We start from the raw sequence: 56,245 nt of genomic DNA on the forward strand, positions 1-56,245 counted from the left end.
TAGGACGTCGGCGAGGTCTCCTTCGCCAGCCCGGCCGCCTGCAGCGGGCTGTAGAGGCTCTCGCGGTCGACCTTGGCGGCCGCCTCCAGGTACTTCTTGCCGTGCTTCGCCATGGTGGTGTCCTCTCCCCCGGGCGGTGCCGGGGATCGTGTGGTGCGCGGGCCTGGCGCGGCCCTCCCACGAGTGCGCAGACGGGTCCGTGCGGACGCGGTGGTGCAACGCCGCCGGGATGCGGCGGCTTCCGCCTCAGCCGGAGACGGTGATGCCCATCGACCGGGCGGTGCCGGCGATGATCTTCTCGGCCTCGTCGAGCGAGTTGGCGTTGAGGTCGACCATCTTGGTCTGGGCGATCTCGCGGACCTGGTCGCGCGTGACGGTGGCGACCTTGGTCTTGTGCGGCTCGCCCGAGCCCTTCTCGACACCGGCGGCCTTGAGCAGCATGCGCGCCGCCGGCGGGGTCTTGGTGACGAAGGTGAACGAGCGGTCCTCGTAGACTGAGATCTCGACGGGCACGACGTCGCCGCGCTGCGCCTCGGTCGCGGCGTTGTACGCCTTGCAGAACTCCATGATGTTGACGCCGTGCTGGCCCAGCGCCGGACCCACGGGCGGCGCGGGGGTGGCCGCACCGGCCTTGATCTGGAGCTTGATGACCGCGGTCAACCGCTTCCTGGGGGGCATGACATTCCTTCTCGGTGGGTGGTGGAACGGCCCCGGTGCAGGGTCCCGCCCCGGGCGGAGCGAGGGGTGGGGGGCACCGGGGTCCTGCTCAGATCTTGGCGACCTGGGTGAACGACAGCTCGACCGGCGTCTCCCGGCCGAAGATGGAGACCAGCACCTGCAGCTTCTGCTGCTCGGCGTTGATCTCGTTGATGGTGGCCGGGAGGGTGGCGAAGGGACCGTCCATGACGGTCACCGACTCCCCGACCTCGAAGTCGACGACGGTGGTCGGCGCGGCGGCCGTGGCGGCCGGGCTGGCGCTCTCGGCCACCTTGGCCGCCTGCGGCGGGGTCGCCGGGACGAGCAGGTTGACGACCTCGTCGATCGACAGCGGCGAGGGCCGGGACGTGGCACCGACGAAGCCGGTGACGCCGGGGGTGTTGCGGACCGCGCCCCACGACTCGTCGTTGAGGTCCATCCGGACGAGCAGGTAGCCGGGCAGCTTCTTCCGGTTGACCTGGGTGCGCTTGCCGTTCTTGATCTCGGTGACCTCCTCGGTGGGCACCTCGATCTGGAAGATGTAGTCCTCCATGTCCAGCGACTGGATGCGCGACTCGAGGTTGGTCTTCACCTTGTTCTCGTAGCCGGCGTAGGAGTGGATGACGTACCAGTCGCCGAACTGGGTGCGCAGGGTCCGCTTGAGCGTGTCGCGCGGGTCCTCGTCCGCGGCCTCCGCCTCGGCGAGCGCCTCGGTCACGATCGGGTCGTGGTCGGGGGCCGGCGCGGCCAGCGGGTCGCCGACGAGGCTGTCGCGGCCGCCGCTCTCCACCAGCGGGGTCACGTCGGCGACGCCGGTGGCGGTGTCCTGGTCGGCGGTGTCCGTGGAGCCCTCGGCCGAGCCGGCCTCGCCGGCGCCGGTCTCGAGGTCGACGCTGCCGCGGACGTCGAGCCGCTGGTCGTCGAGGTCGACGGCCTCGACGTCGCTGTCGGTGTCGAAGGGCTCGCGGGGGTCGGTCACGGGGTCTTCTTCCTTGTCGGGTGCGTGCGGGCGCGGGGGGACGGTCAGCCGAAGACGGCCAGCACGCCCTGCGCGAAGAGGATGTCCAGGCCCGCGACCAGCGCGACGATGAAGGCCACGAAGAGGATGACCACGGTCGTGTAGGTGATCAGCTCCCGCCGGCCGGGCCAGATCACCTTGCGGAGCTCGGCGACCACCTCGCGGAGGAAGCGGCGCAGGCTGCGGCGCTGGCGGACCTCGTCGGCCCGCGAGCGCTGCGCGGCGGCGCGGGAGCGGGTGCCCGCACCCTCGGCGGCGCGGCCCGCGGGGCGGCTCGCCGCGGTGCTCCCGCCCCGGGCCGGGCGGGCGCTGCGCCGGGAGGCCGGCTCGTCGTCGTCCTCGTCGTCGTCGGCGGCGGTGATCCGGCCGCCGCGGCGGCGGGCGGCGGTGGGGACGACCTTGTCCTCGTCGTCCTCGGCCTCGGCGGCGATCTCGGCCTCGGCGGCCTCCAGCTCGGCGGCGTCCTCGACGCCCGGGGCCTCCCGGTCGAGCTGCTCGTCGGTCAGCTCGGCGTCGGAGGCGGTGCGGGGGTCCTCCCCGCGGCCCGGCTTCTCGTCGCTCACTGCGCCTCGCTCGCGTCGTGGTGGTGGCCGCTGCTGGCGGGCCTCTTCGTGTGGTGCGTCCGTGCGGCCACGGCCGTGCCGGCGCACGGTCGGACCGGTTCGTGCTGCCCGCCGGCACGGGCCGGCGGCACGGGCAGGGGTGACAGGACTTGAACCTGCAGCCTGCGGTTTTGGAGACCGCTGCTCTGCCAGTTGAGCTACACCCCTAGTGCCCGGGGCCGCGCACGCGTGCGGTGGCCCTGGACTGCTCCGGGACGGCCGGCCCGCCGCCTCGTGTCCGGAGGGATCCGGGGCACGCCGGTGGCGGGGGTCGATCGCCCCAGGATTGCCAGTGTACGGGACCGCGGACGACGCCCGTGACCGCGCTCCGCGGAGGTGCCCCCGACGGGGGCGGCGAGGGTCCCCGCCGGCCCGCCGGACGGCGGGCTCGTCGCCCTCGTCCCCGTGCTGCTGCGCCCGTCCGGGACTGGGACGCCCGGCGGGAGTGGTCTTTGACACGATGGGGTCATGACCGCCGTCTCCCCGTCGGAGTCCGCCACCCTCTCCCCCGCCGAGCGCCGCGTGTCGCGTCGCATCGGGGCCATCTCGGAGTCCGCGACGCTCGCGGTCGACGCCAAGGCCAAGGCCCTGAAGGCGGCGGGCAAGCCGGTCATCGGCTTCGGCGCCGGGGAGCCGGACTTCCCGACGCCGGACTACGTCGTCGAGGCCGCGATCACCGCCTGCCGCCAGCCGGCGATGCACCGCTACACCCCGGCCGGGGGGCTGCCGGCGCTCAAGGAGGCGATCGTCGCCAAGACCGCGCGCGACTCGGGGCTGACGGTGACGCCCGCCCAGGTGCTGGTGACCAACGGCGGCAAGCAGGCCGTCTACGAGGCGTTCGCCACCATGCTCGACCCGGGTGACGAGGTGCTCGTCCCGGCGCCGTACTGGACCACCTACCCCGAGGCGATCCGCCTGGCCGGTGGCGTGCCGGTGCCCGTGGTGGCCGACGAGGAGAGCGGCTACCTGGTGTCGGTGGCGCAGCTGGAGGCGGCCCGCACCGAGCGCACCAAGGTGCTGCTGTTCGTCTCGCCGTCCAACCCGACCGGGGCCGTCTACCCACCCGACCAGGTGGAGGCCATCGGCCGCTGGGCGCTGGAGGCCGGGCTGTGGGTGCTCACCGACGAGATCTACGAGCACCTGACCTACGGCGGGGTCGCCGCGCCGTCGATGCCGGTGGTCGTGCCCGAGCTCGCCGACCGCTGCGTCGTGGTCAACGGCGTGGCCAAGACCTACGCGATGACCGGCTGGCGGGTGGGCTGGATCGTCGGGCCCGCCGACCTGGTGAAGGCCGCGACCAACCTGCAGTCGCACGCCACCTCGAACGTCGCCAACGTGTCGCAGGCCGCCGCGGTGGCCGCGCTGACCGGCGACCTGTCGGCGGTCGACGAGATGCGGACGGCGTTCGACCGGCGGCGGAAGACCATCGTGTCGATGCTGCGGGAGATCCCCGGCGTCGCCTGCCCCGAGCCGCAGGGCGCGTTCTACGTCTACCCGTCGGTCAAGGCGCTGCTGGGCCGCCCGATCGCCGGGCGGACGGCGTCGAGCAGCGTGGAGCTCGCCGAGATCGTCCTGGAGGAGGCCGAGGTGGCCGTCGTCCCGGGCGAGGCCTTCGGCACCCCCGGCTACCTGCGGATGTCCTACGCGCTGGGCGACGACGACCTGGTCGAGGGCGTCAGCCGCATGCAGCGGCTGCTCGGCAGCTGAGCCTCAGTCGAGGGCCCCGGCCTGCACGAGCACGTCGAGGGCGGCCGGCAGGTCGGCCAGCGCGGCCGCGAGGTCGTCGGGCGTGGCGATGGTCCAGGCGTTGAGCTGCACGTAGCAGCGCAGCGCCGCGTCGAAGGCCGGCGGCCCGGCGGCCTCGCGGGCGGCCTGCAGCGCGGCGCCGCCCTTGCCGTAGACGACCTCGAAGTAGCGCTCGGTGCTGTCGAACCCGTCCATCGCGGTGCCGACGTCGCCCTCGGTGGCCAGCACCTGCTCGAGGTCGGGCGGCGCCCCCTCCCCGCCCACCGTGCGCTCGGCGTAGGTGGCGAGGGCCTCGTCCAGCCACGGGTCGCGGAACTGGGAGTCGCCGACCATGCCGTAGAACCACATGTGGGCGACCTCGTGCTCGAGCACCGTGCGGTTCGCGCCGGCCAGGAGGATCGAGCTCGGGTACTCGATCCCGCCGCCCGCGTCGGGCAGCAGCGGCACGGTGAGCGTGGCGTAGGGGAAGGCGCCGAAGCGGTCGGCCAGCGCGGTGACGTCCTCGCTGATCCAGTCGGCCAGCTCACCGGGGCCGACGTCGGCACCGGGCAGCACGCCGGTGGTCACCTCGACGCCCCCGGGGGTGCGCAGGGTGGCGGTGCGGAAGTCACCGGCGGCGACGCTGACGTCGCGGGCCACCGGCTCGTGCGAGGTCCAGGTGCGCCGGCCGTCCTCGGCGTCGGTGGGCTCGTCCTGGTCGCCGGTCATCAGCACGGTCAGGTCCTCGGGGACCGAGACGCTGACCGTCGTGTCGGCGACCGGGCTGGTGGCGGTCTCGCCGAGGACCTGCACGAAGGGGTCGCGGGCCCAGCCGACGCCGGGCTCCCACGCCAGCAGCGGGAAGCCGCTGGCCCACCAGGAGGCGTTCTCGACCGCGCCGAGCCGCTCGAAGCCGCCCTCACCGAGGGAGACGGTGAAGTCCAGCTCCACCTCGGTGGACTCCCCCGCCGCGAGCTCGCCGTCCAGCTGAAGCACGTAGAGCCCGCCGGGCCCCTCGGCGCCGGCGTCCTCGTAGCCGGCCTGGTCGACGTCGTCCCCGCGGACGCCGTCGACGGTGATCCGGTTGCCCAGCTCGGCGGCGTCGGGGCTGTTGGGCACGAGCCGGAAGACCATCTCGTCGGTGGCCACGTCCGGGGTGAACACGACGGTCTCGGTGCCGGTGACGGTGACCAGGTCGTCGGAGAGCCGGAAGTCCAGGTCGACGACGGGCCGGTCGGGGTCGGGCTCGGCGCGCTCCGCCGGGCAGCGGGGCCCACCGTCGTCGCCGTCGTCCGCGGGGGACGACGGGGCGGTGGTGCCGGGCGACCCGGCGTCCTGCTCGGCGGTGAGGGTCTGGGAGAAGGACGTGCAGCCGGTGAGCAGCAGCAGCGCGACGGCGGCCGGGGCCACCCGCCGGGCCGTCATGCCAGGGCGACGGTGGCGCGGGCCAGCGAGAGCACCTTCTCGCCGCCGCTGGTCACGGTGAGGTCCACGCGGACCCGACCGCCGTCGAGCACGGCGCCGACCTTCCCGCGGACGGTGACCTCCGCGCCGGTGTCGTCGTCGGGGACGACGACGGGCCGGCCGAAGCGGACCTGGTACTCGACCACCGCGCCGGGGTCGCCGGCCCACTCCGTGACCGCCCGCGCCGCCAGGCCCATGGTGAGCATCCCGTGCGCGATGACGCCGGGCAGGCCCACGCCGGTGGCGACCCGGTCGCTCCAGTGGATCGGGTTGAGGTCGCCGGAGGCTCCCGCGTAGCGGACCAGGTCGGCGCGGGTCACGCGGTGAGTCCGCTCGGGCAGCTCGGTGCCGACGGCGACGTCGGCGGCCCGCAGCCGGGCGGTCACGCCGTCCCCCGGGCGACGAGCATCGACAGCGCGGTGCAGACGGCCTCGCCGTCCTCGGTGGCGACGTCCACGCGGGTGGTGAGCAGGTCGTTGCCGGCCACGCTGCGCACCGCCTCGATGGTCGTGGTGCTCACCAGCCGGTCGCCGGCCCGGATCGGGCGGTGGTGGGTGAACCGCTGCTCGCCGTGGACCACCCGGCTGTAGTCGAGGGCCACCCCGGGGTCGGCCAGGACGACGTCGGCGGCGCCGAGGGTGACCACGATGGCGAACGTGGGCGGCGCGACGACGTCGGGGTGGCCCAGCGCGCGGGCGGCGTCGGCGTCCGTGTGCGCCGGGTCGGTGGCGCCGACGGCGGCGGCGAACTCGGCGATCTTCGCGCGTCCGACCTCGTAGACGGCGGAGGGCGGGTAGCTGCGCCCGACCAGTCCTGCGTCCAGCGCCACTCCCGCCCTCCCTCGCTCCTCGCGGACCCGGGTCAGCGGGTCTCGCGGTGGACCGTGTGCTTCCGGTCCTTGGGGCAGTACTTCTTCAGCTCGAGCCGGTCGGGGTCGTTGCGCCGGTTCTTGCGGGTGATGTAGTTGCGGTTCTTGCACTCCTGGCAGGCCAGGGTGATCTTCGGACGGACGTCAGTGGCTGCCATGGGGCGCTCCTCGCCTTGTCGGGACCGGCCTCACGGCCGGGGACCGTGGCGGCGGGTGCCGACACGGCGACGGACCCCGGGGAGCCGGGGTCCGTCCGGAGTAGCGGTGACCGGACTTGAACCGGTGACACAGCGATTATGAGCCGCTTGCTCTACCAGGCTGAGCTACACCGCCGGGATGACCGCGCGGCCCGGTCTCGCGACTGGACCGGCTGGTCGGAGCCCCTTTACGGAATCGAACCGTAGACCTTCTCCTTACCATGGAGACGCTCTGCCGACTGAGCTAAAGGGGCGTGCTCGAGGAGCCGTCGGGAACTATACCCGACGCTCTCCGGCTCCCCCCGGGGGGTCGGAGGTCCTTCCTCACACCCGGACGAACAGCCGGCGGTGCTGGGCACCGGGCGCGGCCGAGCGCACGCCGGTGCGGGCGAGCAGCCACTTCTCCAGCTTGTCGTCGGGCAGCGGACGGCTGAGCAGGAAGCCCTGCAGCTTGTCGCAGCCCATCTCGGTGAGCAGCTTGCGGGTCAGCTCGTCCTCGACGCCCTCGGCGACCACGCGCAGGCCGAGGTTGTGCGCGAGCTCGATGATCGAGCGGGCGATGAACGACTCGCCCTGGCTGGTGGACATCCCCAGCACGAAGGACTTGTCGATCTTGACCTCGTCGATCGGCAGCTGGCGCAGCTGCGACAGCGACGAGTAGCCGGTGCCGAAGTCGTCCATCGACAGCCGCAGACCCAGGGTGTGCAGGTCCTCCAGGACGCTGCTCGAGCGGACCGAGTCGTCGACCACGCTGCCCTCGGTCAGCTCGAGGATGAGCAGCTCGCCGGGGACGCCGTGGCGACGCAGCGCCTGCTCCACCCGCTCGACGAGGTCGGGCTCGCTCAGGCAGCGGGCGGAGAGGTTGACCGCCACGGACAGCGCGATGTCCTGGTCCAGCCACCGCCGGCAGCGGGCCAGCGCCAGGTCGAGCACGTGGTCGGTGAGCGGGCCGATCCGGCCGATCTGCTCGGCGAGGTGGATGAAGTCGTCGGGCGGGATCGCGCCGAAGCGCGGGTGCGCCCAGCGCACCAGGGTCTCCACCGAGACGATGTCGGAGGTCCGGGCGTCGATGATCGGCTGGAAGACCACGCTGATCTGCCCGTCGGCCATCGCCTGCTCGAGCTCGGTGCCCAGCTGCAGCCGGCGCAGGCTCTGCTGGTCGAGCACCTGGTGGTAGCTGGCCACGCCGCCGCTCTCGGAGGCGGCGGCCAGCAGGGCGACGTCGGCCCGCTGCATGAGCGTGCCCGAGTCGGTGCCGTGCGCGGGGGCGGCGGCGACGCCCACGGTGAGCGTGACCTCGAGGTCGAGGCCGGCCACCCGGGCGCGGGTGGAGGTGGCCTCGCGCAGCCGTCGGGCGGCGCGCTCGGCGGCCACCTGCGACAGCCCGGGCAGCAGGACGGCGAACTGCTCGCCCTCCATGCGGGCGACCATGGCGTCGGGCGGCGCGTGCTCGCGCAGCAGGCCGGCGGTGACCAGGAGCAGCTCGTCGGCCGCGGCGTGGCCGAGGGTGTCGACGATCTCGGTGTGGTTGTCCAGGGCGGCCAGCACCAGACCGGCCCGGGCCCCGATCGGGTCGGCGCCGAGCAGCTGGTCGATCGCGGCGGCGAGCCGCTGCCGGTTGGGCAGGCCGGTGAGCCGGTCGTGGTCGGCGTCGTAGCGGATCTGGGTGAGCAGCTGCTGCTGGCGGATCGCCGCGTTGACGTGGGTGAGCATCGAGTCCAGCGCCGAGCGGTCGCCCTCGGAGAAGGAGACGACGTCGCTGCGCCGGTCGCAGACCTCCAGGTAGCCGGGCTCGCCGGCGGCCGTGGTCACCGGCGCGCCGAGCACCTCCTGGGCGCCGCGCCGGGCGAGAGCCACCGCCTCGGCCGCAGTGGCCTTGCCGGCCGCGACGAGGACCGGGCCGGCCGCCCCGGGCTCGACCGCGCGGCGGCGCAGCAGGTCCTCCGGGTCGCCGGGACCGTCGTAGGTGGTGACGCCGTCGCCCGCCACCACCAGCCGCGGGGGCTCGTCGAGGTACGGCGGCAGCCACAGGGCGACCTTGTCCGCGTTGAGCAGCTCCCTCACGGCTGCGACCATCTGGCGGGTACCCGCCTCGTCGGGCGTGACGCCCTCGACCTGGCGAGCGAAGTCGTAGACGCGCTGGACGCTGCGCCGTTCGCGCGTGGCCGAGGCGGACAACCGGAAGACGGCGACGAGCGCGATCAGCAGGGGGAGGACGAGCACCCACGCCCACGTGTGCGTCTTCCCCAGGAGCAGCGCCGTCACGCCGGCCGCCACGCTCACCGGCCCGATGACGAACTGCGGCACCATGGCGCGGACCCAGAAGCGCCAGCCCGGCGGACGCTCGGTCAGCGTGATCACCGAGGCGATGCAGGTGACCGAGCAGACGACGGCGGCGAGGATGGCGAGGACGAGGGCCAGCCAGGTGGTCGGTGACGCGATGTCCGAGTCGTGGAAGGCGTCGAGGACGGCCACGGCGACGGTCGCCTCGAGGACGGCCAGGGCGACGTTGAAGACCGCCTTGGCAGGCGCGTAGCTCTGCTGCACCTGGACGACGACGAGAGCCACGGCGCGGGCCACCGCTGTCCAGAGCCCCCCGACCTCGACCAGGCCGATGACCACCACGAACTCGATGGGTGTCACGGAGAAGGTCTGGCGCCTGACCTCCACGTCGAGCTGGACGGACTCGGTGACGACGAAGGCCAGGACGAGGAGGACCGTGGCGAGGACCGGCAGGGGGCGCCACGAGGCGGGCAGCACCACTGCGCCCAGGACCACGGCGAGGAGCACGAGTGCCGCGGTGGGGATCCACGGGCGCTCGGTCAACGGACTGCGCTGGCCGGACGGCACCGACGACGGCACCTGGGGCGGGGTGCTCGGTGAGGACTCGGCCAACGGGACCCTGTCTGATCGAGGGAGCTGCGTCGGGCGAGCTTAGACCGGACGGGACGCCAGACAGGAGTGTCGCTCACCCTTGCGGGGCAGCCGCTCCCACGACTGCCCCGGGGTGACCGTCGTGCCGGCGGTCAGCCCCAGCGCAGTCCGCGCCCCCAGCGCAGTCCACGGGTGTCGCGGACGGGGCGAGCGTTGGCGGTGGTGTTCATGACGCCTCCTCAGGCACGGAAAAGACAGCTGACAACTGCGGGCTGTCACCCAGGCGCGGGGGCAGAGCGTCGTTCGTGTACGGACCGCGCCGGAACCTTGCTGCCCGTCACCCCGTCGGGGCAAGCACGCACGATCACGGAAGAGTGACGAACCGTAATGTCGTGACGGAGAGTCGCACAAGATCGCCAGAGCGTCACCGATACGGGTGACAAGTGGGGCGCAAGGGGCGAACGACCCTGTGGAGGACGCCACTCACCAACCGCGCGCACCTACGCTCCCGCCCGTGTCAGCGGCGACGGTCGAGGCAGAGCGTGGCTCGGCCCTGCCGTTCGTGCTCGTCTGCTGGCTGGTGGCGACCTTCATGGCACTGGGCGCCGTTGCCGCCTCCGACGCCTTCCTCGAGCGGCAGGACGTCCAGGCGGTCTGCGACGGCGCCGCCCTCGCCGCGGCCAACCGGACCGACGAGGGGCGGGTCTACGCCGCGGGGGTCGGCGAGCAGCTGCCGCTCACCGGGGAGATGGCGCGGACGGCGGTCGCCGACCACCTCGCCGACGGCGGGGACGCGCTGGACGCCTGGGCGGCCGAGACCGACGGCGTGGAGGTCACCGTCCGCTGCGTGCGCTCGGTGGAGATCGCGTTCGGCTGGCTGTTCCTCGGCGGGCGGCCCCTGGAGGTCACCGCCGTCGCCAGCGCGCGGGCGCCCACGCTGGGTTGACCGCCCCGCACACGGCAGCGGCCCCCGACCTGCCGGTCGGGGGCCGCTCCACGGGGGTGGCGGGTGAAGGATTCGAACCTTCGTAGGCTAAGCCGACGGATTTACAGTCCGCTCCCATTGGCCACTCGGGCAACCCGCCCTGGTCCCACGGGAGAGAGCGTACAAGACGGGCCGACCGAGGCCCGACGGGTCCCGCAGGTGGGTCGACCCCGCCCGCGAGGGAGGAGCAGACATGGCCGACGCGTCCTTCGACGTCGTGAGCAAGGTCGATCACCAGGAGATCGACAACGCGCTCAACCAGGCGGGCAAGGAGCTGTCCCAGCGCTTCGACTTCCGCGGCACCAACGCCCGCATCTCCTGGGCCGGCGAGAACGGCGTCCTGCTGGAGGCCGACACCGAGGAGCGGGTCACCGCCGCCCTCGACGTCTTCAAGGACAAGCTCGTCAAGCGGGGCATCTCGCTCAAGGCCTTGGACGCCGACGAGCCGCAGGCCTCGGGCAAGGCCTACAAGCTCTCCGCCCGCATCAAGCAGGGCATCGAGTCCGACACCGCCAAGAAGATCGCGAAGATCATCCGCGACGAGGGCCCCAAGGGCGTGCAGGCGCAGATCCAGGGCGACCAGCTGCGCGTGAGCGGCAAGAAGCGCGACGACCTGCAGGCGGTGCAGCAGCTGCTGCGCGGCAAGGACCTCGACGTCGCCCTCCAGTTCGACAACTACCGCTGAGCTGACCCTGAGCGCCCTCCCGCGTCCCCCGTGCCGGCTCCGGCCCGGGGGACGCGGCCGTCCGCGGGTCAGCCGCGGCCGGGCTCGCGCGCCATCCGCTCCAGCCGGGCGATCCGCTCGGCCATGGGCGGGTGGGTGGCGAACAGCGCCGCCAGGCCGGCCGGCCGGAACGGCGCGGCGATCATCAGGTGGCTCTGCGCCACCAGCCGCTCCTCGGGGGGCAGCGGCCGCGCCGTCGTCCCCCGGGAGATGCGGCGCAGGGCCGCGGCGAGGGCCAGGGGGTCACCCGACAGGCGGGCCCCTGCGGCGTCGGCCTCGTACTCGCGGCTGCGGCTGACCGCGAGGTGCACCAGCCCCGCGGCCAGCGGGCCCAGCAGCACCAGCAGCAGCGTGCCGAGCAGGTTGCCGCTCCCCCGGTCGTCGGAACGGCCGCCGAACAGCGCGCCGACCGTGGCCAGGTGCGCCAGGAAGGTGACCGCGGTGGCCAGGGCGCCGGCCACCGAGCTGATGAGGACGTCGCGGTTGTAGACGTGCGAGAGCTCGTGGGCCAGCACCGCCCGCAGCTCCCGGCGGTCGAGCAGCTCGAGCAGGCCCTGCGTGCAGCACACCGCCGCGCGGCGCGGGGTGCGGCCGGTGGCGAACGCGTTGGGCTGGTCGGTGGGGCTGACGTAGAGGCGCGGCACTGGGTGGCGGGCCTCGGTGGCCAGCTCGCGCACCACCGCGTACAGCCCGGGGGCCTGCGTCTCGCTGACCGGGAACGCCCGCATCGCGCGCAGCGCCAGCCGGTCGGAGTGGTACCAGGCCCAGCCGTTCACCCCGAGGGCGACGACGAGCGCGACGAGGAGCCCGCCCCTGCCGCCGACGAGCGCGCCGGCGGCGAGGACGACACCGGCGACGAGACCGAGCAGCAGGCCGGTCCGCACCCCGTTGCCCCAGCGCCGCACCCTCCCTGAACGGAACGCGGGCGACCGCCGTTCCCGCCGCCGTCCGTGCGACGCCGGTCACGGACGGCGTCGTACGGAATCCCCGGCCGCCGGGCGCGGTTGCCGCTGCCGACACCCCCGCACGGCCGCCCGCCGTGATCCGCCTCACGCGTCCAGCCGGGACACACCGCCGTAACCTGGGCCCTTTGGAGGTAGCACACGATGACTGCTCTCGAACCGTCCACCACGCCCGGCAGCTCGGCCCCCGGTGGGCTCGTCAAGAGCGTCGTCGAGCTCGACCGCGTGGTCATCCGGCTGGCCGGTGACTCCGGCGACGGCATGCAGCTGACCGGGAACCGCTTCACCAGCGAGACCGCGTCCTTCGGCAACGACCTGTCGACGCTGCCCAACTTCCCCGCCGAGATCCGCGCGCCCACGGGGACCCTGCCCGGCGTCAGCTCCTTCCAGCTGCACTTCGCCGACCACGACATCATGACGCCGGGCGACGCCCCCGACGTCCTCGTCGCGATGAACCCCGCGGCGCTCAAGGCCAACCTCGCCGACCTGCCCGGCGGCGGGCTGGTGATCGCCGACAGCGACGAGTTCACCCCGCGCAACCTGGCCAAGGTCGGGTACGCGACCAACCCCCTCGAGGACGGCTCGCTCGACGGCTGGCAGGTCGTCGCCGTGCCGCTGACCGGCATGACCCTCGAGGCGCTCAAGGACACCGGCCTGGGCAAGAAGGAGGCCGAGCGGAGCAAGAACATGTTCACGCTCGGCCTGCTCAGCTGGATGTACCACCGGCCCACCGAGGGCACGGTGCGCTTCCTCGAGCGGCAGTTCCGCCGCAAGCCCGAGATCGCCGCGGCCAACATCGCGGCCTTCCGCGCCGGCTACAACTACGGCGAGACGACGGAGGCCTTCGCGGTCTCCTACGAGATCAAGCCCGCCCCGATGGCGCCGGGCCGCTACCGCAACATCTCCGGCAACCAGGCGCTGGCCCTCGGGCTGGTGGCCGCCGGGCAGCGGGCCGGCCTGCCGGTGTTCCTCGGCGCCTACCCGATCACCCCGGCCTCGGACATCCTCCACGAGCTGTCCCGGCACAAGTCCTTCGGCGTGCGCACCTTCCAGGCCGAGGACGAGATCGCCGGCATCGGCTCGGCGCTGGGCGCCTCGTTCGGCGGGGCGCTGGGTGTCACGACGACGTCGGGCCCCGGGGTCTCGCTGAAGTCCGAGGCCCTGGGCCTGGCGGTGATGACCGAGCTGCCGCTGGTCGTCGTCGACGTGCAGCGCGGCGGACCCTCCACGGGCCTGCCCACCAAGACCGAGCAGTCGGACCTGCTGCAGGCGATGTTCGGCCGCAACGGCGAGGCCCCGCTGCCGGTGATCGCACCCCGCTCCCCCGGCGACTGCTTCGACGCGGCGCTGGAGGCGGCGCGGATCGCGCTGAAGTACCGGACGCCGGTGATGCTGCTCTCCGACGGCTACCTGGCCAACGGCGCCGAGCCGTGGGCGGTCCCGGCCGTCGAGGACCTGCCCGACCTGACGGTCGACTTCGCCACCGAGCCCAACGGCGCCGCCGCCGACGGGACGCCGGAGTTCCTGCCCTACCTGCGCGACCCGCAGACGCTGGCCCGCCCCTGGGCGGTCCCCGGCACCGCGGGCATGCAGCACCGCATCGGCGGGCTGGAGAAGGCCGACAAGAGCGGCAACATCTCCTACGACCCGGCCAACCACGACCTGATGACCCGGCTGCGGCAGGCCAAGGTCGACGGCATCGCCGCCGACATCCCGCCGACCGACGTCGACGACCCGGACGGCGACGCCCGGGTGGCCGTGATCGGCTGGGGCTCCACCTACGGGCCGATCGGGGCCGCCTGCCGGCGGATCCGCCGCTCCGGCCGCAAGGTCGCCCAGATCCACCTGCGGCACGTCAACCCGATGCCGGCCGACCTCGGCGAGGTGCTGGGCCGCTACGACCGGGTGGTCTGCCCGGAGATGAACCTGGGGCAGCTCGCGCTGCTCCTGCGCGCCCGCTACCTCGTCGACGTCCAGAGCCACACGCAGGTGCGCGGACTGCCCTTCCGGGCCGCCGAGCTCGCCGCCGTCGTCCAGGACGTCATCGACTCCACCACTCCGACTGCCAGCACCGGAGGCACCCAGTGACCACCTCCCCGCACGTCCACGACCTCGGCATGCCGGGCACGCCGATCGACGCGAACATCCAGCAGGCCATCGCGGACTCCGTGGCCACCCAGGGCGAGAAGCAGACCGCCCTCAAGGCCAGGGACATGAAGACCGACCAGGAGGTCCGCTGGTGCCCCGGCTGCGGTGACTACGTCATCCTCAACGCCGTCCAGAGCTTCCTGCCCTCGCTCGGCATCGCCCGCGAGGACATGGTCATCGTCTCGGGCATCGGCTGCTCGTCGCGCTTCCCGTACTACATGAACACCTACGGGATGCACTCGATCCACGGCCGCGCCCCGGCGATCGCCACCGGCCTGGCCGCCTCCCGGCCGGACCTGTCGGTGTGGGTCGTCACCGGCGACGGCGACGCGCTGTCGATCGGCGGCAACCACCTGATCCACGCGCTGCGCCGCAACGTCAACATGACGATCCTGCTGTTCAACAACCGGATCTACGGGCTGACCAAGGGCCAGTACTCCCCCACGTCCGAGGTCGGCAAGGTCACCAAGTCCACCCCGATGGGCTCGCTGGACCACCCGTTCAACCCGGTGTCGCTGGCCATCGGCGCCGACGCCACCTTCGTGGGCCGGGCGATGGACTCCGACCGCAAGGGCCTCACCGAGGTGCTGCGGCAGGCGGCCGAGCACGAGGGCACGGCGCTGGTGGAGATCTACCAGAACTGCAACATCTTCAACGACGGCGCGTTCGACCTGCTCAAGGACCCGTCCACCGGCCCGATGTGGACGATCCCGCTGGTGCACGGCCAGCCGCTGGTCTTCGGCCCGGACGGCGCCTCGTGCGTGGTCCGCGACGACTTCGGCGGCCTGCGGATCGCCGAGACCAACCAGGTCGACGCGAGCGAGATCGTCGTCCACGACGCCACCCGCGAGGACCCGTCCTACGCGTTCGCGCTGTCGCGGCTGTCGAGCCAGGACCTGCGGTACACCCCGATGGGCGTGTTCCGCGCGGTGCGCAAGCCGACCTACGACCGGATGATGGCCGACCAGCTCGAGGAGGCCCGCACCGGGTCGACCGGCGACCTCGGTGCGCTGCTGGCCGGCAACGACACCTGGACCGTCTCCGCGTAGCCGTCGCTCAGCCGCCGACCGGCCCGTCGCCCTCCGGGGAGGCGGGCCGGTCGGCGTTCCGGAGGAGGTCGGCGAGCACGGGCAGCGCCCGCGACAGCTCGTCGCGTGAGGGAGCCGCGAAGCCGAGCACGAGCCCGGCCGCCGGTCCGGGCCCGGCCGCGTGCCGGGCCAGCCCGTCGACGGTCAGCCCGCGCTCCGCGGCCGCGGCCACGACCGCCGCCTCCGCCGTCCGGTCGGGCAGCGGCACGAACACGTGGGCGCCGGCCGGGTCCCCGGTGACGGCGACCCCCGCGGCGGTGAGCGCCTGCAGCACCGCGGCCCGCCGCCCGGCGAGCTCGCGGCGCAGCCGCCGCAGGTGGCGGGCCAGGTCACCGGAGGCGGCCAGCGCGGCGAGCACCCGCTGGCCGGCGCGTGGCGGGCGGGTGCCGGTGGCCGTCCGCGCGGCGACCAACTCTGCGCGCAGCGACGCGGGCGCCACCAGCCAGCCGGTGCCCAGCGTCGGGCTGACCACCTTGCTGCTGGTCCCGAGGTGCACCACGACGTCGGGACCGAGGGCGGCCAGCAGCGGCAGCGGGGCGACGTCGTAGCGCAGCTCGCCGTCGTAGTCGTCCTCCAGCACCCACCAGCCCTCCGCGCGTGCCCGCGCGACCAGGGCCACCCGGCGGGCCGCGGACAGTCTCCGGCCCAGGGGGAACTGGTGCGCCGGTGTGCAGTACACCGCGGCCAGGCCGGCCGGGAGGGCGTCGACGACCAGCCCGTCGTCGTCGACCGGGCAGGGCACCACCTCCAGCCCGGCGGCCCGCAGCGCCCCGGCCGCGCGCTGGTAGCCGGGGTCCTCCAGCCCGACGCGGCTGCCCGGCGGCAGCAGCCGGGCGACCTCCCCGACCGCCGCGGAGGTGCCGGCGGTCGCCAGCACGTCGTCCGGCGCCGCGGGCAGGCCGCGGTGCCGCAGCAGGTGCTCGGTGACGGCCAGCTGGAACCCCGGGTCGGCGGCGGGCTCGGGTCCCGGGTCGGGCGCGGCGTCCCCGGCCGCCCGCCAGGCCCGCCGCCACGCGGCACGGTCGAGCACCTCGAGGCACGGCGACCCGGCGCGCAGGTCCACCGCCGGCGTCGCCGCCGACCGCGCCGGCGCCCCGTGCCCCGCCCGCACCGGGGCGGCCGGGGCCGCGCCGACGACGTAGGTGCCCGAGCCGTGCCGCCCGGCGGCCCACCCCTCGGCCACCAGCTGGTCGTAGGCGGCGGAGGTGACCGTCCGGCTGACCCGCAGCGCCGTGGCCAGCTCCCGGGTGGAGGGCAGCCGGTCGCCGGGCCGCAGCGCGCCGCCGGCGGCCGCTGCGCGGAGCGCGTCGGCGAGCTGCACCGCCAGCGGCGTCCCGGACGCGCGCCGCAGGACGACCGGCGGGACCTCCACCACACGCTTCTCCTCCCGAGTGGCCTGCCGGAGTTGCTCCGGAGTGGCCCTTGGAGGATGCCACCGCGTCGCCGAGGGTGGTGGCATGGACACCGCGCCGCCGCTCTCCCCCACCGCCCGGAGCACCGTCCGCCGAGGTGCTCCGCGGGCCCGCACCGACCGGGCCGAGCTGTACGCCGTCCTCGACGCCGGGCTGGTCGGCCACCTCGGGATCGTGCTCGGCGGCGCCCCGGTGGTGCTGCCCACCGGCTACGGCCGCCGCGGGGACACGTTGTACCTGCACGGCTCCACGGGCGCGGCCACGCTGCGCGCCGCCGCGGCGGGGGCGCCGGTCTGCTTCACCGTCACCCACCTCGACGGCGTCGTCTACGCGCGCTCGGCGTTCCACCACTCGGTCAACTACCGCTGCGCCGTCGTCCACGGCGCCGCCCGGGCGGTGACCGACCCCGGCGAGCGGCTGCTCGGACTCGAGGCGCTCACCGAGCACCTCGCGCCCGGCTCGTGGACGGCGACCCGGCAGCCGACCCGCAAGGAGCTCGCCGCCACCGCGCTGCTGTCGCTGGACCTGGCCGAGGCCAGCGTCAAGGTGCGCACCGGCCCGCCCGTCGACGACGAGGAGGACCTGGCCGCGCCGGTGTGGGCGGGGGTGCTGCCACTGCGCACCGTCCTCGGTGAGCCCGAGCCCTGTCCGCTGCTGCCCGAGGGGACGCCGGTCCCCGACCGGGTCCTCACCCGATCGGTGTGACGCGCAGGACGCGGTCGTCGCCCTCGCCGTTGTCGGTGGTCAGGTACAGCGCGCCGTCGCTGCCGAGCACCGGGGTGCGCACCCGGCCGTAGGTGTCCTCCAGCTCGGGCACGCGGAACTGCTCGACCAGCCGGCCGTCGTCCACCCGCAGCGCGAGCACCCCGGTGTCCTTCTGCACGCCGACCAGCAGGACGCCGTCGTAACCGCCCCACTGCGGCCCGCTGAGGAACTCCGCGCCGCTGGTGGCGATGGTCGGGACGCCGGAGGACCAGACCGCGGCGATCGCGCCCGGGATCGCCGGGTCGGTCATCGGCACGCTCTCGTCGTAGCGCCCGCCGGCGCCGTCGGGGTCCCAGCCGTAGTTGCCGCCGGGCACCGAGAGGTTGACCTCGTCGTCGCGGTCGGAGCCCTGCTCGGCGGTGTACACCGCGCCGGTGCCCGGCTGCACGGCGATGCCCTGCACGTTGCGGTGCCCGTAGCTGAGGACCAGCCGGGTGACCGGGTCGGCGTCGCCGGCGAACGGGTTGCCGGGCGCCGGGCCGCCGGTGGCGGGGTCGACGCGCAGGACCTTGCCGGCCAGCGTGCCGAGGTCCTGCGGGTTGCTCCCGACGGCGTTGTCGCCGGTGCCGACCAGCAGCGCGCCGGTCGGGTCGAAGCGCACCCGGCAGCCGCCGTGCCGGCCGGAGGACTCGTTGACCGGGATGTCACCGACGAGGGGGTCGGCCACGCGGGTGGCCGCCGTCCACTCCTCGTCCACGGTCCAGGCGACGACCTGGATCTCCGCGCCGCCGTCCTCCTCGACGCCCTGGCAGGTGTAGAACCGCCGGTCGTCGGCGAACGCCGGGCTCAGGACCAGGCCCATGAGGCCGGTCTCGCCGTCGGCGAAGAGGTCGGAGAGGTCGGCGTCGAGCTCCCGGGCCGTGCCGTCGGGGAGGACGGCGGTCAGGCCGCCGCCGCGCTCGTCGAGCAGCAGGGTGCCGTCGGGGGCCACCGCGACGTCCCAGGGGTGGTCGAGCCCGTCGAGGACGGTCTCCACCTCCAGCGCCGGGAGCCCCGCCGTCGTCGCGCCGGCATCGGGGACGTCGGTGGCGCCCTCGTCCTCCTGGCCGCCGGGCAGGTCGCCGGTCCCGCCCGTCGAGCAGCCGGTCAGCAGGAGCACGGCGGCCAGCAGCACGGCCCTCGTGCAGGGGCCCGCCGCGAGCGTCTGTCGGCCCCCCTGCAGGGTCCCGCCGCGAGCCTGCGAGTGGCGGGGGGCAGGGGGGTCCTTCCCGGGGGGCACGAGGGTCCTTCTCAGCTCGTGCGGGTGACCACGTAGTCGCACAGCGCGGCGAGCGCCTCGCGCACCTCGCCGGCCGGGACGTCGGCGAGCGAGGCCTGGGCCCGGTCGGCGTAGTCGCGCAGCACCTCGGTGGCGCGGGCCAGCGCCGTCGAGCCGCGCAGCAGGGTCAGCGCCTCGGCGTGCTCGCCGTCGTCGGACAGCGGGCGGGCCACCAGCTCCCGCAGCCGCTCCTCGGCCGGGTCGTCGCCGGTCAGCGCGATGAGCGCCGGCAGCGTGGCGATGCCCTCGCGCAGGTCGGTGCCCGGCGACTTCCCGGAGGCGCCGTCCTCGCTGACGATGTCGAGCAGGTCGTCGGAGAGCTGGAAGGCGACGCCGACCAGCTCGCCGAAGCGGGTGAGCGCCTCGACCAGCGCGGGCTCGACGCCGGCGAAGGTGGCGCCGAAGCGCGCCGAGGTGGCCACCAGCGAGCCGGTCTTGTCGGCGAGCACCTCGAGGTAGTGGGTCACCCGGTCCTCGCCCGGGCGCGCACCCACGGTCTCCCGGATCTGCCCGGTGACCAGCCGCTCGAAGGTCCGCGCCTGGATGCGCACCGCCTCCGGGCCGAGGTCGGCGAGGATGTCGGAGGCGCGGGCGAAGAGGAAGTCGCCGGTCAGGATGGCCACGCTGTTGGTCCACCGGCTGTTGGCGCTGGGCGCCCCGCGGCGGACGGAGGCCTCGTCCATCACGTCGTCGTGGTACAGCGTCGCCAGGTGGGTGAGCTCGCAGACGACGGCGGCCCGGACGACGTCGGGCGCCCGGGCGTCGCCGAGCTGGGCGGCCAGCAGCGCGAGCATCGGCCGGAACCGCTTGCCCCCGGCGGCCATCAGGTGGCCGGCGGCCTCGGAGACGAACGAGTGGTCGCTGTCCACGGCGGTGGCCAGCGCGGCCTCCACCCGGGACAGCCCCTCGCCCAGGGACGCCCCGAGGGGCCCCTCGGGCAGCCAGGCCCCGACGGTGGAGGCGGGTGTGGAGATGCGGTGCCAGACCTCGGCCGGGGCGATCCCGTCGACGGCGGCACGGGGTCCGGTCATCAACCGACGAAGATAGCCGCCTGGTCCGCCAGCCCCAGCACCGACCCGGGGACGACGCCCAGGACCAGGGTCGCCGCCGCCGTCACCGCCAGCACGATCGTGGTGGGCAGGCCGGGCACGCCGACCGTGGGCCCGTCGGCCGCGGGCTCGGAGAAGTACATGAGCACGATCACCCGCAGGTAGAAGAACGCCGCCACCGCACTGGCCAGCAGCGCGACCAGGGCCAGCGGCCAGGCACCGTTCTCGATCGCCGCCCGGAACACGGCGAACTTGCCGGTGAAGCCGCTGGTCAGCGGGATCCCGGCCAGCGCGAGCAGGAACAGGCTCATCACCGCGGCGGTGAGCGGCGAGCGCTGCGCCAGGCCGGCCCACTGCGACAGGTGGGTGGCCTCGCCGTCACCGCTGCGCACCAGGGTGAGGACGGCGAAGGCGCCGAGCGTGGTCAGGCCGTAGGCCAGCAGGTAGAACATCGTGGCCGGGAGGCCGGAGCCCGCGGGGTCGCCGGTGCCCGGGTAGCCCAGGACGCCGGTGAGCAGGAAGCCCGCGTGGGCCACCGAGGAGTAGGCCAGCATCCGCTTGAGGTCGGTCTGGGTGAGCCCGAGGACCGCACCGACCACCATCGAGACGATGGCCACCCCGTAGACCAGGGGCCGCCAGGTCCACTCCTCCGGGCCGAAGGCGACGTAGAGCAGCCGCAGGATGGCGCCGAAGGCCGCGACCTTCGTGCAGGCGGCCATGAAGGCGGTCACCGGGGTGGGCGCGCCCTGGTAGACGTCGGGCGTCCAGGTGTGGAACGGCGCGACACTGGCCTTGAACAGCAGGCCGACGACGAGCAGCGCCAGGCCCAGCACGAGCAGCACCTCGCCGTCGCCGCCGCCCACGGCCGAGCGGACGTCGGCCAGCCGCACGCTGCCGGTGGCGCCGTAGACCAGGGCGAGGCCGTAGAGGAAGAACGCCGAGGCGAACGCGCCGAGCAGGAAGTACTTGACCGCCGCCTCCTGCGAGAGCAGCCGGCGCCGGCGGGCCAGCCCACTGATCAGGTACAGCGGCAGGCTGAGCACCTCGAGGGCGATGAACATGACGAGCAGGTCGTTGGCCGCGACGAACAGCATCATCCCGCCGACGGCGAACAGCGTCAGCGGGTAGACCTCGGTCTGCACCCGCTGCACGGTGAGCAGCTCCCGGTCGCGGGGGCTGCCCGCCGGCACGGCCGCGGAGACGACGAACGCCGAGCGGGCCGGGTCGAGGTTGCGCTCGGCGAACATCAGCACCGACAGGGCCGCCAGCCCGGCGATGGTGGCCTGCAGGAAGACGGCGGCGCCGTCGACGGCGAGTGCGCCGCCCGCGGTCACCTCCGCGGTGCCGGCCAGCAGCAGCGTGCTGACCAGCCCGCCGAGGGTGCCGACCAACGCGACGGTCACCTGCACCGGGTGGCGGCTCTCCCGTGGGCCGAACGCCTCGACCAGCACGCCGGTGCAGGCGGCGCCGAAGACGAACAGCAGCGGGGTGAGCGCGGCCAGCGAGAGGTCGGGGGCCTCGATGGACATCAGTCGGTCCCCTCGGAGGAGTCGGAGGTGCCGGCGCCGACGTCGCTCATCGTGGCGGCGACGGCCGGCTCGATCAGCCGGATCAGCGGCTGCGGGTAGACGCCGAGCACCAGCACCAGCGCCACGAGCGGGGCGACGACGGCCACCTCACGGCGGGACAGGTCGCGCACGCGGGTGGCGGCGCCGGCGGCCCGGGTGAGCGTCGCCGTGCCGGTCGCCGTGCCGGTCGCCGTCCCCGTCGCCGTCGCGGTGGCCGCGGTGGCGCCGCCGGCCGGGTGGCCGCCGTCCGCGGGTCCGGCACCGGGGGTGCCGGCGTCGGGGGTCCCGGCGTCGGCAGCGGCGAACAGCACGCCGCGCGGCGGGCCGTGCATCGTCCGTTGGTAGAGCAGCAGCACGTAGAGCGCGGCCAGCACGATGCCCACGGTGGCCAGCACGGTGAAGACCGGCCGGGTCGGGAACGAGCCGATGAGGACGAGGAACTCGCTGACGAAGCTGTTGGTGCCCGGCAGCGCCAGCGAGGCGAGCCCCGCGATCAGGAACACCCCGGCCAGCTTCGGCGCGTGCGCGGCCACGCCGCCGTAGTCGCCGACCAGCCGCGACCCGCCGCGGGCGATGAGCATCCCGACGACGAGGAACAGCAGGCCGGTGGCGATGCCGTGGTTGACCATGTACAGCACCGCGCCCGTGGCGGCCTCGGTGGTGAAGGCGAAGACACCGAGCGCGATGAACCCGAAGTGCGCGATCGAGGTGTAGCTGACCAGCCGCTTCATGTCGCTCTGCCCCATCGCCAGCAGCGCGGCGTAGAGGACGCCGGCGACGGCGAGCACGAGCACCAGCGGTGCGAACTCCCGCGACGCGTCGGGGAACAGCGGCAGGCAGTAGCGGAGGAAGCCGAAGGTGCCCACCTTGTCCAGGACGCCGACCAGCAGCACCGCGCCGCCGATCGGGGCCTCGGCACCGGTGTCGGGCAGCCAGGTGTGCAGCGGCACCAGCGGCGCCTTGATGGCGAAGGCGACGAAGAAGCCGAGGAACAGCAGCCGCTGCGCGGTGGGGTCGATCTGGAGGTCGTTGAGCGCGGTGAAGGAGAAGGTGCCCTCCCCCGCGGCCTCGCTGACCACGTAGAGCCCGATGACGGCGGCGAGCATGACCAGCCCGCCCACCAGGCTGTAGAGGAAGAACTTCACCGCCGCGTACTGCCGCCGCGGGCCGCCGAAGCTGCCCACGATGAAGTACACCGGGACCAGCATCGCCTCGAAGAAGACGTAGAAGAGGAACACGTCGGTGGCGGCGAAGACGCCGACCATGCACGCCTCGAGCAGCAGCAGCCAGGCGAAGAAGGTGCGCATCGAGCGGCGCCCGGGCGAGGTGTCCCGCCAGGAGGCCAGCACCACCACCGGCACCAGGACGCCGACCAGCAGCAGCATGACCAGCGCGATGCCGTCGACGCCCAGGGCGAAGTCGACGCCGAAGCCCGGGATCCAGGACACCGAGCTGGTCAGCTGGAAGCGCTCGCCGTCGGGGTCGAAGGCGAGGGTGGCCAGCACGGCCAGGACCAGCACGAGCAGGCTCACGCCGAGGGTGGCCTGCTTGGCCGTGGCCTCCCGGTCGCCGGGGAGCGCGGCGACGGCGGCGGCGCCCACCGCGGGCACCACCAGCATCGCGAGCAGCAGCAGGGAGTCGCTCACGCCGGGCTCCTGAACGTCGTTCCGTCGGTCGTCGTCTCGTCGGGCACGGGTCCGCTCACCCGGCCGTCACCGCCAGCAGGGCCCCGGCCACGACCACCGCGCCGCCGAGCATGCCGAGGGCGTAGGACCGGACGAAGCCGGTCTGCGCGCGGCCCAGCCGGGAGGAGGAGCCCCCCAGGGTGGCGGCGAGGCCGTTGACCGCGCCGTCGACCCCGCGGTTGTCGACCCACACCAGCGCGCGGGTCAGCCACTGCCCGGGCCGCATGAACAGCGACTCGTTGACCGCGTCGGCGTAGAGGGCGCGGCGGGCGGCGCGGGTGACCGGCGAGACCCGCTCGGGCGCGACCACCGGGATCTCGCGGCGGCCGACGAACAGCCACGCGGCGAGGACGCCGACCAGCATCACCGCGGTCACCACGATCCCGACGACGGCGGGGGCGACCACGTGCTCGGCCTCCTCGGGGGCGCCGAACACCGGGGCCAGCCACTCGTCGAGCGGGAACACGTTGACCAGCAGGAAGCCGGCGGCCACCGAGCCGACGGCGAGCACGACCATCGGCGCGGTCATCACCGACGGCGACTCGTGCGGGTGGACGTCGTCGGTCCACCGCGGCCGGCCCAGGAACGTCATGAGCATCAGCCGGGTCATGTAGAAGGCGGTCAGCCCGGCGCCGGTGACCGCGACCGCGCCCAGCAGCCAGCCCGACGTCCCGCCCCGGTCCAGCGCCGCCTCGATGATGGCGTCCTTGGTCCAGTAGCCGGACAGGAAGGGGAAGCCGATGAGCGCCAGGTAGCCGAGGCCGAACGTGACGAAGGTGACCGGTAGCCTGCGGGCCAGCCCGCCGAAGCGGCGCATGTCCACCTGGTCGTTCATCGCGTGCATGACCGACCCGGCGCCGAGGAACAGCCCGGCCTTGAAGAAGCCGTGGGTGAGCAGGTGGGCGATGCCGGCCGCGTAGCCGACGGGGCCGAGGCCCACCGCCAGGAACATGTAGCCGATCTGGCTGACCGTGGAGTAGGCCAGCACCTTCTTGATGTCGTCGTACGCGCAGCCGACGACCGCCCCGATCAGCAGGGTGACCGCGCCGACGGCGAGGACGACGGTGCGGGCGGTCGGCGTCAGGTCGTAGATCGGCGCCGATCGGGCGATGAGGTAGACGCCGGCGGTGACCATCGTGGCGGCGTGGATGAGCGCCGAGACCGGCGTCGGGCCCTCCATGGCGTCGGGCAGCCACGCCTGCAGCGGGAACTGGCCGGACTTGCCGCAGGCACCGAGCAGGAGCAGCAGGCCGATGGCCGTGACGGTGCCGGCGGCCAGGGTGCCGATGCCGCCGAAGACGCCCTCGTAGCTCACCGTGCCGAGCTGGGCGAACATCACGAAGATCGCCAGGGCCAGGCCGACGTCGCCGACCCGGTTCATGATGAACGCCTTCTTGGCGGCGGTGGCGGCGGCCGGGCGCTCGTGCCAGAAGGCGATCAGCAGGTAGGACGCCAGGCCCACGCCCTCCCAGCCGACGTAGAGGGCCACGTAGTTGTCGCCGAGGACGAGCAGCAGCATCGCCGCGACGAACAGGTTGAGGTAGGCGAAGAACCGGCGGCGGCGCGGGTCGTGCGCCATGTAGCCGATCGAGTAGACGTGGATCAGCGCGCCCACACCGGTGATCAGCAGCACGAACGTCGCCGACAGCGGGTCGATCAGCAGCCCGGCCTGCACGTCGAGGTCGCCGACGCCGATGAAGGTGAACAGGTCCACGGCGACCGAGCGCTGGTCGCTGCCAGCCAGCGCGACGGTGCACAGCAGCCCGACGACGAAGGCGGCGACGACGGTCGCCGTCCCCAGCAGGTGGCCGAAGCGGTCGGTGCGGCGGCCACCCAGCAGGAGCACCGCGGCGCCGAGCAGCGGCAGCGCGATCACCAGCCAGGAGGCCGAGAGCAGTCCGTCGGCGGCGACGGTGTCCATGTCCCCGGCTCCCGTCAGTACTTGAGCAGGTTGGCGTCGTCGACCGACGCCGACCGGCGGGTCCGGTAGATCGACATGATGATCGCCAGGCCGACGACGACCTCGGCGGCGGCCACGACCATGACGAAGAAGGCCATGATCTGGCCGTCGATGGTCCCGGTGGCCCGGGCGAAGGTGACCAGCGTCAGGTTGACCGAGTTGAGCATCAGCTCGACGCACATGAACACGACGATCGCGTTGCGGCGCACCAGGACGCCGACCGCGCCGATGGTGAACAGGATCGCCGCGAGCACGAGGTAGTGCGTCAGCGTCATCGCGGGCCCTCCAGGCTGCCCAGCGAGGCGTCGGGGCTGCCCAGCTGGCCGCGGCCGGTGGGGCGCGGCATCTGCTCGACCTCCTGGGCCTCGATGCCGGTGGCGACGGTCTCCTCGGCGGTGCTGCCGTCGGGCAGCAGCGCGGGCGCAGCGACGGAGTTGGCGCGGGCGTACACGCCGGGGCCGGGGTACGTCTGCGGCCGGTCGGTGAGGAAGCGGGCCCGGGAGAGCTCCTTCTGGGTCTGCCGGGTGCCGGGCTCGCGCTCGATGTGGGCCAGCACCATGGCGCCGACGGCGGCGGTGATCAGCAGCGCGCTGGTCACCTCGAAGGCCAGCAGGTACCGGGTGAACAGCACCTCGGCGATCCCCTCGATGTTGCCCCGCCCGCCCTGGTCGCCCAGCCCGGCGGCCGCGGTGTCCTGCGTGGCGCGGGCGATGCCGGCGCCGACCAGGCCGGCGAACCCGACGCCGAGCACGATCGCGGCCACCCGCTGCCCGCGCAGGGTCTCCACGACGGAGTCCGAGGAGTCGCGGCCGACCAGCATGAGCACGAACAGGAAGAGGATCATGATCGCGCCGGTGTAGACGATGATCTGCACCGCGCCGAGGAAGGGCGCCGACTGCACGACGTAGAAGACGCCCAGCGTCAGCATGGTGTTGACCAGCCACAGCGCCGAGTGGACGGCGTTGCGGCTGAACACCATGCCGAGCGCGCCGGCCAGCGCGATCGGGCCGAGCACCCAGAAGACGACGGCCTCCCCGGTGCCCAGCTGCACCGAGGTGTCGGCGGCCGCGGCGACGACGCTCATGCCCGCTCCGCCGTGACCGGCTCGGCCGCCGAGCCCCGCTCGGGCTCGCGCACGTAGTACGCCTTCTCGTCCTCGCCCAGGCGCATGGCGTGCGGCGGGGCCTCCATGCCCGGCAGCAGCGGGGCCATGAGCTGCTCCTTGGTGTAGATCAGGTCGCCCCGGTTGTCGTCGGCCAGCTCGAAGTCGTTGCTCATGGTCAGCGAGCGGGTCGGGCAGGCCTCGATGCACAGGCCGCAGAAGATGCAGCGCAGGTAGTTGATCTGGTAGACGCGGCCGTAGCGCTCACCGGGGCTGTAGCGCTCGTCCTCGGTGTTGTCGCCGCCCTCGACGTAGATGGCGTCGGCCGGGCACGCCCACGCGCACAGCTCGCAGCCGACGCACTTCTCCAGCCCGTCGGGGTGCCGGTTGAGCACGTGCCGCCCGTGGTAGCGCGGCTTGGTCACCTTGGGCGTCTCGGGGTACTGCTCGGTGGTCACCTTCTTGAACATCTGGCCGAAGGTGACGCCGAAGCCCTGGCCCGGCGCCGGGAGCAGGCTGCGCCGCGCCGGTGCCGCGCCGCCCCCGCCGCCGGCGCGCTCGACCGCGCCCCGCGACGCCTGCGCCAGCCCCTTCTCCTGGCCGGTCGTCATCGGGTCCTGCTCAGGCATCGCTGTCCTCCTGTGCGCGGGTGGCGGTGCTGCCCGTGCTGCCACCGGCGGAGCGGCGGCCGCTGCCGACCACCCCGCCGCCGGTGGGCGCGCCGACCGGCTCGGTGCGGCGCAGCCGCGGCGAGGGCGGCACGGTGAGGTCCATCGGCGGCACCGGGAAGCCGCCCTCGGCGCGGGCCGGGCCGGAGCGCTGCGCCGGGCGGTGCCGCGGCCCGGCGGGCGGCAGCACCTCGGGCTCGGGGTCGGTCGCGTGCACCCCGCCGGCCGCGGCGTCGGCGGCCATGAGCCGGGTGTCGCGGTTGGCCGTGCGGCTGGCGATCAGCAGCCCGGCGAGCACGAGCAGCGCGACCGGCACGCCGACGAACAGCGCCACCTGGCCGCTGGAGAGCTCCGCCTCCCGGGAGACGGTGCGCATCGTGGCGACGACGAGGATCCACAGCAGCGCCGTGGGGACCAGGACCTTCCAGCCGAAGCGCATGAACTGGTCGTAGCGCAGCCGCGGCAGCGTCCCCCGCAGCCAGATGAACACGAACAGCGCGAGGACGACCTTGAGGAAGAACCACAGCAGCGGCCACCAGCCGGAGTTGGCGCCGTCCCAGATCGACAGCGGCCACGGCGCGCGCCAGCCGCCGAGGAACAGCGTCGCGGCCAGGGCCGAGACGGTGACCATGTTGATGTACTCGGCGAGGAAGAACAGCGCGAACTTCAGCGACGTGTACTCGGTGTGGAAGCCGCCGACCAGCTCGCTCTCGGCCTCGGGGAGGTCGAACGGCGCACGGTTGGTCTCCCCGACGACGGCGACGACGTAGATGACGAAGCTGACCGGCAGCAGGATCGCGTACCAGCCGGGCCCGGTGAACTCCAGGCCGAAGAAGGACACCTGGTTGCCGTCGGCCTGGGCGGCGACGATCTCCGAGGTCGACATCGAACCCGCGTAGAGGAACACCGCGACGATCGACAGCCCCATCGCGATCTCGTAGCTGACCATCTGCGCGGCGCTGCGCAGCCCGCCGAGCAGCGGGTAGGTCGAGCCCGAGGCCCAGCCGGCGAGCACGATGCCGTAGACGCCCATCGCCGAGCAGGCGAGGACGACGAGCACCCCGATGGGGGCGTCGGTCAGCTGCAGCGGGGTGCGCTCGCCGAAGATGCTCACCGTCGGTCCGAGCGGGATGACCGAGAAGGCCAGGAACGCCGGGACCGCGGAGATGACCGGCGCCAGGAAGTAGACCGGCTTGTCCGCCAGCGCCGGCATGATGTCTTCCTTGAACGCCAGCTTGAGCCCGTCGGCCAGGCTCTGCAGCGACCCGCGCGGGCCCACCCGGTTGGGGCCCGAGCGCTGCTGCATGCGGGCGACGACCTTGCGCTCGAACACGATCGCGAACAGCGTCATCGCGACCAGCACGCCGAAGACGCCGACGATCTTGATGAGCACGATCCACCAGACGTCGGACCCGAAGTCCTCGAGCGTCGGCTGGTCGGCAGCGGCGGCGAACACCGTCACGCGGCACCTCCGGACAGGCGGACGACGGCGCCGGGCGCGGTGCCGAGGTCGCGGTGCACCTCGCTGCCGGGCGAGCGCAGGGGCAGCCAGACCACGCCGTCGGGCATGTCGGTGACGCACAGCGGCAGGGTCACCGCGCCGGTGGCGCCGGTGACGGTGAGCGGGTCGCCGTCGGCCAGGCCGAGCCGGGCCGCCGCCTCGGGGGCCAGCCGGGCCACCGGCGGGCGGGCGGTGCCGGCGAGCTCGGGCTCGTCGCGCTGCAGCGTGCCGACGTCGAGCAGCTGCCGCCACGAGGCCAGCAGCGCCTCGCCCGGGCCGGGCTGCGGGGCGACCGCGGGCGGCACGTCGAGGCCGGCGACCTCGGCCGGAGCCACCGCGGCGCCGAGGGCGGCCAGCTCCGCGCGGGCGGCCTCCGGCCCGGGCAGCCGCAGGTCGACGTCGAGGTACTCGGCCAGGCCGTGCAGCACCCGGCCGTCGGGCAGCTGGCCGGTGCCGTGCAGCGTGGCGTCGAAGGAGCGCACCCGCCCCTCCCAGTCCAGGTAGCTGCCGGCCTTCTCGGGCGCGGCGGCCACCGGCAGGACGACGTCGGCGTGCGCGGTCACGGCGCTGGGCCGCTGCTCGAGGCTGACCACGAACGACGCCGCGGCGAGGGCCGCCTCGGCCAGCCGCGGGTCGGGCAGGTCGGCGTGGTCGACGCCGCCGACCACGAGGCCGGCCAGCCGCCCGTCGCGGACCGCGGTGAGGATGCCGGTGGTGTCCCGGCCCGGGACGGCGGGCAGGTCGGCGGGGTCGACGCCCCACAGCGCGGCCACGTCGGCGCGGGCCACGGGGTCCTCGACCGGGCGCCCGCCGGGCAGCAGCGCCGGCAGCGCCCCGGCCTCCACGGCACCGCGCTCACCGGCGCGCCGCGGCACCCAGGCCAGGCGGGCGCCCGTGGCGCGGGCGAGCGCGGCCAGCGCGGTGAACGCGCCGGGCACCCCGGCCAGCCGCTCACCGGCGAGCACCACCGCGCCGGGCTGCCGCAGCGCCTCGACCGCCGGGCCGCCCCAGCTGCCGTCGGCCAGCGCACCCAGCGCGCGCGCCTCGTCGCCGGGCCGGGTGACCAGGACGGTGGCCTGCAGCTTCTGCGCCGCCCGGGTGGCGAACGGGGCGAGGTCGTAGACGGCCAGCGACCCCGTGCGCACGGCCCGCCGCAGCCGGAGGAAGACGATCGGCGACTCCTCCTCGGGCTCGAACCCGGCCAGCAGCACCGCGGGAGCGGCGGTGAGCTCGGCGTAGGTGACCGCGCCGTCGCCGGGTGAGCGGCCGGCCACGTGCGCGGCGAGGAACGCCTGCTCCTCGTTGGAGTGGGCCCGGGCGCGGGCGTCGACGTCGTTGGTGTGCAGGCCGATCCGCGCGAACTTGGCGTAGGCGTAGGCGTCCTCGACGGTCAGCCGGCCGCCGGGCAGCACCCCGACGCCGCCGGCGGCCCGCGCCGCGCGCAGTCCCTCCGCGGCGGCGGCCCAGGCGTCGGGCCAGGAGGCGGGGGCGAGCACGCCGTCGGCACCCCGGACCAGCGGGGTGCCCAACCGGTCGTTGGTGGCCGCGTAGCGGAACGCGTAGCGGCCCTTGTCGCAGGTCCACTCCTCGTTGACCGCGGGGTCCTCGCCGGCCAGCCGTCGCATGACCTTGCCGCGCCGGTAGTCGGTGCGCATCGAGCAGCCCGAGGCGCAGTGCTCGCAGACCGACGGCTCGCTGCGCAGGTCGAAGGGCCGCGACCGGAACCGGTACTGGGCGCTGGTGAGGGCGCCGACCGGGCAGATCTGGGTGGTGTTGCCGGAGAAGTAGGAGGAGAAGGGCTCGTCCTCGTAGACGGCGACCTGCTCCAGCGCGCCCCGCTCGAACAGCTCGATGAACGGGTCGCCGGCCACCTGCTGGGAGAAGCGGGTGCAGCGGGCGCACAGCACGCAGCGCTCGCGGTCGAGCAGGATCTCGCTGCTGATCGGCAGCGGCTTGGGGTAGGTCCGCTTGACGTCGACGAAGCGGGTCTCGGTGCGGCCGTTGCTCATCGCCTGGTTCTGCAGCGGGCACTCGCCGCCCTTGTCGCAGACCGGGCAGTCCAGCGGGTGGTTGATCAGCAGCAGCTCCATCGTGCCCTGCTGCGCCTTGTCGGCGACCGCGCTGGTCAGCTGGGTGCGCACAGCCATGCCGTCGGAGACCGGCATGGTGCACGACGCCACCGGCTTGCGCTGGCCCTCGACCTCGACCAGGCACTGCCGGCAGGCGCCGACCGGGTCGAGCAGCGGGTGGTCGCAGAACCGCGGGATCTGGATGCCGACCATCTCGGCGGCCCGGATGATCAGCGTCCCCTTGGGCACCGCGACGTCGAAGCCGTCGATGGTGCAGTGGACGGCGTCGGGCGGGGTGTGCGGTCCCGGCACGCCGGGCGGCACCGCCGCCGCGGGCTCGGGGCTGGTGGGCGTGAGGGTCACGAAGCGGCTCCGACGGGCTCGAGGCGCAGGGAGCGGCCCAGGCGGGCCTGCTCCTCGGGCGGCAGCAGGGCGACGTAGTCGTCGCGGAAGTACTTCAGCGAGCTGGTGATGCAGCTGGTCGCGCCGTCGCCGAGGGCGCAGAAGGACCGGCCGAGGATGTTGTCGCAGGTGTCGGTGAGCAGATCGAGGTCGGCCGCCGTCCCGCGGCCGTCGACCAGCCGCTGCAGCACCTGGACCAGCCAGTAGGTGCCCTCGCGGCACGGGGTGCACTTGCCGCAGCTCTCGTGGGCGTAGAACTCGGTGAACCGCAGGGTCGCCTCGACGATCGAGTCGGTCTCGTCGAAGACCATGAGCGCGGTGGTGCCGAGCATGGAGCCCGCGGCCGCCACGGAGTCGAAGTCCAGCGGCACGTCGAGGTGCTCGGCGGTGAAGTACGGCGTCGAGGAGCCGCCCGGCGTCCAGAACTTGAGCTCGTGGCCCGGCCGCACGCCGCCGGCCATGGCCAGCAGCTCGCGCATCGTGGTGCCCATCGGGGCCTCGTACTGGCCGGGGCGCACCACCCGGCCGGAGATCGAGTAGATCTTCGGCCCGGGCGACTTCTCCGGCCCGAACCGCTTGAACCACTCGGCGCCGCCGCGGACGACGAACGGCACGGTGGCCAGCGTCTCCACGTTGTTGATGACCGTCGGGGCGCCGTAGAGGCCGGCGACGGCCGGGAACGGCGGCTTGAGCCGCGGCTGGCCGCGGTAGCCCTCGAGCGAGTCGAGCAGCGCGGTCTCCTCGCCGCAGATGTAGGCACCCGCCCCGGCGTGCACCACCAGCTCCAGGTCGTAGCCCGAGCCGAGGACGTCGCGGCCGAGGTAGCCGGCCGCGTACGCCTCCTCGACGGCGCTGACCAGCCGGCGGTGGGCGTGCACCGCCTCGCCGCGGACGTAGATGACGGCGAACCGGCAGCGGATCGCGTACGCCGAGATGATCACACCCTCCACCAGGGAGTGCGGGTCGGTCATCATCAGCGGGAGGTCCTTGCAGGTGCCCGGCTCACCCTCGTCGGCGTTGACCACGAGGTACTTGGGCAGCGCGGCCGGCCCGGTGGCCGTCTCGCCGGGCTTGGGCTGCGGGATGAAGCTCCACTTCATGCCGGTGGGGAACCCGGCGCCGCCGCGGCCGCGCAGGCCGGAGTCCTTGACCAGCGAGACCAGCTCGTCGGGGGTCATCGACAGCGCCGTGCGCAGCGCGGTGTAGCCGTCGAGCGACTCGTAGGTGGACAGCCGCCAGGGCTGGTCGGCGCCCCAGCGCGAGGTGAGGACGGGGGTGAGCGGCATCGGTTCAGGCCTCCCGGGTCGCGGGGCCCTGGCCGGAGGTGCCCGGCTCGGTGCCCGCGGGGGTGTCGGGGGTGGGACGGGACCCGGGTGGCGTCGTGCGGCCGTACTCGGTGCCCTCGTCGGGGTGGGTCTGCGCGGCGCCGGCCCGCTCGGCGGGGTTGTCGGCCGCGGCGACGCGGGCGTCGGCGGCCTCCTTCTCGGGCGTCTGGCCGGCCTGCCCCGAGGGCGCGACCGTCTCGGCGGGCTCTCCGGTGTCGGTGGGCTCCGGCTCGGGGCCGCTCATCGGCGGGGCGGACTCGCCGCGCTCGGCGGCCAGCCGGACGCCGGCCAGCGTCGGGCCCCACTCCCCCGGCGCGTCGACGGCGGCCCCGGCGGCCGCGGCGTCGGCGTGCTGGGAGAAGCCGGCGAGCTGGCGGGAGACGCCCCGGAAGTCGGTCAGCGGCGCCCCGCGGGTCGGGTGCGGCTTCTCGCCCCGGCGCAGCGCCGCCACGAGGGCCCGGGCGCCCTCGACGTCCTGCTGGTCGTAGAACTCGTAGTCGACGGTGACCACCGGCGCGTAGTCGCAGGCGGCCAGGCACTCGGCGTGCTCGAGGGTGACCGAGCCGTCGGCCGCGGTCTCGTCGTGGTGGACGCCGAGGTCGGCCGAGAGCGCGTCCATGATCCGCTGCCCGCCGAGGACGGCGCACAGCGTGTTCGTGCAGACGCTGACCAGGTGCCGGCCGGTCGGGCGGCGCTTGTACATCGTGTAGAAGGTCGCCACCGCGCCGACCTCGGCCTTGGTCAGGCCCAGCTCCTCGGCGCACAGCGCCACGCCCTCGGGCGAGACGTAGCCCTGGTAGCTCTGCACCAGGTGCAGCATCGGCAGCAGCGCCGAGCGGGGCTGCGGGTAGCGGGCGATGATCTCCCGCGCCTCCAGCCGGGTCTGCTCGGTCAGCGGCGGCAGGTCCGCGGTCACCGGCTCGACGGGGCTGTCGACCAGCCCCGTCGTCGCCGCGCCCTCCGCCGATCCCGGCAGCGCACTCATCGGTCGACTCCCCCCATCACGGGGTCGATGGAGGCGATGGCCGCGATGACGTCGGCGATCATGCCGCCCTCGCTCATCGCCGCGGTCGCCTGCAGGTTGACGAAGCTGGGGTCGCGCACGTGGACGCGGAACGGGCGGGTGCCGCCGTCGCTGACCACGTGGTAGCCGAGCTCCCCGCGCGGGGACTCCACCGGCACGTACACCTGGCCGGCCGGGACCCGGAAGCCCTCGGTGACCAGCTTGAAGTGGTGGATGAGGGCCTCCATCGAGGTGCCCATGATGTGGCGGACGTGCTCGAGGGAGTTGCCCATGCCGTCGGCGCCCAGCGACAGCTGCGCCGGCCAGGCGATCTTGCGGTCCTCGACCATCACCGGACCCGGCTCGAGCCGGTCGAGGGCCTGCCGGACGATCGTGAGCGACTCGAACATCTCGGCCATGCGGACCAGGTAGCGGCCCCAGGCGTCGGAGGTGTCGGCGGTCGGCACCTCGAAGTCGTAGTCCTGGTAGCCGAGGTAGGGCTCGGTCCGGCGCAGGTCCCAGGGCAGCCCGGCGGCGCGCAGCACGGGGCCGGTGACGCCGAGCGCCAGGCAGCCGGTGACGTCGAGGTAGCCGACGTCCTTGAGCCGGCGCTGCCAGATCGGCTGTCCGGTGAGGAGCTTGTGGTAGCCGGCCAGCCGCTCGGGCATGACGGTCAGCCACTCGCGGATGGACTCGACCGCGCCGGGCGGCAGGTCCTGCGCGACGCCGCCGGGGCGGACGTAGGCGTGGTTCATCCGCAGGCCGGTGATCTCCTCGAGCAGGTCGAGGCACAGCTCGCGCTCGCGGAAGCCGTTGGTCATGCCGGTGAGCGCGCCGAGCTCCATGCCGCCGGTGGCCAGGCCGACCAGGTGCGAGGCGATCCGGTTGATCTCCATGACCAGCACCCGGATGGTCTGCGCGCGCAGCGGCGCCTCGATGCCGAGCAGCTTCTCGACGGCCAGGCAGTAGGCGGTCTCGTTGTACAGCGGGGACAGGTAGTCCATCCGCGTCACGAACGTCGTGCCCTGCGTCCAGTTGCGGTACTCGACGTTCTTCTCGATGCCGGTGTGCAGGTAGCCGATGACCACCCGCGCCTTGGTCACCGTCTCGCCCTCGAGGTCGAGCACCAGGCGGAGGACGCCGTGCGTCGAGGGGTGCTGCGGCCCCATGTTGACGACGAGGCGCTCCTCGCCGGTGAGGTCGCCGCCGAACGCCTGGTCCCAGTCGCCACCGGTGACGGTGTAGACGCGGCCCTCGGTGGTCTCGCGGGACCCGGCGTAGGGGTCGTGGGTCGTGGTCACCGGTAGCTCCGCCGGGTGTCGGGGGGCGGGACGGTCGCGCCGTGGTACTCGACCGGGACGCCGCCGAGCGGGTAGTCCTTGCGCTGCGGGTGCCCGTCCCAGTCGTCGGGCATGAGGATCCGGGTCAGCGCCGGGTGGCCGTCGAAGACGACGCCGAACATGTCGTAGGTCTCCCGCTCGTGCCAGTCCGCCGTGGGGTACACCGACGCCACCGACGGGACGTGCGGGTCCTCCACCGTCACCGCCACCTCCAGCCGGATCCGTCGCCGGTAGGTCATCGAGGTCAGGTGGTAGACGACGTGCAGTCGGGGCCGGCCCGGCGTCGCCGCGGGACCGCCGCTGCCCTCGTAGTCGACGCCGGAGACGCTGCTGCACAGCTCGAAGCGCAGCGCGTCGTCGTCGCGCAGGGCCTGCACCAGTGTGAGCAGGTGCTCGCGGGCGACGAAGTAGGTGATCTCCCCGCGGTCGACCAGCACCCGGGAGACCGCGGCGGCGTAGGTGGCCTCGCCGACGGCCTCGATCAGCGCGTCGGTGACCTCGTCGAACCAGCCGCCGTAGGGCCGGTCGGTGGAGTGCAGGGCCACCGCGCCGCCGGGCTCGACCCGGACGAGGCCGCCGAAGCCGGACGTGTCACCGCTGCCGGAGACGCCGAAGGCGCCCTTGCGGAACCCGCCGCTCGGTGCGGTGGCGCCCTGGCCGGCGTCGGTGCCGCTGCGGTCGCCGGGGCCGGTCACCGGTCGCTCCGCACGTACGGCTCGGGCAGCAGGACGGCCTTGCCGCCGCGCTGCTCGATGGCGAACTGGCCGGTGCGCCCGGCGGCCGCGGCCTCCTCGTAGGCGCGGCGGGCCGCCCTGTCGACGCGGACGCTGGAGGGCATCTCGACCAGCAGGTCGCGCGCCCGGCCCTCGGCCCGGTCGCGCTCGAGCTGGCGGGCCCGCCGCTCGCCGAGCGGCTCGTTCTGGATCTTGTGGTGCAGCTTGAGGATGGCGTCCATGAGCATCTCCGGGCGCGGCGGGCACCCGGGCAGGTACATGTCCACCGGGACGACGTGGTCGACGCCCTGCACCACCGCGTAGTTGTTGAACATGCCGCCGGAGCTGGCGCACACCCCCATGGCGAGCACCCAGCGCGGCTCGGGCATCTGGTCGTAGATCTGCCGCAGGACCGGCGCCATCTTCTGGCTCACGCGGCCGGCGACGATCATGAGGTCCGCCTGGCGCGGCGAGGCACGGAAGACCTCCATGCCGAAGCGGGCCAGGTCGTAGCGGCCGGCGCCGGTGGCCATCATCTCGATCGCGCAGCAGGCCAGCCCGAAGGTGGCCGGCCACAGCGAGGACTTGCGGGTCCAGTTGACCAGCTTCTCGACGCTGGTCAGCAGGAACCCGCTGGGCAGCTTCTCCTCGAGGCCCATCTCAGCTCCCTGCCGTGGGGGTCGTCGGTGTCGTGGCCGGTGTCGTCGCGGCCTGTGTCGCGGCCGGTGTCGTCGCGGCCTGCGTCGTGGGTGTCGTGGCCGTGGGTGTCATGGCCGTGGGTGTCATGGCCGTCAGTCCCACTCGAGACCGCCGCGGCGCCAGACGTAGGCGTAGGCGAGGAAGACCGTCGCGATGAACACGACCATCTCGACCAGGCCGAACACGCCCAGCGCGTCGTTGGCGACGGCCCACGGGTAGAGGAAGACGATCTCGATGTCGAAGACGATGAAGAGCATCGCCGTCAGGTAGTACTTCACCGGGAAGCGGCCGCCGTGCAGCGGCTGGTCGACCGGCTCGATGCCGCACTCGTAGGCCTCGAGCTTCGCCCGGTTGTAGCGGCGCGGGCCGACGAACGGCGCGACCGCCACGGAGAACAGCGCGAAGGCGGCGGCCAGCGCGAAGAGGCCCACGATGGGCACGTAGGTCGAGAGCACCGGCTCCCCCCTTCGACGTCGGGACGACGACACGAGCTTGTGAAGAAATTCACAAAGCGACGGGGACGAGCCTATGCCTCCCCCACGACGATGAGAAGCACAGGGGGTGAGTGACTTCACGTCGGCGCGTCACGGTCTGGTCACGCTCCGGCCGAGCCCGGGTTCAGACCGACGGCGTCAGGCGGGTGAGCAGGGCGACCACGCGGTCGAAGCGGTCGCCGTCGCGGCCGTCGGAGAGGTTGCCCATCAGCCGCAGCGCGGCGCGGACCATGGCCGGGCGCTTGAGCCCGTGGGCGGTGGCGAACCGGACCAGCGCCGGCCGGTCGAGCAGCGCGAGGAACGCGGTGCCGAGGCGGTGGTGGCGGCCGTACTCCTCGCGCAGCCGCTCGGGGTAGCGGCGCAGCACCGCCTCGCGGGCGGGGCCCTCCGGGGCGGCCAGGGCCGCGGCGGCGGTCTCCCCCGCCATCCGGCCGGTCTCCAGGGCGTAGCTGATGCCCTCGCCGTTGAACGGGTTGACCACTCCGGCGGTGTCGCCGGCCAGCAGCAGGCCGCGGGTGTAGGCCGGGCCGCGGGCCAGCGCCATCGGCAGCCCGGCGCCACGCAGCGGGGTCACCGCGTGCTCCTCGCCGAGCTGCCACTCCGGCGGGAGGGTGGCCAGCCACCGCCGCAGCACGGTGCGCGGGTCGGCCTGGCCGGCGCGGCGGGTGTCGAGCAGCCCGAAGCCGACGTTGGCGGTGCCGTCGCCCATGCCGAACGACCAGCCGTAGCCGGGCATCGAGTCGGCGGTGGGGCCCTCGGCGGAGAGGTCGAAGGAGATGTCGAGCCAGGGGTCCTCACCGCGCGGGGTCTCGACGTACCGGCGGACGGCGACACCGAGCGGGCGGTCCTCGCGGCGGGTGAGCCCGATGGCCTTGGCCAGCCGGCCCGACAGGCCCTCGGCGGAGACCACCAGCGGCGCCCGCCAGGTGACCGGTTCCCGCCCCGGCCCGGCCTGGGCGCGCACACCGGCGACCCGGCCGGCGTCGTCGAGCAGCGGGTCGGTGACGGTGACCTCCTGCTCGAGCCGGGCACCGGCCGCGACGGCGTGCTCGGCCAGCATCGGGTCGAGGTCCCGGCGTGCGCGGATGAGCCCGTACGACGGCCAGGAGTCCAGCGTCGGCCAGTCCACCTCGACCACCTGGCCGCCGCCGAAGACCCGCAGGCCCCGGTGCCGCACCCAACCGCCGGCCGGTGAGACGTCGATCCCCATGTCGTCGAGGGCCTTCACCGCCCGCGGCGTCAGCCCGTCGCCGCAGACCTTCTCGCGGGGGAAGCGCGCCTTCTCCAGCACGACGACGTCGAGGCCGGCGGTGGCCAGCGTCCACGCGGCGGCCGACCCCGCCGGGCCGGCCCCGACCACCACGACGTCGGCGCTGCCCCCGGCGGTCGGATCGGTCACGCGCTGGCCCCCTCGGTGCTCGGCTGCGGCCCTGCCGGACCGCCGTCCGAGCCTAGGCGGGGGCCCGCGCCAGGGCCGCCCGCACCTCGTCGTCGGTGGTCTGGCCGAAGTCGTCGTAGTACCGGCCGACGGCACCGAACGGGACCGGGGTCAGCGGGCAGACCACCTCGTCGGCGTCCAGCGCGGCGCACACCTCGGGCGACCCGACGGGGACGGCGACGACGACGGCGGCGGGCCCGGCGCGGCGCACGGCGGCCAGCGCGGCGCGCACGGTCGAGCCGGTGGCCAGCCCGTCGTCGACCAGGACGACGGTGCGGCCGGCGAGGCGCGGGGGCGGCCGGTCGCCGCGGTAGGCCACCTGGCGGCGGCGCAGCTCGGCGAGCTCGGCCCGGCGGACCTCGGCGGCGGCGTCGTCGTCGACCGCGTGGCGGGCCAGGACCACCTCGCTGCGGACGCTCTCGACGGTGTCCCCGACCGCCGCGAGCGCCCCCATCGCCAGCTCCGGGTGGCCGGGCAGGCCGAGCTTGCGGACGGCGACGACGTCGAGCTCCGCCCCCAGCGCCGCGGCCACCTCGGCGGCGACGAGCACCCCGCCGCGGGGCAGGCCGAGGACGAGCACCCCGGGCCCGAGCGGGACCGCGGCGGCACGGGCGGGGTCGGTCAGGAGCGCGGCGAGCTGCCGGCCGGCGTCGCGCCGGTCGGGGAAGCGGCGGTCGGCCACCGCGGCGGCCGGGTCAGACGGGAGCGGGCCCGGTGGGCGGCGGGGCGGTCGGGTCCGTGGGGCTGGGCTGCGGGACCGGGGCCGGCGAGGGCACGGGGACCGGGTCGACCGGCGACGGTGACGGACCGGGCGGCTCGGGCAGCGGGAACGGTGTCGTCATGCTCAGAAGCTATCCCCGCGGTAGCGGCGTGGAGCCGTCGTCCGCGCGCCTACGGGCGGCGGGCGCGGTGGAGGGCGACGATGCCGCCGGTGAGGTCGCGCCACTCGACGCCGGCCCAGCCCGCGGCCTGGATGCGCGCGGCCAGCGCGGGCTGGTCGGGCCAGGCGCGGATCGACTCGGCGAGGTAGACGTAGGCGTCGGGGTTGCTGCTCACCGCGCCGGCGATCCGCGGCAGCGCGCGCATGAGGTACTCGGTGTAGACGGTGCGGAACGGCGCCCAGGTCGGGCTGGAGAACTCGCAGACCACCAGCGTCCCGCCCGGCCGCACCACGCGGGCGAACTCGCGCAGCGCGACGTCGGGGTCGGCCACGTTGCGCAGCCCGAAGGAGATGACCAGCCCGTCGACGCTGGCGTCGGCCAGCGGCAGGGCCATCGCGTCGCCGGCCACCTTGGGCACCGGCCGCGCGGCGCCGGCGCGCAGCATCCCCTGGGAGAAGTCGCAGGCGATGGCGTGCACGCCGCCGGCCGCGAGCTCGACGGTGGACACCGCGGTGCCGGCGGCGACGTCGAGGACGGTCTGGCCCGGCTGCGCGCCCAGCGCCTCGCGGGTGGCCCGCCGCCAGCCGGCGTCCAGCCCACCGGAGAGCACCGTGTTGGTGATGTCGTAGCGGCGCGCCACCCGGTCGAACATGGCGGCGACGTCGCGCGGCTGCTTGTCCAGTCCGGCCCGCACCCCGGGCCTGTGTGCGCTGTCTCGCCGGGAACCCACGGCGGCCGACGCTACCGGCCTCCTACCCTGGAGGCGTGACCGCGGCTGCGCTGACCTCGCCGGACGCCGTCGCGCCCGCCGTCACGACGGTCCCGCTGGCCGACTCCCCCGACCTGCTGCGCCTGCTGCCCCGCGACGGCGCGCTGTCCTGGGTGCGCCGCGGCGAGGGTCTGGTGGGCTGGGGCGAGGCCGACCGGCTCGAGGTCTCCGGGCCCGGCGCGCTCGCCGAGGCCGCGGCCTGGTGGGCCGACCGCAGCGCCGGGCTGGTGGTCGACGACGGCGTCGGCGTCCCCGGCTCGGGCCCGGTCGTGTTCGGCAGCATCGCCTTCGACCCGGCCGCGGGGACGTCGGTGTTCGTCGTCCCGGAGGTCGTCGTCGGCCGGCGGCACGGCGTCGCGTGGCTGACCACCACCGGCGACGTCGACCCGCGCGACGTCCTCGCGGCCACCGGGCCACTGCCGCCGTCGCCGGCCCGGCTGCGCTACGCCGACGGCGTGCTCGACCCCGCGTCGTGGTGCTCGGCGGTGGCCGCCGCGGTGGCGCGCATCGACGACGGCGACCTGGCCAAGGTCGTGCTCGCCCGCGACCTGCTCGTCACGGCCGACGCCCCGCTCGACCCGCGCCGGTTGCTCGACCGGCTGGCCGCCCGCTTCCCCGACTGCTGGACCTTCGCCGTCGACGGGCTGCTCGGCGCCACCCCGGAGCTGCTGCTGCGGCGTACCGGCCGGGAGCTGTCCGCGCGCGTCCTGGCCGGCACCGCCCCGCGCGGCGCGGGCGCCGAGGACGAGCGGCTGGCCGCGGGGCTGATGGACAGCGCCAAGGACCGCGCCGAGCACGCCCTCGCCGTCGACTCGCTGGTGCGCGCGCTGGACCCCTACTGCACCGCGCTGTCGGTGCCCGACGGGCCCTCGCTGCTGACCCTGGCCAACGTGCGGCACCTGGCCACCGACGTCACCGGCACGCAGCGCCGGTCGGGCCGCCGCGGGGCGGCGGGCCTGCTCGAGCTGGTCGACGCGGTGCACCCGACCGCCGCCGTCTGCGGCACCCCGCCGGACCGGGCCGCCGCGCTGATCGCCGAGCTCGAGGGGTTCGACCGCGGCCGGTACGCCGGGCCGGTCGGCTGGCTCGACGCCCGCGGGGACGGCGAGTTCGGCCTGGCCCTGCGCTGCGCCCAGCTCTCCGACGACGACCCGTGCTCGGCGCGGCTGTTCGCCGGCTGCGGCATCGTGGCCGGCTCCGACCCCGCCGCCGAGCTGGCCGAGACCCAGTCGAAGTTCGCCGCCGTCCAGGCCGCGCTGGAGAGCTGACCCCCGTGGTCCCGGACCCGTCCTGGGACCACAACGCGCACTACGGGCGGCTGCTGCTGCGCGCGCTGCCGCCGCGCTGCGAGCGGGTGCTCGAGGTCGGCTGCGGCACCGGCGACCTGGCCGCCGCCCTCGCCGCCCGGGTCGCCGCCGTGGACGCCGTCGACCGCTCGCCGGCGATGGCCGCGCTCGCCCGGGCGCGGGTGCCGCCGGGGGTCCGCGTGCTCGAGGGCGACGTGCTGGAGCTCGGGCTGCCCGCGGGCGGCTACGACGCCGTCGTCGGCGTGAGCGTGCTGCACCACCTGCCGCTGGAGGAGGCGCTGCGCACCCTCGCCGCGGCGTTGCGGCCGGGCGGGGTGCTGGCGATGGTGGCGCTGCCGCGCACCGACCTGCCCCGCGAGCTGCCGGTGGAGCTGCTCGCCGCCGTGCTGCACCGGGCCGTCGGGCTGGGCCGGGCCCTGCGCGGCCGCCGCTGGGCCGGGCCGCCGCCGGGGATGCCGCTGCGGGAGCCGGAGCTGACGGTGCGCGAGGTGCGGCGCCGGGCGACCGCGGTGCTGCCCGGGGTGCGGGTGCGGCGGCTGCTGTTCTGGCGCTACCTCCTGGTGTGGCGCCGGCCCGGGTGAGCCCGGGCGGACGACGGGGCCCCGACCGCGGGTGGCGGTCGGGGCCCCGTGGCGTCGCGCGTCAGCCGACGTAGTTCACGTGCACGTGGTCCATGTGGTTGGCGGTCGCGCTGCCGCGGTCCTCCATGGCCTTCCAGGTGCCGGTCGGCGAGGTCAGGATCCGCTGCTCCCAGATGACGTAGGAGACGCCGAGCTCCTCCCAGTGGTCGACGTGGTACTGGGCGATCGCGTCGCCGAGGGCGGCGTCCGACGCGACCATGTAGTCCAGGGCCAGGCCGGACGGGTGGCCGTTCGGGTCGACGGCGCTGCCGCGGGTGCCGCCCAGGGTGATGCCGGCGGCACCGGGCACGTTGCTGACGACGGTGTTCGCGGCCGCCTGCACCACGGCGTGGACCGGGCCGGCGGAGTTGGTGATCGTCGCGGTCGCGCCGGCCGAGGCGACCTCGGGGGCGGCCTGGGCCAGCGGGGCGACCGCGGCGGTGGGCGCGGACTGGCCGGCGGTGGCCGTGGGGGCGGCCGGGGCGGGCGCCTCGGTCGCCGACCCGGCGAGCGCGAGCACCTGGCCGGGGTAGATCCGGTTCGGGTTGCCGCCGATCGTGTCGGCGTTGCGCTGGTAGAGGTCGCGCCACTTCTCGCCGTGCGCGGCGGCGATCCGCTGGATGGTGTCGCCGCGCTCGACCGCGTAGCCGTTCCCGGAGGCGGCGTGCCGGCCGTAGCCGCCGGCGTCGTGGTCGTCGCGGGAGTGCTGCTCGGCGGCGGGCTGCTCGGCGGGAGCCGAGGTGGCAGGAGCCGTGGGCGCCGGAGCCGTGGCGGCCGGAGCCGTGGCCGCGGGAGCCGCGGTCGCGGGTGCCTCGGCGGCGGCCGCGGTGGTGCCGTCGGTCAGGTACTTGCCGCAGCTCGGCCACGCGCCGATGCCCTGGCCGGCCAGGACGCGCTCGGCGACCTCGACCTGCTGGGCGGGGGTGGCGAGGTCGGCGCGCGGGGCCAGGTCGGTGCCGCCGAACGCGGCCCAGGTCGACTGGCTGAACTGCAGGCCGCCGTAGTAGCCGTTGCCGGTGTTGATGCTCCAGTTGCCGCTCGACTCGCACTGGGCGACGCCGGTCCAGTCGTGGGTGGTGGCCGCCGAGGCGGGCGAGCTGAGGACGCCGAGCCCGACCACGGTGGCGCCGGCGGCGACAGGGGCCTTGGCGATGACCTTCTTGGTGCGGACGTAGCGGGGTGCGCGGTGCTTGGCCATGGTGATGATCTCCCGATCACCGCCGGCGAGGTGAGCTGTCGGGTTCGGGCGATCGGTGCCCGGCCGCGGTTCGCGGCTTCACCCCGGAGGCGCGCTCCGTCAGGCCCCTGTGGGCCGTCGCGCGCCGGAAGTGGTTCCCCCACCCCTGCCCTGGGACTGGTCGGTAGGCGCGCGGTGGGCAGGGTTTGGCGGACCGGCGCTGCGCTCCTGTTTGCTGAGCGCGACCAAAACGTTACGTGTCGTCATGTCGACTGTCGCCGTGTCGTGGGTCACACCGGACCGTCCTCGGCGTGTCGCGGACGGCGTGTTCCCCGTCCGGCAGTCGTGTGACGGATCGTTCCCGCTGGTCAGGCCAGCGCGGCGGCCGCGGCGTCGCGGATCGCGACCGCGAGGTCGGCCTCGGCGCGCTGGTCGGTGCGCGCCACCACCACCCGGGGCCCGCCGAGGGCCAGCGCCGTAGCGAGCTCCTGCGGTGTGGTCACCGCCGTCGCCGCCCAGCCCAGCGCCGCGGCGACGGCGACCAGGTCGCGGCCGTGCGGCGTCCCGAACACCCGCCGGTAGTCGCGGGCGTGCGCGGGACGCCCCGGTTCGAGCTGGGCGAAGATCCCGCCGCCGTCGTTGTCGGGGACGACCAGGGTGAGGTCCGGCCGCGGCTCCCCCTCGCCGGTCAGCAGCCCCTGCAGGTCGTGCAGGAAGGTGAGGTCGCCCAGGAGCGCCACCGCGGGGCCGCCGTGCACCAGTGCCGCCCCGATCGCCGTCGAGATGGTGCCGTCGATGCCGGCGACGCCGCGGTTGGCGAGCACGGCGAGGTCGCCGCGGGGGACGGCGAGCCGGTCGACGTCGCGCACCGGCGTCGAGGAGCCGAGCACGAGCAGCGCCCCGGGTGGCAGGGCGGCCACCACGTCCCGGGCCAGGCGGGCCGCGGTCAGCCCGGGTGCGGCGTCCAGCAGCGCGTCGACCGCCGTCCCGACCCGGCCGGCCGCCTCCCGCCACGCCCCCGCCCAGCCGTCGCCGGCCCCTGCTCCGGCCGGCGGGGCGGCCCGGTCGACCGCCGCGCTGGTCCGGCCGGCGTCGGGCCAGCGCGGCGCCACGGCGACGGTCTCCACCCGCACGCGCGGGTCGGCCAGCAGCGCCGACACCGGCCGGGACAGCGTCGGGCGGCCGACCACGACCACCCGCTCGGGGCGGTGCGCGTCCAGCCAGCCGGCGGCGCCGAGCAGCAGCGCCCCGCCGCGGACGCCGCCTCCGCTCCAGGCGCCGCCGCTGGGCTCGGCGACCACCGGCCAGCCGGCCGCCCGGGCGCCGTCGGCCCAGGCGCGGCCGACGGCGGTCGGCCCGTCGCCGGCCACGACCAGCGTGCGCGGCCCGGCGCCGACCGGCGCGGACACCACGGGCGCGGGCGACCCGGCGGTCCACGGCGCGCCGCCGGGCCGGCCGGCCCACGGACCGGTGAGCTCGCCGGGCTCCCCGTCGGGCAGCAGCGGCTCGCGGAAGGGCAGGTCCAGGTGCACCGGGCCGGGGTCGGCCGACAGCGCGCCGGTGGCGGCCAGCACCGCCCGCGACACCAGGGAGCGCCAGTAGCGGTTCTGCGCCTCCTCGCGGCCGGCCTCGGGCACGCCGACGTCGGCCGCCCAGCGCACCGCGCCGCCGTAGAGCCCCGGCTGCTCGACCGTCTGGTTCGCCCCGGTGGCGCGCAGCTCCGGCGGCCGGTCGGCGGTCAGCGCCAGCAGCGGCACGCCGCTCGCGTCGGCCTCCAGGACGGCGGCGTGCAGGTGCGCGGCCGCCGTCCCGGAGGTGGTGAGGACCGGCACCGGCCGGCCCGAGGCGCGGGCCAGCCCGAGGGCGAGGAAGGCCGCCGTCCGCTCGTCGACGCGCACGTGCAGCCGCAGCACGCCGGCGCGCTCCGCCGCCGCCAGCGCCAGGGCGACCGGCGCCGAGCGCGAGCCGGGGGCCAGCACCGCGTCGGTGACGCCGTGCCGGGCCAGCTCGTCGACCAGCACGCGGGCCAGCGCGGTGGAGGGGTTCACGCGGCCAGCACCGCCGCGAGCCGGCCGGTCCAGCGGGCGGTGGTGTCCGGGTCGGCGGCGACGGCGGCCCGCCGGTCGGGCGCCACCGCGCGCACCGGCAGCGCGCCGTCGACCGGGAGCAGCGGCGCCGACGCCACGTCCTCGGCCAGCAGCGCGACCGTGGCCAGCCCGCAGGCGAACGGCAGCTCCGGCAGCGCCGCGGCCAGCGCCACCCCGGCCGCGATGCCCACCGACGACTCCAGCGCGGAGGAGACCACGCACGGCAGGCCGTGGGCCTCGGCCACCCGCAGCGCCGCGCGCACGCCGCCGAGCGGCTGCACCTTGAGGACGACGACGTCGCACGCCTCGCGCAGGTCGACCGCGAGCGGGTCGGCCGCGCGCCGCACCACCTCGTCGGCGGCCACCCGGACGTCGACCCGTCGGCGCAGCGCGGCGAGCTCGCCGAGGCCGGCGCAGGGCTGCTCGACGTACTCCAGGCCCACCCGGTCCAGCTCGCGGATCCGCGCGACGGCGGTGTCGACGTCCCAGGCGGCGTTGGCGTCCACCCGCAGGGCGCCGGCCGGTCCCAGCGCGTCGCGGACCGCCTCCACCCGGGCGAGGTCGTCGGCGGGCGTCTGGCCGGGTTCGGCCACCTTCACCTTCGCCGTCCGGCAGCCCGAGGCGGCCACGACCGCGTGCGCCCGGTCGGCGTCGACCGCCGGCACCGTGACGTTGACCGGCACCGTGTCGCGCACCGGGGCCGGCCAGTCCCCGGCCGCCGCCTCGGCCGCGGCCGCCCACCAGCGGCGGCTCTCGGCGGCGTCGTAGTCCCAGAACGGGGAGAACTCGCCCCAGCCGCCCGGACCGCGCACCAGCACCCCGTCGCGGACGTCGATGCCGCGGAAGCGGGTGCGCATGGGCACCGACCAGACCGCCAGCTCGTCGATCCCCGGCGGGAGGGCGGCGGTGATCACGCCCGCCAGCGTATGCCGGGCCTTCCGTACCCTGGCTCGACGTGCCCCGGCAGCTGACCGTCCTCACCGCGCCGGACTCCCCCGCCGCCGTCCTCGGCTCGGTGCTGCCCGCCGTCCGCGCCTGCCTCGACGGGTCCGCGCCGCTCGCCGTCCTCCCCGCCGGGCCGCCGCAGACCGCGGCCCGGGAGGTCCTCGCGCCGGGGGAACCGCTGGAGGACGGCGCGGACCTCGTCGTCGTCACCTCCGGCTCGACCGGCCGCGGCCGCGGGGTGCTGCTGCCGGCGGCGGCGCTGCGGGCCTCGGGCACCGCGACGCTGGCGCGGCTGGGCGGCCCGGGCACCTGGCTGCTGGCCCTGCCGGTGTCGGCGATCGCCGGGCTGCAGGTGCTGTGCCGCTCGGTGCTGGCCGGCACCGAGCCCACCGTCCTCGGGCCCGGCGAGCCGCTGGCGGCGGCGGTCGCGCGCACCGGCGGCGAGCGGCGCTACACCGCCCTCGTGCCCACCCAGCTGCGCCGCTCCCTCGAGCGGGAGCCGGAGGCGCTGCGCGCGTTCGACGCCGTGCTGGTGGGCGGTGCGGCCACCGACCCGGGGCTGCTGGCGCGGGCCCGCGAGGAGGGGGTGGCGGTGGTGACCACGTACGGCATGACCGAGACGGCCGGCGGCTGCGTCTACGACGGCGTCCCGCTCGACGGCGTGCGCGTCCGCGCGGACGACGGGGGGATCGCCGTCGCCGGCCCGGTGCTGGCGCTCGGCTACCGGCGCGACCCGGACGGCAGCGCGGCGGCGTTCGCCGGCGGGGAGTTCCGCACCCGTGACGCCGGGTCGGTCGGCCCCGACGGGCGGCTGACCGTGCACGGCCGGCTGGACGACGTCGTGGTGACGGGCGGGGTGAACGTCGCCCCGCAGGCGGTCGAGGGGGCCCTGCGTGAGCACCCCGCCGTCGCCGACGCCGTCGTCTTCGGCCGGCCCGACGAGGAGTGGGGGCAGCGGGTGGTGGCCGCCGTGGTGCCGGCCGGCGGCGCCGCGCCCGACCTCGCCGTGCTGCGGCCGTGGGTGGCCGAGCGGCTGGGCGGCCCGTCGGCGCCGCGCGAGCTGCACGTCATCGCGGCGGTGCCGACGCTGCACACCGGCAAGCCCGACCGCCGCGCGGTCGCCGCCGCGGTGACGGACGGGAACGGCCCGCCTGCCGGGTCCCGTCGCCGGCCCGTGAGCGGCAGGTCGTGATGGCCACCCCCGCGCAGTGGGTGGCCGGCGCCCGGCCGCGCACGCTGCCGGCCGCGCTGGCGCCGGTCCTGGTGGGCAGCGGCGCGGCGGCCGCGCTGGGCGGCTTCCGGCTGGTCCCGGCGCTGCTGGCGCTGCTGGTCGCCCTCGCCCTGCAGGTGGCGGTCAACTACGCCAACGACCACTCCGACGGCAAGCGCGGCACCGACGCCGACCGGGTCGGGCCGATGCGGCTGGTCGGCTCCGGTGCGGCCTCGGCGCGGCAGGTGCTGGTCGCCGCGCTGCTGGCCTTCGCCGTCGCCGGGGTCGCGGGGCTGGTCCTGGCCGCGCTGTCGAGCTGGTGGCTGGTCGCGGTCGGCGCGGTGTGCATCGCGGCGGCCTGGACGTACACCGGCGGCCCGCTGCCCTACGGCTACCGGGCGCTGGGCGAGGTGTTCGTCTTCGTCTTCTTCGGCCTCGTCGCCGTGGCCGGGACGACGTTCGTGCAGACCGGCCGGGTGGAGGGGCTGGCGCTGGCCGCGGCGGTGCCCATCGGGCTGCTGTCGGTGGCGCTGCTGGTGGTCAACAACCTGCGCGACGTCGAGGGCGACGCGCGCGTGGGCAAGCGCACGCTGGCGGTGCTGCTCGGTGGCACGCGGACCCGGCGGTCCTACGTCGGGCTGCTCGCGGTCGCGTTCGCCGTCGTCGTCGCCATCGGGGTGGCCCGGCCGTGGGCGCTGCTCGCGCTGGCCGCCGCGCCGCTGGCGGTGCCGCCGTCCCGGGTGGTGCTCTCCGGCGGCCGCGGGCCCGCGCTGATCGCCGCGCTGCAGGCCACCGGCCTGCTCACCCTGGTCACCGGGGTGCTGCTGGCGGCCGGCCTGGCGCTGTCGGGCTGAGGATCAGGCCGCGGCGTCGCCGCTGAGCCGGGCGCGCAGCTGCTCCTTGGCGTGCCGCTTCTCCTCCTGCCGCAGCACCAGCGCCACGCTCAGCCGCTCGCGCGAGCGGCGCAGCAGGAAGTAGGCGACCGGCATCGACAGCACCAGCCCGAACAGCAGGCCCGACCAGAAGTCGAGGCCGACCATCCACAGGACCACGGTCAGCACCGCGAAGACCGCCAGCCGGCCGACGGTGTGGATCACCAGCCAGGGCAGCACCCTCGGGCGCTGCGCCGGCGTCCCGGTCGTGCGGTCCTGCTCAGCCATGACGGCCCTCCCACTTCGTCGACAGCACCACGGTGGTGCGGGTGCGGGCGACACCCCTGATCCTGTTCAACGCGCTGATGGTGGCCTCCAGTGCCGGGATGTCGGTCACGCGCACCTTGAGCACGTAGCCCTCGCTGCCGGCCACCCGCCAGCAGTCCTCGACCTCGTGCAGCTCCCGCAGCGCCGCCTCGACGCCGGTGTCGTCCACCGAGTCGCTCTCGATGACGCCGACCAGCGCGGTGACGTCCAGGCCGACCGCGACCGGGTCGACGACGGCCCGGTAGCCGGTGATCACGCCCGCGGCCTCCAGCTTGCCGACGCGCTCGTGCACCGACGGCGCGGAGAGGCCCACCTGGCGGGCCAGCTCGGCGTAGCTGGCCCGGCCGTTGTCGCGCAGCAGGTCGATCAGCTGCCGGTCGACGGCGTCGATGGGTCTCTCCGTCCTGCTCGGGCCCGGAGCCGTGCCGCGCTCCGCCCCCCGAGTATCCCCGCGTGCGTACATTGGCCGCACCGACCCGTCGACGAGGGGGTGGCGAGGGTGTTCGCGGTGCTGCTGGTGGTCGCGGTGGTCGTGATCGTGCTCGTGGTGCGGGCGACGGCCGCCGCCGGGAGCGAGGTCCGCCCGCCGCGTCAGGCCCGCCGTCCGCGGCCGCCGCAGGCGGCCCGTCCGGTGGCCCCCGACGACGATCCCGAGTTCCTCCGCGAGCTCGCCCGCCGCGTCCGCCGCGACGACGGCTCCCCCGCCTGACGCGGACGCGCCCGCGCCCACCGACGCGCACGGTGCACTTCCGCGGAAGTGCACCGTGCAGTTCCGCGGAAGTGCGCGCTCAGGCGGCGCGGCCGCCGAAGAGCCGGCGCCAGCCGCGCCGGGCCGGGGACTCCGGGTCGTCCCCGGGGCCGGGCACCGGCGGGACGGCGTCGATGCGGGCGGTCTCCGCCCCGGTGTCGATCGAGCCGGGCCAGCCCAGCCCGCCCCCGGTGGTGGTGTCCCCCGGCCAGCCCAGGCCGCTCTCCGTGCCCTGCGTGGAGCCGGCGCCCTGGGTGGTGCCCGTGCCCTCGGTGGACGCCGAGGCGTGCCGGCGGCCGGGCGCGGACTCCTGCTGCCGGGCGAGGGCGGCGGCGACGATCGGGTCGGTGCCGGCGTCGTCGGCGGCCGCGTGCCTAGCCACGGTGGCCTCCTCGCCGGTCCCCCGCACGTGCGGTCATGCGGAGAATGGAAGCACGCGACCGGGCGGCCCGGTGCCCGTGCCCTGGCTCAGGAGGCGCGAGTGCCCTGCTGGGGCGGGTGGTGCGGACTCAGTTCACGCCGCCGTAGCTGTGCAGCCCGGTCGAGACCATGTTCACGTACAGCAGGTTGAACACCATGACCGCCAGCCCGACGACGTTGACCCACGCCGCGGGCCGGCCGCGCCAGCCCGCGGTCGTGCGGGCGTGCAGGTAGGCGGCGTAGACGACCCACGCGATGAACGCCCAGGTCTCCTTCGGGTCCCAGCCCCACGGCCGGCCCCAGGCGCTCTCCGCCCAGATGGCGCCGGCGATGACGGCGAAGGTCCAGATCGGGAAGCCGAAGACGACGGTGCGGTGCGCCACCCGGTCCAGCGTGGCGGCGTCGGGCACGCGCGCCACCAGCCCCGCCGGGTCGCCGCCGCGGGCCTCGTACCGCGACCGCACCAGGTACAGGATGCTGGCGATGCCGCTGACGAAGAAGACGCCGAAGCCGAGGATCGCCGTCGTCACGTGCACGGCCAGCCAGCTCGACCGCAGCGCGGCCACCAGCGGGCCGTCCTCGACGTAGAGGAACAGGCCGATCGCCACCAGGCTGACCACGACCGGGGCGAGCACGAACAGACCCAGGTGCCGCAGGCCGGGCGAGCGCAGCGCCAGGACGAGGAAGGCCACCACGGCGACGAGCACGACGGCGGTCGCGAACTCGTACATGTTGCCCCACGGCAGCCGGTCGGTGGCCAGTCCGCGGGCGACGAGGACGCCGGTGTGCGCGACCGCCCCGAGCGCGGTGAGCAGCATCGCGACCCGGCCCCAGCGGCGCACCGCCGGCGGGTCGACCGGGTGCCCGGACGCCGCGGTGGCGCCGGGCTCGACGGGGGCGCCGGGCTCGACGGGGGCGCCGGAGCCGACCAGCTCGCGGGCGCGGACGGGCCGGCGGCCGAAGGCCAGCTGGGCGCAGAACGCCACGACGGCCAGGGAGTAGAGGCCGACGCTGCTGGAGAACAGCGTGTCGGAGAGGGCGGCCAGCTGGTCAGCGGTCACGCGGGGAGGCCTCCGGTTCCGGTGCGGCCCCGTCGGACGGGGCACGGTCTGCAGCGCGGGCCGCCAGGGCCGCCCGCAGGTCGTCGGTGAGCGCGGCGAAGCGCGGGGCGCCGTCGCCGCTGCCGCGGGTCAGCACGCCGACGCCGAGCACGCTACCGCCGTCCGCGGGGGCGGCGATGGCCCGGGCGAAGGCGCGCTCCCGGCGCAGCAGGAGCATGCCGAGCAGGCCGACCAGGACGGCGATCGCGGCGACGAGCACCCACACCTGGCCGGGGTCGTGCGAGAACTGCAGGGCGGCGAACTCGCGGACGCCGGTGAAGGTCACCGTCGTCCCGTCGGGCAGCGTCATCGACTCGCCCACCGCCAGGTTGGCCGAGCCGACCTCGGTGAGCCGGCCGCGCTCGATCTGCGCGGTGTCGAGCGAGTACACCGACTGCGGCAGGCCGGAGTCCAGGCCGAGGTAGCCCCGGTAGGCCACGATCGCGACCTGCGGCGCCAGCGGCTGCGGGTCGATCGAGGTGAGGATGCCGTCGCGGACCACGCCGGTCGGGGCGAAGAAGCCCTGCAGCGCGAGCTGGTCCTCGGCGCCGGCGCCCAGGTCGGGCAGCTTGAGCGCGCCCTCGCTGGCCATGGTGCTCTGCTCGGTGGGCAGGAACGGCGCGGAGACGTCGTCGAACGTCGACCCGTCGGGCAGCGTCACGGTGAACCGCGGGGCGAACCCGTGGCCGGTCACGTAGACGCGGTCGCCGTCGACCCGCAGCGGGTCGTTGACGCCGATCGTCGTCGGCCGGCCCTCCTGCCCGGGCGGGCCGTAGGTGATGTCGGCGGTGAACGAGGCGGCCGTCAGGTCCTCCTCGTACTCGGCGCGGAAGTCCTCGAGGCCGACGCAGACCGGCGTCAGGTCGCTGCCCTCGACCAGCGCGCCGGAGGAGTAGGTGTCGTACTGCTGGAACGAGTTGCAGAACCGGCCGCCCTCGGTGACCAGGATGCTGCCCTCGTAGCCCCAGAGCTTCCCCCCGGCCAGCGCCACCAGCAGCGCGAGCAGCGCGAGGTGGAAGAGCAGGTTGCCGGCCTCCTTGAGCAGCCCCTTCTCCGCCGACAGCTCCGCCTGGCCACCGCGCTCGCGGCGGACGACGCGGTAGCGGCGCACCCGCAGCTCCTCCTCGACGACGTCGAGGGCGTCGGCGGCCGGCAGCGGGGTGGGCAGCTCCGCGGCGTCGGGCAGCCGGGAGAGCCGGCGCGGGGCCGGTGGCGGCGGGGTGCGCAGGGCGCGGGCGTGCTCGAGCGCGCGGGGCAGCACGCAGCCGACGAGCGAGACGAACAGCAGCAGGTACACCGCGGCGAACCACGGGGAGCCGAAGACGTCGAAGAGGTAGAGCCGGTCGAGCACCGGCGCGAGCGTCGGGTGGTCGGTGAAGTACTGGCTGACGTTGGCCTGCGACAGCGAGCGCTGCGGCAGCAGCGAGCCGGGGACGGCGGCGAGCGCGAGCAGGAACAGCAGCACGATCGCCGTCCGCATCGCGGTGAGCCGGCGCCACTGGCGCAGCAGGAACCCGCCGAGCCGGCGGAGGGCCGACGGCCGGGCGGGCGGCGGCGGGGGCGCGGCGGCCTCCCGCGGCGGGGCGGCCAGACTCACAGCAGCGACTCCCCCAGGCCGGTGGCGGCCAGCCACGAGCGCAGCCACGCCATCATCTCGCTCCAGGCGCCGGTGACCAGCAGCAGGCCGACCACCACGAGGACGGCGCCGCCGAAGCGGGTGACGGCGCGGGCGTGCCGGCGCAGGACCGCCGTCGCCCCGACCGCCCAGCGGGCGCCGAGCGCGACCAGCACGAACGGCACGCCCAGGCCCAGGCAGTAGGCCACCGACAGCAGTGCGCCGCGGCCGGCGGTGGCCTCGGTGTAGGCCAGCGAGTACACCGCCGAGAGCGTGGGGCCCAGGCACGGCGTCCAGCCCAGCCCGAAGACGACACCGAGCAGCGGCGCGCCGGCCAGGCCCGCGGCCGGTCGCACCGACAGCCGGGCGGTGCGCTGCAGCAGCGGCAGCCGGCCGAGGAAGGCCAGCCCGACGACGATGACGACGACGCCCATGACCCGGGTGATCACGTCGTCGTACTGCGCGAGCAGCCGGCCCAGCCCGCCGAAGGCGGTGCCCACGGCGACGAACACCGCGGTGAAGCCGAGGACGAACAGCACCGCGCCGAGCACCATCCGCCCGCGCGGGGAGCGCTCGTCGGTGCGGACCGCGGTGGCGGTGGCCGTCGTGCCCGGGCCGGGCGCCGTCCCGTCGCCCGCGGGAGCCGGGGCGGCGGTGCGCACGCCGCTGCCGACCAGCCCGGTGACGTAGGACAGGTAGCCGGGCACCAGCGGCAGCACGCACGGCGAGGCGAAGCTGACCAGCCCGACGAGGGCGGCGACGGCCGCGGCGACCAGCAGCGGGCCGTCGGTGACCAGCGCGGCGAACTCAGCCCCCACCTGGGCCCTCCCCGAGCAGCGAGTCGATCACCGCGCGGAGGTCGTCCTGGGCGACCTCGCCGGTGTAGACGGCGGCCACCCGGCCGTCCCGGTCGAGCACGATGGTGGACGGGATCGCCGTGGCGGGGTAGTCCCGGAACGCCAGGGCGACCTCGCCGGCGGGGTCGTACAGCGAGGGGAACTCGATGCCCTCGCTGTCGACGAACGCCCGGGCGAACTGCTCGTCGGCCTCCTTGACGTTCAGGCCCAGGAACGCCACGCCCTCGTCGCGGACGTCGGCGTAGACCTCCTGGAACTGCGGCGTCTCGACCCGGCAGGGCGGGCACCACGAGCCCCAGAAGTTGAGCACCGCGACCTGGCCGTCGAGCTCGGCGGAGGTCCAGTCCCCGCCACCGAGCAGGGTGCCGCCGAAACCGGGTGCGGCGGCCCGCTCGGCCTCCGGGATGAGCTCGCCGGCCGGGGTGGCGGCGACGAAGCGGAACTGGCCGCCGTTGGCGACGTCGACCTGGCCCTCGCCGGTCGCGCAGCCGGTGAGGACGGTCAGGGCCGCGGTCGCGGCGAGCAGGGCACGCCTCATGCGCCGGGCACCGCGTCGGGGTCGGTGGCCCCGGCCGGCTCGGCGTAGGAGACGCCGACGACGCGGTCGCCCTCGTAGGTCACCGACGTCACGCTGGCCAGCCCGCACTGGCGGCGGCGCGGGTCGTGGGCGAAGCGCCTGCCCTCGAGGTGCAGCCGCAGCGTCCAGATGGGCAGCTGGTGGCTGACGCAGACGGCGGCGCTGCCGCGGGCGGCGTCGCGCGCGGCCTCGACGGCGGCGAGCATCCGCGCGGCGATCTCGACGTAGGGCTCGCCCCACGACGGGCGCAGCGGGTTGCGCAGCTTCCACCAGTGCTGCGGCGAGCGCAGGGCGCCGTCCCCCACGCCGACCCGGAGCCCCTCGAAGGCGTTGCCGGCCTCGATGAGCCGGTCGTCGACGGCCACCGGCAGGTCGAGCCGCTCGGCCAGGGGTGCCGCGGTCTGCCGCGCCCGCTCCAGCGGGCTGGAGACCAGGTGGGTGACGCCGCGACCGGCCAGCCACTCCGCCGCCGTCCGGGCCATCTCCTCCCCCGCTTCGGAGAGCCGGTAGCCGGGCAGCCGGCCGTAGAGCACGCCCTGCGGGTTGTGCACCTCGCCGTGCCGCAGCAGGTGCACCGTCGTCGTCGCGTCGCTCACGGGGACAGCTCCTGGGCGTCCTTGGCGGCCTCGTCGGGCGGGGCGTCGGCGGGGTCGGCGGCCGCGGCGGCGCGGGCGGCGGCGGGCAGTGCGTCGAGCACCCTCTCCACCGCCTCGTCGTCGAGGGCCGCGTTGACGAACCACGACTCGTAGGCCGACGGCGGCAGGTAGACGCCGCGGGCGAGCATCTCGTGGAAGAAGGCGGTGAACGCGGCGGTGTCCTGGGTGCGGGCGTCGTCGTAGTCGCGCACCTGGCGCTCGTCGGGCACGAAGAACACCGAGAACATCGAGCCGGCCTGCTGCACCCGGTGCGGGACGCCGGCGGCGAACAGCGCCGCGCTGGTGGCGCCGCGCAGCACCGCGGCCACCTGGTCGCAGCGGGCGTAGACGTCGTCGGTGCAGTGCCGCAGCGTGGTCAACCCGGCGGCGACCGCGACCGGGTTCCCCGCCAGCGTGCCGGCCTGGTAGACCGGCCCGGTCGGCGCGAGGTGGTCCATGAGGTCGGCCCGGCCGCCGAAGGCCGCCGCCGGGAGCCCGCCGCCCATGACCTTGCCGAAGGTGAACAGGTCGGCGTCGACCGGGTCGTGGCCGTACCAGCCCGACCGGGACACCCGGAAGCCGGTCATCACCTCGTCGAGCAGCAGCAGCGCGCCGTGCGCGGCGGTGATCCGGCGCAGCTCGGCGTTGAAGCCGTCCAGCGGCGGGACGACGCCCATGTTGCCCGGGGCGGCCTCGCTGACGACGAGGGCGATGTCGGCGCCGCGCTCGGCGAAGACCCGCTCGACGGCGGCCACGTCGTTGTAGGGCAGCACGACCGTGTCGGCGGCCGCGCCGGTGGTGACGCCGGGGGTGTCGGGCAGGCCGAGGGTGGCCACGCCCGAGCCGGCCGACGCGAGCAGCGCGTCGACGTGGCCGTGGTAGCAGCCGGCGAACTTGACCACGACCGGCCGGCCGGTGGCGCCGCGGGCCAGCCGCACCGCCGAGAGCACCGCCTCGGTGCCGGAGTTGACCAGCCGCACCCGCTCCACCGGGGGCACGCGGGCGATGATCTCCTCGGCCAGCTCGAGCTCGCCCTCGGTGGGGGTGCCGAAGGAGAACCCGCGCCGCGCGGCGGCGGTGACCGCCTCGACGACGGCCGGGTGGGCGTGGCCCAGGATCATCGGCCCCCACGAGGCGACGAGGTCGACGTAGCGCCGGCCGTCGGCGTCGGTCAGCCACGGGCCGGAGCCCTGGGTCATGAAGCGCGGGGTGCCGCCGACGGCGCGGAACGCGCGCACCGGGGAGTTCACGCCACCCGGGGTGACGCGCTGCCCGCGCGCGAACAGCTCGGCCGAGACGGGTGCGGCGTAGTCGTACCGGGCGGTGTCCAGCGAGGTCACGGCCCCAGTGTCCCCCTCCCGCCGGAGCGGCCGTCGGGGGTGTCGGGGTCGGCGCGCTGTGACGTCCCCCTCGCCGACGTCCCCCTCGCCGGCACCGCGCCCAGCAGCGCGGTGCCGAGGGCCGCGGGGTCGCGGGTGGGGACCAGCACGGTGCGCCCGTCGGCCAGCCGCAGCGGCAACCCGGTGCGGCCGCGCGGCAGCGACCAGCCGCCGCCGAGCACGGGGGCGCCGGCGTCCGCCCCGGCCGTGCCCTCGCGGACGGCGCGCAGGTGGGCGGCGTCGACGTCGGCCAGCGCCACCCGCTCGCGGCCCACCGACAGCGCGCCGTCGGGGCCGCCCGGGTCCACCCGCACCGTCCAGGCGCGGCGCGCGGCGAGGCAGACGGAGGCGACGACCCCGGGCACCGCGACGAGGACCAGCACCCACAGCAGCGACGGCACGCGGGGTCCGGGCAGGGCGACGTCCAGGACCACGAGGACGCCCAGCGCGGCGGCCGCCAGCCAGCACGGCCGCCAGCTGCCGCCGGGCTCGACGTACCCGCCGCCCCCCGCCGGGGTCACCGCAGCAGGCGCGCGGCCTCGACGGCCCAGTAGGTGAGCACCTGGCCGGCACCGGCCCGCCGGATGGCGGTGAGCGTCTCCAGGATGGCGCGCTCGCGGTCGATCCAGCCGTTGCGGGCGGCCGCCTCGACCATCGCGTACTCGCCGCTGACCTGGTAGGCGCTGACCGGGACGTCGACGGCGTCGGCGACCCGGGCCACGATGTCCAGGTAGGGCAGCGCCGGCTTGACCATGACCGCGTCGGCGCCCTCGGCCAGGTCCTGGCGCACCTCGCGCAGCGCCTCGTCGGCGTTGGGCGGGTCCATCTGGTAGGTCGAGCGGTCGCCGAACCGGGGCGCGCCCTCGGCCGCCTCGCGGAACGGGCCGTAGAAGCCCGAGGCGTACTTGGCGGCGTAG

At 75.3% G+C, this 56,245-nt stretch carries 55 protein-coding genes, 4 tRNA genes and 1 riboswitch (2 of these 60 only partly in view); of the genes, 11 read left to right on the forward strand and 48 right to left on the reverse strand.

Features of this window, described 5'->3' with window-relative positions; all coding sequences use genetic code 11:
* The 5 genes from rplA to LY71_RS02180 form a co-directional block, all read right to left on the reverse strand.
* Positions 1–113: the start of a 50S ribosomal protein L1 gene (rplA, locus tag LY71_RS02160; RefSeq protein WP_106275296.1), read on the reverse strand. It extends 607 nt beyond the left edge of the window; 113 of the gene's 720 nt are visible here — the first part of the coding sequence; it begins with the start codon at positions 111–113; the stop codon falls past the left edge of the window.
* A 133-nt stretch (positions 114–246) separates the two neighbouring features.
* Positions 247–678 carry a 50S ribosomal protein L11 gene (gene rplK / locus LY71_RS02165; protein ID WP_106275297.1) on the reverse strand — a complete coding sequence of 144 codons (432 nt, stop codon included), beginning with the start codon at positions 676–678 and terminating at the stop codon, positions 247–249.
* Positions 679–766: 88 nt separating this feature from the next.
* A complete protein-coding gene (nusG, locus tag LY71_RS02170) occupies positions 767–1,675 on the reverse strand; it encodes a transcription termination/antitermination protein NusG (protein ID WP_106275298.1) in 909 nt (302 codons plus the stop codon).
* A gap of 44 nt (positions 1,676–1,719) precedes the next feature.
* Positions 1,720–2,277: a preprotein translocase subunit SecE gene (secE, locus tag LY71_RS02175; protein WP_106275299.1), complete on the reverse strand. Its 558-nt coding sequence runs from the start codon at positions 2,275–2,277 to the stop codon at positions 1,720–1,722.
* Between the two features lie 134 nt (positions 2,278–2,411).
* Positions 2,412–2,484 (reverse strand) — tRNA-Trp (locus LY71_RS02180).
* A gap of 300 nt (positions 2,485–2,784) precedes the next feature.
* Here LY71_RS02180 and LY71_RS02185 point away from each other — a divergent pair.
* On the forward strand, positions 2,785–4,023 hold the full coding sequence (locus LY71_RS02185) for a pyridoxal phosphate-dependent aminotransferase (RefSeq protein ID WP_106275300.1): 1,239 nt from the start codon (positions 2,785–2,787) through the stop codon (positions 4,021–4,023).
* Positions 4,024–4,026: 3 nt separating this feature from the next.
* Here the strand turns inward: LY71_RS02185 and LY71_RS02190 are convergent, their stop codons facing one another.
* The 7 genes from LY71_RS02190 to LY71_RS02220 all read right to left on the reverse strand — a co-directional run bounded on the left by LY71_RS02190 (position 4,027) and on the right by LY71_RS02220 (position 9,396).
* Complete coding sequence (locus LY71_RS02190; protein ID WP_106275301.1) at positions 4,027–5,466, reverse strand: M1 family aminopeptidase; 1,440 nt, start codon at positions 5,464–5,466, stop codon at positions 4,027–4,029.
* Positions 5,463–5,891, reverse strand: a complete 429-nt coding sequence (locus tag LY71_RS02195) for a MaoC/PaaZ C-terminal domain-containing protein (RefSeq protein WP_106275302.1) — start codon at positions 5,889–5,891, stop codon at positions 5,463–5,465. Before LY71_RS02195 ends, LY71_RS02190 begins: the two co-directional genes overlap by 4 nt.
* Positions 5,888–6,334 carry an FAS1-like dehydratase domain-containing protein gene (locus LY71_RS02200; protein ID WP_106275303.1) on the reverse strand — a complete coding sequence of 149 codons (447 nt, stop codon included), beginning with the start codon at positions 6,332–6,334 and terminating at the stop codon, positions 5,888–5,890. Before LY71_RS02200 ends, LY71_RS02195 begins: the two co-directional genes overlap by 4 nt.
* A 32-nt stretch (positions 6,335–6,366) precedes the next feature.
* Positions 6,367–6,531, reverse strand: a complete 165-nt coding sequence (gene rpmG / locus LY71_RS02205; protein ID WP_106275304.1) for a 50S ribosomal protein L33 — start codon at positions 6,529–6,531, stop codon at positions 6,367–6,369.
* A gap of 101 nt (positions 6,532–6,632) precedes the next feature.
* Positions 6,633–6,706: transfer RNA gene (locus LY71_RS02210), tRNA-Met, on the reverse strand.
* Between the two features lie 45 nt (positions 6,707–6,751).
* Positions 6,752–6,824 (reverse strand) — tRNA-Thr (locus LY71_RS02215).
* A gap of 70 nt (positions 6,825–6,894) precedes the next feature.
* Positions 6,895–9,396, reverse strand: a complete 2,502-nt coding sequence (locus LY71_RS02220) for a putative bifunctional diguanylate cyclase/phosphodiesterase (RefSeq protein WP_245887601.1) — start codon at positions 9,394–9,396, stop codon at positions 6,895–6,897.
* A 562-nt stretch (positions 9,397–9,958) separates the two neighbouring features.
* Here LY71_RS02220 and LY71_RS02225 point away from each other — a divergent pair.
* Complete coding sequence (locus LY71_RS02225) at positions 9,959–10,390, forward strand: pilus assembly protein TadG-related protein (RefSeq protein WP_106275306.1); 432 nt, start codon at positions 9,959–9,961, stop codon at positions 10,388–10,390.
* Positions 10,391–10,447: 57 nt separating this feature from the next.
* Here LY71_RS02225 and LY71_RS02230 read toward each other — a convergent pair.
* A tRNA-Tyr gene (locus LY71_RS02230) sits at positions 10,448–10,529 on the reverse strand.
* A gap of 93 nt (positions 10,530–10,622) precedes the next feature.
* Between LY71_RS02230 and LY71_RS02235 the strand changes: the two genes are divergently transcribed.
* Positions 10,623–11,114: a YajQ family cyclic di-GMP-binding protein gene (locus tag LY71_RS02235; RefSeq protein ID WP_106275307.1), complete on the forward strand. Its 492-nt coding sequence runs from the start codon at positions 10,623–10,625 to the stop codon at positions 11,112–11,114.
* 68 nt (positions 11,115–11,182) lie between these two features.
* On the opposite strand, the gene htpX is transcribed toward LY71_RS02235, so the two are convergent.
* Positions 11,183–12,058: a zinc metalloprotease HtpX gene (gene htpX / locus LY71_RS02240; protein WP_106275308.1), complete on the reverse strand. Its 876-nt coding sequence runs from the start codon at positions 12,056–12,058 to the stop codon at positions 11,183–11,185.
* Between the two features lie 201 nt (positions 12,059–12,259).
* Here htpX and LY71_RS02245 point away from each other — a divergent pair, with 201 nt between their 5' ends.
* Positions 12,260–14,203 (forward strand): 2-oxoacid:acceptor oxidoreductase subunit alpha, encoded by a 1,944-nt coding sequence (locus LY71_RS02245; protein WP_106275309.1) that lies wholly within the window; start codon positions 12,260–12,262, stop codon positions 14,201–14,203.
* Positions 14,200–15,312: a 2-oxoacid:ferredoxin oxidoreductase subunit beta gene (locus LY71_RS02250; protein WP_211297091.1), complete on the forward strand. Its 1,113-nt coding sequence runs from the start codon at positions 14,200–14,202 to the stop codon at positions 15,310–15,312. Before LY71_RS02245 ends, LY71_RS02250 begins: the two co-directional genes overlap by 4 nt.
* 7 nt (positions 15,313–15,319) lie before the next feature.
* Here LY71_RS02250 and pdxR read toward each other — a convergent pair whose 3' ends face one another.
* Positions 15,320–16,723: a MocR-like pyridoxine biosynthesis transcription factor PdxR gene (gene pdxR, locus LY71_RS02255; protein WP_245887602.1), complete on the reverse strand. Its 1,404-nt coding sequence runs from the start codon at positions 16,721–16,723 to the stop codon at positions 15,320–15,322.
* 85 nt (positions 16,724–16,808) lie between these two features.
* On the opposite strand from pdxR, the gene LY71_RS02260 reads away from it, so the two are divergent.
* The gene (locus LY71_RS02260; RefSeq protein WP_106275310.1) at positions 16,809–17,468 is read left to right on the forward strand and encodes a pyridoxamine 5'-phosphate oxidase family protein; all 660 of its coding nucleotides are present in this window, start codon (positions 16,809–16,811) and stop codon (positions 17,466–17,468) included.
* On the opposite strand, the gene LY71_RS02265 is transcribed toward LY71_RS02260, so the two are convergent.
* The 19 genes from LY71_RS02265 to LY71_RS02355 all read right to left on the reverse strand — a co-directional run bounded on the left by LY71_RS02265 (position 17,452) and on the right by LY71_RS02355 (position 39,377).
* On the reverse strand, positions 17,452–18,642 hold the full coding sequence (locus LY71_RS02265; protein WP_106275311.1) for a PQQ-dependent sugar dehydrogenase: 1,191 nt from the start codon (positions 18,640–18,642) through the stop codon (positions 17,452–17,454). The two genes, LY71_RS02260 and LY71_RS02265, sit on opposite strands and share 17 nt — an antisense overlap.
* Positions 18,643–18,758: 116 nt before the next feature.
* The gene (locus LY71_RS02270; protein ID WP_106275312.1) at positions 18,759–19,817 is read right to left on the reverse strand and encodes a polyprenyl synthetase family protein; all 1,059 of its coding nucleotides are present in this window, start codon (positions 19,815–19,817) and stop codon (positions 18,759–18,761) included.
* The gene (gene nuoN / locus LY71_RS02275; protein WP_106275313.1) at positions 19,817–21,364 is read right to left on the reverse strand and encodes an NADH-quinone oxidoreductase subunit NuoN; all 1,548 of its coding nucleotides are present in this window, start codon (positions 21,362–21,364) and stop codon (positions 19,817–19,819) included. The genes LY71_RS02270 and nuoN overlap by 1 nt, the downstream gene beginning before the upstream one ends.
* Entirely contained in the window at positions 21,364–23,049 is a 1,686-nt protein-coding gene (locus tag LY71_RS02280; RefSeq protein ID WP_106275314.1) for an NADH-quinone oxidoreductase subunit M, read from the reverse strand. Before LY71_RS02280 ends, nuoN begins: the two co-directional genes overlap by 1 nt.
* 55 nt (positions 23,050–23,104) lie before the next feature.
* The gene (gene nuoL / locus LY71_RS02285; RefSeq protein WP_106275315.1) at positions 23,105–25,009 is read right to left on the reverse strand and encodes an NADH-quinone oxidoreductase subunit L; all 1,905 of its coding nucleotides are present in this window, start codon (positions 25,007–25,009) and stop codon (positions 23,105–23,107) included.
* 14 nt (positions 25,010–25,023) lie between these two features.
* Entirely contained in the window at positions 25,024–25,323 is a 300-nt protein-coding gene (nuoK, locus tag LY71_RS02290; RefSeq protein ID WP_075013278.1) for an NADH-quinone oxidoreductase subunit NuoK, read from the reverse strand.
* Positions 25,320–26,132 (reverse strand): NADH-quinone oxidoreductase subunit J, encoded by an 813-nt coding sequence (locus tag LY71_RS02295; RefSeq protein WP_106275316.1) that lies wholly within the window; start codon positions 26,130–26,132, stop codon positions 25,320–25,322. Before LY71_RS02295 ends, nuoK begins: the two co-directional genes overlap by 4 nt.
* A complete protein-coding gene (gene nuoI / locus LY71_RS02300; protein ID WP_106275317.1) occupies positions 26,129–26,779 on the reverse strand; it encodes an NADH-quinone oxidoreductase subunit NuoI in 651 nt (216 codons plus the stop codon). The genes LY71_RS02295 and nuoI overlap by 4 nt, the downstream gene beginning before the upstream one ends.
* Positions 26,772–28,280: an NADH-quinone oxidoreductase subunit NuoH gene (gene nuoH / locus LY71_RS02305; RefSeq protein WP_106275318.1), complete on the reverse strand. Its 1,509-nt coding sequence runs from the start codon at positions 28,278–28,280 to the stop codon at positions 26,772–26,774. The genes nuoI and nuoH overlap by 8 nt, the downstream gene beginning before the upstream one ends.
* Complete coding sequence (locus tag LY71_RS02310; protein WP_106275319.1) at positions 28,277–30,751, reverse strand: NADH-quinone oxidoreductase subunit G; 2,475 nt, start codon at positions 30,749–30,751, stop codon at positions 28,277–28,279. The genes nuoH and LY71_RS02310 overlap by 4 nt, the downstream gene beginning before the upstream one ends.
* Positions 30,748–32,076: an NADH-quinone oxidoreductase subunit NuoF gene (nuoF, locus tag LY71_RS02315; RefSeq protein ID WP_106275320.1), complete on the reverse strand. Its 1,329-nt coding sequence runs from the start codon at positions 32,074–32,076 to the stop codon at positions 30,748–30,750. Before nuoF ends, LY71_RS02310 begins: the two co-directional genes overlap by 4 nt.
* 4 nt (positions 32,077–32,080) lie before the next feature.
* Positions 32,081–33,100, reverse strand: a complete 1,020-nt coding sequence (gene nuoE, locus LY71_RS02320; protein ID WP_106275321.1) for an NADH-quinone oxidoreductase subunit NuoE — start codon at positions 33,098–33,100, stop codon at positions 32,081–32,083.
* Positions 33,097–34,419: an NADH-quinone oxidoreductase subunit D gene (locus LY71_RS02325; protein ID WP_106275322.1), complete on the reverse strand. Its 1,323-nt coding sequence runs from the start codon at positions 34,417–34,419 to the stop codon at positions 33,097–33,099. The genes nuoE and LY71_RS02325 overlap by 4 nt, the downstream gene beginning before the upstream one ends.
* On the reverse strand, positions 34,416–35,153 hold the full coding sequence (locus tag LY71_RS02330; protein ID WP_106275323.1) for an NADH-quinone oxidoreductase subunit C: 738 nt from the start codon (positions 35,151–35,153) through the stop codon (positions 34,416–34,418). Before LY71_RS02330 ends, LY71_RS02325 begins: the two co-directional genes overlap by 4 nt.
* The gene (locus LY71_RS02335) at positions 35,150–35,830 is read right to left on the reverse strand and encodes a NuoB/complex I 20 kDa subunit family protein (protein WP_106275324.1); all 681 of its coding nucleotides are present in this window, start codon (positions 35,828–35,830) and stop codon (positions 35,150–35,152) included. The genes LY71_RS02330 and LY71_RS02335 overlap by 4 nt, the downstream gene beginning before the upstream one ends.
* Before the next feature lie 132 nt (positions 35,831–35,962).
* Complete coding sequence (locus LY71_RS02340) at positions 35,963–36,325, reverse strand: NADH-quinone oxidoreductase subunit A (protein WP_106275325.1); 363 nt, start codon at positions 36,323–36,325, stop codon at positions 35,963–35,965.
* A gap of 163 nt (positions 36,326–36,488) precedes the next feature.
* Entirely contained in the window at positions 36,489–37,763 is a 1,275-nt protein-coding gene (locus tag LY71_RS02345; protein ID WP_106275326.1) for a geranylgeranyl reductase family protein, read from the reverse strand.
* A gap of 52 nt (positions 37,764–37,815) precedes the next feature.
* Positions 37,816–38,484, reverse strand: coding sequence for a phosphoribosyltransferase (locus LY71_RS02350; protein WP_106275327.1), 669 nt, complete (start codon positions 38,482–38,484; stop codon positions 37,816–37,818).
* A 209-nt stretch (positions 38,485–38,693) separates the two neighbouring features.
* The gene (locus tag LY71_RS02355; RefSeq protein ID WP_245887603.1) at positions 38,694–39,377 is read right to left on the reverse strand and encodes a demethylmenaquinone methyltransferase; all 684 of its coding nucleotides are present in this window, start codon (positions 39,375–39,377) and stop codon (positions 38,694–38,696) included.
* 71 nt (positions 39,378–39,448) lie between these two features.
* Between LY71_RS02355 and LY71_RS02360 the strand changes: the two genes are divergently transcribed.
* Both LY71_RS02360 and LY71_RS02365 read left to right on the forward strand, forming a co-directional pair.
* Positions 39,449–40,720, forward strand: a complete 1,272-nt coding sequence (locus tag LY71_RS02360) for an isochorismate synthase (RefSeq protein WP_106275329.1) — start codon at positions 39,449–39,451, stop codon at positions 40,718–40,720.
* A 5-nt stretch (positions 40,721–40,725) separates the two neighbouring features.
* A complete protein-coding gene (locus LY71_RS02365) occupies positions 40,726–41,340 on the forward strand; it encodes a class I SAM-dependent methyltransferase (RefSeq protein WP_106275330.1) in 615 nt (204 codons plus the stop codon).
* A gap of 61 nt (positions 41,341–41,401) precedes the next feature.
* On the opposite strand, the gene LY71_RS23665 is transcribed toward LY71_RS02365, so the two are convergent.
* The 3 genes from LY71_RS23665 to LY71_RS02385 form a co-directional block, all read right to left on the reverse strand.
* Positions 41,402–42,577, reverse strand: coding sequence for a transglycosylase family protein (locus tag LY71_RS23665; protein ID WP_211297093.1), 1,176 nt, complete (start codon positions 42,575–42,577; stop codon positions 41,402–41,404).
* Between the two features lie 4 nt (positions 42,578–42,581).
* Positions 42,582–42,750, reverse strand: a riboswitch (cyclic di-AMP (ydaO/yuaA leader).
* Positions 42,751–42,924: 174 nt separating this feature from the next.
* Positions 42,925–44,604 carry a 2-succinyl-5-enolpyruvyl-6-hydroxy-3-cyclohexene-1-carboxylic-acid synthase gene (gene menD / locus LY71_RS02380; protein WP_106275331.1) on the reverse strand — a complete coding sequence of 560 codons (1,680 nt, stop codon included), beginning with the start codon at positions 44,602–44,604 and terminating at the stop codon, positions 42,925–42,927.
* Complete coding sequence (locus LY71_RS02385) at positions 44,601–45,557, reverse strand: o-succinylbenzoate synthase (RefSeq protein WP_245887604.1); 957 nt, start codon at positions 45,555–45,557, stop codon at positions 44,601–44,603. The genes menD and LY71_RS02385 overlap by 4 nt, the downstream gene beginning before the upstream one ends.
* Positions 45,558–45,598: 41 nt before the next feature.
* Here LY71_RS02385 and menE point away from each other — a divergent pair, with 41 nt between their 5' ends.
* Together menE and LY71_RS02395 are read left to right on the forward strand one after the other, a co-directional pair.
* Positions 45,599–46,780 (forward strand): o-succinylbenzoate--CoA ligase, encoded by a 1,182-nt coding sequence (gene menE, locus LY71_RS02390; RefSeq protein ID WP_106275332.1) that lies wholly within the window; start codon positions 45,599–45,601, stop codon positions 46,778–46,780.
* The gene (locus LY71_RS02395; RefSeq protein ID WP_106275333.1) at positions 46,780–47,652 is read left to right on the forward strand and encodes a 1,4-dihydroxy-2-naphthoate polyprenyltransferase; all 873 of its coding nucleotides are present in this window, start codon (positions 46,780–46,782) and stop codon (positions 47,650–47,652) included. The genes menE and LY71_RS02395 overlap by 1 nt, the downstream gene beginning before the upstream one ends.
* 3 nt (positions 47,653–47,655) lie before the next feature.
* Here the strand turns inward: LY71_RS02395 and LY71_RS02400 are convergent, their stop codons facing one another.
* Both LY71_RS02400 and LY71_RS02405 read right to left on the reverse strand, forming a co-directional pair.
* Positions 47,656–47,958, reverse strand: a complete 303-nt coding sequence (locus tag LY71_RS02400) for a DUF4229 domain-containing protein (protein ID WP_106275334.1) — start codon at positions 47,956–47,958, stop codon at positions 47,656–47,658.
* Complete coding sequence (locus tag LY71_RS02405) at positions 47,951–48,460, reverse strand: Lrp/AsnC family transcriptional regulator (RefSeq protein WP_211297094.1); 510 nt, start codon at positions 48,458–48,460, stop codon at positions 47,951–47,953. The genes LY71_RS02400 and LY71_RS02405 overlap by 8 nt, the downstream gene beginning before the upstream one ends.
* Positions 48,461–48,496: 36 nt before the next feature.
* On the opposite strand from LY71_RS02405, the gene LY71_RS02410 reads away from it, so the two are divergent.
* Complete coding sequence (locus LY71_RS02410; RefSeq protein ID WP_106275335.1) at positions 48,497–48,706, forward strand: hypothetical protein; 210 nt, start codon at positions 48,497–48,499, stop codon at positions 48,704–48,706.
* Between the two features lie 79 nt (positions 48,707–48,785).
* Here the strand turns inward: LY71_RS02410 and LY71_RS02415 are convergent, their stop codons facing one another.
* The 9 genes from LY71_RS02415 to hemB all read right to left on the reverse strand — a co-directional run.
* Positions 48,786–49,127, reverse strand: a complete 342-nt coding sequence (locus LY71_RS02415; RefSeq protein ID WP_146146040.1) for a hypothetical protein — start codon at positions 49,125–49,127, stop codon at positions 48,786–48,788.
* A gap of 127 nt (positions 49,128–49,254) precedes the next feature.
* Complete coding sequence (gene ccsB / locus LY71_RS02420; protein ID WP_106275337.1) at positions 49,255–50,226, reverse strand: c-type cytochrome biogenesis protein CcsB; 972 nt, start codon at positions 50,224–50,226, stop codon at positions 49,255–49,257.
* On the reverse strand, positions 50,216–51,862 hold the full coding sequence (gene resB, locus LY71_RS02425) for a cytochrome c biogenesis protein ResB (RefSeq protein WP_106275338.1): 1,647 nt from the start codon (positions 51,860–51,862) through the stop codon (positions 50,216–50,218). The genes ccsB and resB overlap by 11 nt, the downstream gene beginning before the upstream one ends.
* A complete protein-coding gene (locus LY71_RS02430; protein ID WP_106275339.1) occupies positions 51,859–52,698 on the reverse strand; it encodes a cytochrome c biogenesis CcdA family protein in 840 nt (279 codons plus the stop codon). The genes resB and LY71_RS02430 overlap by 4 nt, the downstream gene beginning before the upstream one ends.
* Positions 52,688–53,275 (reverse strand): TlpA family protein disulfide reductase, encoded by a 588-nt coding sequence (locus LY71_RS02435; protein ID WP_106275340.1) that lies wholly within the window; start codon positions 53,273–53,275, stop codon positions 52,688–52,690. The genes LY71_RS02430 and LY71_RS02435 overlap by 11 nt, the downstream gene beginning before the upstream one ends.
* On the reverse strand, positions 53,272–53,910 hold the full coding sequence (locus LY71_RS02440) for a histidine phosphatase family protein (RefSeq protein WP_106275341.1): 639 nt from the start codon (positions 53,908–53,910) through the stop codon (positions 53,272–53,274). Before LY71_RS02440 ends, LY71_RS02435 begins: the two co-directional genes overlap by 4 nt.
* The gene (hemL, locus tag LY71_RS02445) at positions 53,907–55,289 is read right to left on the reverse strand and encodes a glutamate-1-semialdehyde 2,1-aminomutase (RefSeq protein ID WP_106275342.1); all 1,383 of its coding nucleotides are present in this window, start codon (positions 55,287–55,289) and stop codon (positions 53,907–53,909) included. The genes LY71_RS02440 and hemL overlap by 4 nt, the downstream gene beginning before the upstream one ends.
* Positions 55,286–55,849, reverse strand: coding sequence for a hypothetical protein (locus LY71_RS02450; protein ID WP_245887605.1), 564 nt, complete (start codon positions 55,847–55,849; stop codon positions 55,286–55,288). Before LY71_RS02450 ends, hemL begins: the two co-directional genes overlap by 4 nt.
* Positions 55,846–56,245, reverse strand: the end of a protein-coding gene (gene hemB / locus LY71_RS02455; RefSeq protein ID WP_106275343.1) for a porphobilinogen synthase. Its footprint extends 599 nt past the window's final position; only the last 400 of its 999 coding nucleotides appear in the window; its start codon lies off the right edge, out of view; the stop codon is at positions 55,846–55,848. Before hemB ends, LY71_RS02450 begins: the two co-directional genes overlap by 4 nt.

The organism is Geodermatophilus tzadiensis (assembly GCF_003002915.1).
Classification (GTDB): Bacteria; Actinomycetota; Actinomycetes; order Mycobacteriales; family Geodermatophilaceae; genus Geodermatophilus; species Geodermatophilus tzadiensis.

What these genes read in the sequence shown, in the direction of transcription:
- rplK (WP_106275297.1), bottom strand. Translation starts at nt 678, where the DNA reads ATGCCCCCCAGGAAGCGGTTGACCGCGGTCATCAAGCTCCAGATCAAG.
- LY71_RS02185 (WP_106275300.1), top strand. Translation starts at nt 2,785, where the DNA reads ATGACCGCCGTCTCCCCGTCGGAGTCCGCCACCCTCTCCCCCGCCGAG.
- LY71_RS02190 (WP_106275301.1), bottom strand. Translation starts at nt 5,466, where the DNA reads ATGACGGCCCGGCGGGTGGCCCCGGCCGCCGTCGCGCTGCTGCTGCTC.
- rpmG (WP_106275304.1), bottom strand. Translation starts at nt 6,531, where the DNA reads ATGGCAGCCACTGACGTCCGTCCGAAGATCACCCTGGCCTGCCAGGAG.
- LY71_RS02235 (WP_106275307.1), top strand. Translation starts at nt 10,623, where the DNA reads ATGGCCGACGCGTCCTTCGACGTCGTGAGCAAGGTCGATCACCAGGAG.
- LY71_RS02245 (WP_106275309.1), top strand. Translation starts at nt 12,260, where the DNA reads ATGACTGCTCTCGAACCGTCCACCACGCCCGGCAGCTCGGCCCCCGGT.
- LY71_RS02260 (WP_106275310.1), top strand. Translation starts at nt 16,809, where the DNA reads ATGGACACCGCGCCGCCGCTCTCCCCCACCGCCCGGAGCACCGTCCGC.
- LY71_RS02270 (WP_106275312.1), bottom strand. Translation starts at nt 19,817, where the DNA reads ATGACCGGACCCCGTGCCGCCGTCGACGGGATCGCCCCGGCCGAGGTC.
- nuoN (WP_106275313.1), bottom strand. Translation starts at nt 21,364, where the DNA reads ATGTCCATCGAGGCCCCCGACCTCTCGCTGGCCGCGCTCACCCCGCTG.
- nuoL (WP_106275315.1), bottom strand. Translation starts at nt 25,009, where the DNA reads ATGGACACCGTCGCCGCCGACGGACTGCTCTCGGCCTCCTGGCTGGTG.
- nuoK (WP_075013278.1), bottom strand. Translation starts at nt 25,323, where the DNA reads ATGACGCTGACGCACTACCTCGTGCTCGCGGCGATCCTGTTCACCATC.
- LY71_RS02295 (WP_106275316.1), bottom strand. Translation starts at nt 26,132, where the DNA reads ATGAGCGTCGTCGCCGCGGCCGCCGACACCTCGGTGCAGCTGGGCACC.
- nuoI (WP_106275317.1), bottom strand. Translation starts at nt 26,779, where the DNA reads ATGCCTGAGCAGGACCCGATGACGACCGGCCAGGAGAAGGGGCTGGCG.
- nuoF (WP_106275320.1), bottom strand. Translation starts at nt 32,076, where the DNA reads ATGCCGCTCACCCCCGTCCTCACCTCGCGCTGGGGCGCCGACCAGCCC.
- nuoE (WP_106275321.1), bottom strand. Translation starts at nt 33,100, where the DNA reads ATGAGTGCGCTGCCGGGATCGGCGGAGGGCGCGGCGACGACGGGGCTG.
- LY71_RS02335 (WP_106275324.1), bottom strand. Translation starts at nt 35,830, where the DNA reads ATGGGCCTCGAGGAGAAGCTGCCCAGCGGGTTCCTGCTGACCAGCGTC.
- LY71_RS23665 (WP_211297093.1), bottom strand. Translation starts at nt 42,577, where the DNA reads ATGGCCAAGCACCGCGCACCCCGCTACGTCCGCACCAAGAAGGTCATC.
- LY71_RS02395 (WP_106275333.1), top strand. Translation starts at nt 46,780, where the DNA reads ATGGCCACCCCCGCGCAGTGGGTGGCCGGCGCCCGGCCGCGCACGCTG.
- LY71_RS02400 (WP_106275334.1), bottom strand. Translation starts at nt 47,958, where the DNA reads ATGGCTGAGCAGGACCGCACGACCGGGACGCCGGCGCAGCGCCCGAGG.
- LY71_RS02405 (WP_211297094.1), bottom strand. Translation starts at nt 48,460, where the DNA reads ATGTACGCACGCGGGGATACTCGGGGGGCGGAGCGCGGCACGGCTCCG.
- LY71_RS02435 (WP_106275340.1), bottom strand. Translation starts at nt 53,275, where the DNA reads ATGAGGCGTGCCCTGCTCGCCGCGACCGCGGCCCTGACCGTCCTCACC.